Annotated in this window: 45 protein-coding genes and 5 tRNA genes; 36 read left to right on the top strand and 14 right to left on the bottom strand. The window is 69.9% G+C overall.

Features of this window, described 5'->3' with window-relative positions; all coding sequences use genetic code 11:
- On the bottom strand, positions 1-956 hold a 956-nt coding region (locus LAO51_07305; protein MBZ5638550.1), incomplete at its 3' end, for a GGDEF domain-containing protein.
- Between the two features lie 187 nt (positions 957-1,143).
- On the opposite strand from LAO51_07305, the gene LAO51_07300 reads away from it, so the two are divergent.
- The 13 genes from LAO51_07300 to LAO51_07240 all read left to right on the top strand — a co-directional run bounded on the left by LAO51_07300 (position 1,144) and on the right by LAO51_07240 (position 13,793).
- The gene (locus LAO51_07300) at positions 1,144-2,115 is read left to right on the top strand and encodes a hypothetical protein (protein ID MBZ5638549.1); all 972 of its coding nucleotides are present in this window, start codon (positions 1,144-1,146) and stop codon (positions 2,113-2,115) included.
- 79 nt (positions 2,116-2,194) lie between these two features.
- Positions 2,195-2,269, top strand: a tRNA-Val gene (locus tag LAO51_07295).
- A gap of 16 nt (positions 2,270-2,285) precedes the next feature.
- A tRNA-Ala gene (locus tag LAO51_07290) sits at positions 2,286-2,361 on the top strand.
- 114 nt (positions 2,362-2,475) lie between these two features.
- Positions 2,476-3,027: a response regulator gene (locus LAO51_07285; protein ID MBZ5638548.1), complete on the top strand. Its 552-nt coding sequence runs from the start codon at positions 2,476-2,478 to the stop codon at positions 3,025-3,027.
- Between the two features lie 22 nt (positions 3,028-3,049).
- The gene (locus LAO51_07280; protein ID MBZ5638547.1) at positions 3,050-4,366 is read left to right on the top strand and encodes an adenylosuccinate synthase; all 1,317 of its coding nucleotides are present in this window, start codon (positions 3,050-3,052) and stop codon (positions 4,364-4,366) included.
- Between the two features lie 31 nt (positions 4,367-4,397).
- The gene (locus LAO51_07275; protein MBZ5638546.1) at positions 4,398-5,627 is read left to right on the top strand and encodes an efflux RND transporter periplasmic adaptor subunit; all 1,230 of its coding nucleotides are present in this window, start codon (positions 4,398-4,400) and stop codon (positions 5,625-5,627) included.
- Positions 5,628-5,643: 16 nt separating this feature from the next.
- Positions 5,644-6,339 (top strand): ABC transporter ATP-binding protein, encoded by a 696-nt coding sequence (locus LAO51_07270; protein ID MBZ5638545.1) that lies wholly within the window; start codon positions 5,644-5,646, stop codon positions 6,337-6,339.
- Entirely contained in the window at positions 6,336-7,490 is a 1,155-nt protein-coding gene (locus tag LAO51_07265; GenBank protein MBZ5638544.1) for an ABC transporter permease, read from the top strand. The genes LAO51_07270 and LAO51_07265 overlap by 4 nt, the downstream gene beginning before the upstream one ends.
- A gap of 102 nt (positions 7,491-7,592) precedes the next feature.
- Positions 7,593-8,696, top strand: a complete 1,104-nt coding sequence (locus LAO51_07260; GenBank protein MBZ5638543.1) for an ABC transporter permease — start codon at positions 7,593-7,595, stop codon at positions 8,694-8,696.
- 3 nt (positions 8,697-8,699) lie between these two features.
- Positions 8,700-10,682 carry a sulfatase-like hydrolase/transferase gene (locus LAO51_07255; protein MBZ5638542.1) on the top strand — a complete coding sequence of 661 codons (1,983 nt, stop codon included), beginning with the start codon at positions 8,700-8,702 and terminating at the stop codon, positions 10,680-10,682.
- Entirely contained in the window at positions 10,679-11,683 is a 1,005-nt protein-coding gene (locus tag LAO51_07250) for a hypothetical protein (protein ID MBZ5638541.1), read from the top strand. The genes LAO51_07255 and LAO51_07250 overlap by 4 nt, the downstream gene beginning before the upstream one ends.
- A gap of 150 nt (positions 11,684-11,833) precedes the next feature.
- Complete coding sequence (locus tag LAO51_07245) at positions 11,834-13,675, top strand: mechanosensitive ion channel family protein (GenBank protein MBZ5638540.1); 1,842 nt, start codon at positions 11,834-11,836, stop codon at positions 13,673-13,675.
- A 45-nt stretch (positions 13,676-13,720) separates the two neighbouring features.
- Positions 13,721-13,793 (top strand) — tRNA-Lys (locus LAO51_07240).
- A gap of 174 nt (positions 13,794-13,967) precedes the next feature.
- On the opposite strand, the gene LAO51_07235 is transcribed toward LAO51_07240, so the two are convergent.
- The 3 genes from LAO51_07235 to LAO51_07225 form a co-directional block, all read right to left on the bottom strand.
- On the bottom strand, positions 13,968-14,324 hold the full coding sequence (locus LAO51_07235; protein ID MBZ5638539.1) for a hypothetical protein: 357 nt from the start codon (positions 14,322-14,324) through the stop codon (positions 13,968-13,970).
- 275 nt (positions 14,325-14,599) lie between these two features.
- Positions 14,600-15,400, bottom strand: a complete 801-nt coding sequence (locus tag LAO51_07230) for a PAS domain-containing protein (GenBank protein MBZ5638538.1) — start codon at positions 15,398-15,400, stop codon at positions 14,600-14,602.
- Complete coding sequence (locus LAO51_07225; GenBank protein ID MBZ5638537.1) at positions 15,397-15,675, bottom strand: helix-turn-helix domain-containing protein; 279 nt, start codon at positions 15,673-15,675, stop codon at positions 15,397-15,399. Before LAO51_07225 ends, LAO51_07230 begins: the two co-directional genes overlap by 4 nt.
- A 204-nt stretch (positions 15,676-15,879) precedes the next feature.
- Between LAO51_07225 and LAO51_07220 the strand changes: the two genes are divergently transcribed.
- Positions 15,880-16,899 (top strand): energy transducer TonB, encoded by a 1,020-nt coding sequence (locus LAO51_07220; protein ID MBZ5638536.1) that lies wholly within the window; start codon positions 15,880-15,882, stop codon positions 16,897-16,899.
- A 71-nt stretch (positions 16,900-16,970) separates the two neighbouring features.
- Positions 16,971-17,048 (top strand) — tRNA-Glu (locus LAO51_07215).
- 4 nt (positions 17,049-17,052) lie between these two features.
- Here the strand turns inward: LAO51_07215 and LAO51_07210 are convergent.
- Positions 17,053-17,463, bottom strand: a complete 411-nt coding sequence (locus LAO51_07210) for an OsmC family protein (GenBank protein MBZ5638535.1) — start codon at positions 17,461-17,463, stop codon at positions 17,053-17,055.
- 440 nt (positions 17,464-17,903) lie between these two features.
- On the opposite strand from LAO51_07210, the gene rfaE2 reads away from it, so the two are divergent.
- Positions 17,904-19,400 carry a D-glycero-beta-D-manno-heptose 1-phosphate adenylyltransferase gene (rfaE2, locus tag LAO51_07205; protein ID MBZ5638534.1) on the top strand — a complete coding sequence of 499 codons (1,497 nt, stop codon included), beginning with the start codon at positions 17,904-17,906 and terminating at the stop codon, positions 19,398-19,400.
- A gap of 49 nt (positions 19,401-19,449) precedes the next feature.
- On the opposite strand, the gene LAO51_07200 is transcribed toward rfaE2, so the two are convergent.
- The 8 genes from LAO51_07200 to ileS are packed head-to-tail and all read right to left on the bottom strand — an operon-like array spanning position 19,450 to position 29,174.
- Positions 19,450-20,781 carry an MFS transporter gene (locus LAO51_07200; GenBank protein ID MBZ5638533.1) on the bottom strand — a complete coding sequence of 444 codons (1,332 nt, stop codon included), beginning with the start codon at positions 20,779-20,781 and terminating at the stop codon, positions 19,450-19,452.
- A 56-nt stretch (positions 20,782-20,837) separates the two neighbouring features.
- On the bottom strand, positions 20,838-22,265 hold the full coding sequence (locus tag LAO51_07195; protein MBZ5638532.1) for a beta-N-acetylglucosaminidase domain-containing protein: 1,428 nt from the start codon (positions 22,263-22,265) through the stop codon (positions 20,838-20,840).
- Between the two features lie 36 nt (positions 22,266-22,301).
- Positions 22,302-22,904 (bottom strand): hypothetical protein, encoded by a 603-nt coding sequence (locus LAO51_07190; GenBank protein ID MBZ5638531.1) that lies wholly within the window; start codon positions 22,902-22,904, stop codon positions 22,302-22,304.
- A 24-nt stretch (positions 22,905-22,928) separates the two neighbouring features.
- Positions 22,929-23,861 (bottom strand): DUF2520 domain-containing protein, encoded by a 933-nt coding sequence (locus LAO51_07185; GenBank protein MBZ5638530.1) that lies wholly within the window; start codon positions 23,859-23,861, stop codon positions 22,929-22,931.
- Positions 23,858-24,802: an RluA family pseudouridine synthase gene (locus LAO51_07180; GenBank protein MBZ5638529.1), complete on the bottom strand. Its 945-nt coding sequence runs from the start codon at positions 24,800-24,802 to the stop codon at positions 23,858-23,860. The genes LAO51_07185 and LAO51_07180 overlap by 4 nt, the downstream gene beginning before the upstream one ends.
- Before the next feature lie 11 nt (positions 24,803-24,813).
- Positions 24,814-25,641 carry a prolipoprotein diacylglyceryl transferase gene (locus tag LAO51_07175; protein ID MBZ5638528.1) on the bottom strand — a complete coding sequence of 276 codons (828 nt, stop codon included), beginning with the start codon at positions 25,639-25,641 and terminating at the stop codon, positions 24,814-24,816.
- 9 nt (positions 25,642-25,650) lie between these two features.
- Positions 25,651-26,250 carry a signal peptidase II gene (gene lspA, locus LAO51_07170; GenBank protein MBZ5638527.1) on the bottom strand — a complete coding sequence of 200 codons (600 nt, stop codon included), beginning with the start codon at positions 26,248-26,250 and terminating at the stop codon, positions 25,651-25,653.
- Positions 26,247-29,174 carry an isoleucine--tRNA ligase gene (ileS, locus tag LAO51_07165; protein ID MBZ5638526.1) on the bottom strand — a complete coding sequence of 976 codons (2,928 nt, stop codon included), beginning with the start codon at positions 29,172-29,174 and terminating at the stop codon, positions 26,247-26,249. The genes lspA and ileS overlap by 4 nt, the downstream gene beginning before the upstream one ends.
- A 157-nt stretch (positions 29,175-29,331) precedes the next feature.
- Between ileS and mnmA the strand changes: the two genes are divergently transcribed.
- From mnmA to LAO51_07100, 13 genes are all read left to right on the top strand, one after another.
- The gene (mnmA, locus tag LAO51_07160; GenBank protein MBZ5638525.1) at positions 29,332-30,420 is read left to right on the top strand and encodes a tRNA 2-thiouridine(34) synthase MnmA; all 1,089 of its coding nucleotides are present in this window, start codon (positions 29,332-29,334) and stop codon (positions 30,418-30,420) included.
- 156 nt (positions 30,421-30,576) lie between these two features.
- Entirely contained in the window at positions 30,577-30,888 is a 312-nt protein-coding gene (locus LAO51_07155) for a hypothetical protein (protein ID MBZ5638524.1), read from the top strand.
- A gap of 111 nt (positions 30,889-30,999) precedes the next feature.
- A tRNA-Gly gene (locus LAO51_07150) sits at positions 31,000-31,075 on the top strand.
- Between the two features lie 224 nt (positions 31,076-31,299).
- Positions 31,300-32,250, top strand: a complete 951-nt coding sequence (locus tag LAO51_07145; protein ID MBZ5638523.1) for a hypothetical protein — start codon at positions 31,300-31,302, stop codon at positions 32,248-32,250.
- Positions 32,251-32,308: 58 nt separating this feature from the next.
- Positions 32,309-32,554 carry a hypothetical protein gene (locus tag LAO51_07140; protein ID MBZ5638522.1) on the top strand — a complete coding sequence of 82 codons (246 nt, stop codon included), beginning with the start codon at positions 32,309-32,311 and terminating at the stop codon, positions 32,552-32,554.
- Positions 32,551-32,751: a hypothetical protein gene (locus tag LAO51_07135; GenBank protein MBZ5638521.1), complete on the top strand. Its 201-nt coding sequence runs from the start codon at positions 32,551-32,553 to the stop codon at positions 32,749-32,751. The genes LAO51_07140 and LAO51_07135 overlap by 4 nt, the downstream gene beginning before the upstream one ends.
- Positions 32,748-32,960, top strand: coding sequence for a hypothetical protein (locus LAO51_07130; GenBank protein ID MBZ5638520.1), 213 nt, complete (start codon positions 32,748-32,750; stop codon positions 32,958-32,960). Before LAO51_07135 ends, LAO51_07130 begins: the two co-directional genes overlap by 4 nt.
- Complete coding sequence (locus LAO51_07125) at positions 32,960-33,202, top strand: hypothetical protein (GenBank protein ID MBZ5638519.1); 243 nt, start codon at positions 32,960-32,962, stop codon at positions 33,200-33,202. Before LAO51_07130 ends, LAO51_07125 begins: the two co-directional genes overlap by 1 nt.
- A complete protein-coding gene (locus tag LAO51_07120) occupies positions 33,199-34,701 on the top strand; it encodes an AAA family ATPase (protein MBZ5638518.1) in 1,503 nt (500 codons plus the stop codon). The genes LAO51_07125 and LAO51_07120 overlap by 4 nt, the downstream gene beginning before the upstream one ends.
- Before the next feature lie 336 nt (positions 34,702-35,037).
- A complete protein-coding gene (locus LAO51_07115; protein MBZ5638517.1) occupies positions 35,038-35,514 on the top strand; it encodes a phage terminase small subunit P27 family in 477 nt (158 codons plus the stop codon).
- A 226-nt stretch (positions 35,515-35,740) separates the two neighbouring features.
- Positions 35,741-37,072: a phage major capsid protein gene (locus LAO51_07110; GenBank protein MBZ5638516.1), complete on the top strand. Its 1,332-nt coding sequence runs from the start codon at positions 35,741-35,743 to the stop codon at positions 37,070-37,072.
- A 14-nt stretch (positions 37,073-37,086) separates the two neighbouring features.
- Positions 37,087-37,533, top strand: coding sequence for a hypothetical protein (locus LAO51_07105; protein MBZ5638515.1), 447 nt, complete (start codon positions 37,087-37,089; stop codon positions 37,531-37,533).
- 153 nt (positions 37,534-37,686) lie between these two features.
- Positions 37,687-37,899: a hypothetical protein gene (locus tag LAO51_07100; protein ID MBZ5638514.1), complete on the top strand. Its 213-nt coding sequence runs from the start codon at positions 37,687-37,689 to the stop codon at positions 37,897-37,899.
- A gap of 23 nt (positions 37,900-37,922) precedes the next feature.
- On the opposite strand, the gene LAO51_07095 is transcribed toward LAO51_07100, so the two are convergent.
- Positions 37,923-38,636 carry a hypothetical protein gene (locus LAO51_07095; GenBank protein ID MBZ5638513.1) on the bottom strand — a complete coding sequence of 238 codons (714 nt, stop codon included), beginning with the start codon at positions 38,634-38,636 and terminating at the stop codon, positions 37,923-37,925.
- 225 nt (positions 38,637-38,861) lie between these two features.
- On the opposite strand from LAO51_07095, the gene LAO51_07090 reads away from it, so the two are divergent.
- The 7 genes from LAO51_07090 to LAO51_07060 form a co-directional block, all read left to right on the top strand.
- On the top strand, positions 38,862-39,140 hold the full coding sequence (locus LAO51_07090; GenBank protein MBZ5638512.1) for a hypothetical protein: 279 nt from the start codon (positions 38,862-38,864) through the stop codon (positions 39,138-39,140).
- Positions 39,141-39,142: 2 nt separating this feature from the next.
- Complete coding sequence (locus tag LAO51_07085; protein MBZ5638511.1) at positions 39,143-40,330, top strand: site-specific integrase; 1,188 nt, start codon at positions 39,143-39,145, stop codon at positions 40,328-40,330.
- Positions 40,331-40,721: 391 nt separating this feature from the next.
- A complete protein-coding gene (locus LAO51_07080) occupies positions 40,722-40,880 on the top strand; it encodes a hypothetical protein (protein ID MBZ5638510.1) in 159 nt (52 codons plus the stop codon).
- Between the two features lie 6 nt (positions 40,881-40,886).
- Positions 40,887-42,380 (top strand): fibronectin type III domain-containing protein, encoded by a 1,494-nt coding sequence (locus LAO51_07075; protein ID MBZ5638509.1) that lies wholly within the window; start codon positions 40,887-40,889, stop codon positions 42,378-42,380.
- 281 nt (positions 42,381-42,661) lie between these two features.
- Positions 42,662-43,066, top strand: coding sequence for a response regulator (locus LAO51_07070; protein MBZ5638508.1), 405 nt, complete (start codon positions 42,662-42,664; stop codon positions 43,064-43,066).
- A 2-nt stretch (positions 43,067-43,068) separates the two neighbouring features.
- The gene (locus LAO51_07065) at positions 43,069-44,415 is read left to right on the top strand and encodes a bifunctional diguanylate cyclase/phosphodiesterase (protein ID MBZ5638507.1); all 1,347 of its coding nucleotides are present in this window, start codon (positions 43,069-43,071) and stop codon (positions 44,413-44,415) included.
- Between the two features lie 28 nt (positions 44,416-44,443).
- Positions 44,444-45,757: PAS domain-containing protein (locus LAO51_07060; GenBank protein ID MBZ5638506.1), on the top strand; the 1,314-nt coding region annotated here is incomplete at its 3' end.

Below are 45,757 nucleotides of genomic sequence, written 5' to 3'. Positions count from 1 at the left end.
GCGTCCGCCACGAGGATCACGCGGCGCTCGTGCCTCAGGACCGCCTCGTCGATGAACACCCGGTTGCCGCCGCGGGTCTTGGCCTCCGAGAGGGCGTTCTCCGTGGCCCGCACCAGGTCCTCGGCGGCGTGAATCGAGCGATTGTCGGGATAGCTCGAGATGCCCGCGGAGACCCTGACCTGGAAGCTGGTCCCCTCGTGCCGGAGCAGGATCTCCTCGGTATGGGTGCGCACCTTGCTCGCGAATACCGCGGCCCCGCGGTACCGGTTGCCGGGCAGGATCGTGCCGAACGACTCCTCCCCGGTCCGCCCGAGGATGTCCTCCTTGCGCACCTGGTGGCGGAGGACCTCCGCGACCTGGTGGATCACCGAGTCGCCCGAGGTCTGGCCCAGGGCGTCGTTGATGCTCTTGAGGTGGTCGATGTCGAACAGGACGAACGACAGCGGGCTCCGGTACCGGCGAGACCGGGAGAACTCCTCCTCGAGACGGTGATGGAGGTGCTGGCGGTTGTAGAGCCCGGTCAGGGGATCCCGGACCGCGCTCCGCTGGTGCTCGCGCCGGAGCCGCCCGATTTCCGCGGACAGGCGGACCCGGGTCTGGAACTCGCCGGCCTCCGGCGGGTTGAGGATCCACACCGAGGAAAGAGCCGGGTTCCTCCGCTCCATGTCCTGCCGCAGCGCGAGGTCGCGGATCACGTGGATCTGCGGGACACGGGCGAAGAGATCGCCGGACAGGAGGCGGTCGAAGAGCGCGCGGGAGGAAGGATCGTCGGTGTCGAGGTCGGTGACCAGGAGGTCTACCGACTCGTCGTCGCCCCGGTCGACGAGGAATCTCTCCGGACCGGAGAGGAGAACGGGCTCCTCGCCCGCGCCGGCGATCCAGCGGCATAGCCGGTCGCCCGACTCGCGATCCGAGGTGAACACCAGCACGTTGCCACGAGGCGGAACCGGCTGCATGCGCGCGCCACACTCCCGCTTCCCGCGCTTCCCCGATGCTCGAGCCGGGCGCCGCGGGCCAGAAGGGCGGAAAATATAGGTGATCGGTGCCTCGGGTCAAGGGGAGCCCGTATTCCGGCTGTTTGGCGGCCCCCGGGATGCTACGCTTCCGGCATGTCGACGTCACGGCGGCGCGATCGGAAATGAAGTGAAGGCCCTCGCGCTGCTGTCGGGTGGGCTCGACGGGCGCCTCGCCGCGCGCCTGGTCAGGGAGCAGGGTGTCGAGACCGAGGCGGTCCATTTCGAGACGGCGTTCCTCCGCGCGGAGCGGACCCGCGCGGCCCGCTCGACCCCGGAGCTTCCGGTCGAGGTGGTGGACGTGGCTCGCGAGCACTTCGAGAGCGTCGTGGTCCGGCCGAAGCACGGGTACGGCACGGCGATGAACCCGTGCATCGACTGCCGGATCTTCATGCTCCGGAAAGCGGCGAGCCTCGCGCGGGAGAGGGGAGCGGACCTCGTCGTGACCGGAGAGGTGCTGGGGCAGACTCGCATGAGCCAGCGCCGCGAGTCGCTCCTCAGGATCGAGCGGGAGTCGGGCCTCGTGGGGCGACTCTTGCGGCCGCTGTCGGCCGCGCACCTTCCTCCGACCGCGGCGGAGACCGACGGGCGCATCGACCGGAGCCGTCTCGGCGACCTCGAGGGGCGATCGCGAACGGCACAGCAGGCGCTCGCCCGCGGGCTCGGCGTCGGAGATGGGCCCGCGCCCGGGAGCGGCTGCTGCCTCCTGGCGGACCTCGGCTTCTCCCGGCGCCTGCGCGATCTCCTCGCGCACGGGGGCTCCTCCTATCCGGGGAGGGACGGGCTGCTCCGGCTCAGGCTCGGCCGGCACTTCCGTGTGTCCCACGGGGTGAAGGCCGTGGTGGCCAGGAACGACGAGGAGGGCCGGATCCTCGCCGGTCTCGCGGCGGGCCTCTGGACCTGCCGCTCCGAGGGGGGAGGGGCGCTGACGATCGTGGAGGGGGAGCCGGACGACGCCGGCCTCGCTCGCGCGGCCGCGCTGGCGGCGCGCTACGGGGCGGGGCGAGACGATTCCCTTTGCGGGGTCGTCTGCCGCCGGGGCGCCGAGGAACGTCGTGTCGAGGTTCGCCCCGACGCCGAGCCCGAGCGGTTCCTCGTCTGATCCTCGTCCGACCCGGTTGCCGCTCACGAAATGCGTGTGCTATAAGTTCGCGCTTGCCCGTCGGTTCAGGGGGCGCGCAGGGGCGTTAACTCAGCGGTAGAGTGCCATCTTCACACGGTGGAAGTCGCAGGTTCAAATCCTGCACGCCCCACCAGGCCCGTTCGGGACATGGGCGGCTAGCTCAGCTGGGAGAGCACGGCGTTCGCAACGCCGGGGTCGAGGGTTCGAATCCCTTGCCGTCCACCAATCCCGAGCGGTCGAGCCCGGCCGATCCGCCGACTCGAGGCGCGGATTCGTCCCTTCCGGGTGCTATACTTCCGCCTTTGTCGACGGGTGCTTCTCGCCCGTCAGAGGCGGTGCGTGCTCGTCCGGTGCCCCCAGTGCAGGACCGAGTTCCGCCTGGTCGACTACGGTCCGGGCGAGCGAGTGGTCAAGTACCTCTGTCCTGGGTGCCGGACGGCCGTGCGCATCGATCTCGAAATGGACGAGGTCCACTCGTCCTCGTCGTCCGGCTCCTACCGGAGCCTGAGCCGCCGGCGCACGGTGCTCGTCGCCGACGACAACCCGAAGGTGGTCGGGATGGCGGAGCGGCTGCTCGAGGAGGCCGGTTACAACGTGCTCGTCGCCGCGGACGGCGTCGAGACGCTCCGCGTCCTCCGCGAGGAGCACCCCGACCTCCTGCTGCTGGATCTCCTGATGCCCCGCATGACGGGGTTCGACGTTCTCCGGGAGGCACGGCAAGACGAGCGGATCAAGGACACTCCGGTGCTCGCGATGAGCGGGGTGTACAAGGACAACGTGCTGGGGTTCCTCCAGCAGCTCGGCGCTCGGGGGTTCCTCGACAAGGAGCGGCTCAGAGAGACGCTCGTGCAGCGCGTCCAGGCGATCCTGCCCCCGGGGAGCGCCTCTTGACGACCTCTCCCGCGGATCGAGCATGCCGAACGTCGCGGTAGTCGGCGCCCAGTGGGGCGACGAGGGGAAGGGGAAGGTCGTCGACCTCCTCTCGGAGCGGTTCGACGTCGTGGCCCGCTACCAGGGCGGGCCGAACGCCGGCCACACCGTGACCGTCGACGGCCGGCGGCACGCCCTGCACCACATCCCGTCGGGAGCCTTCAGGCCGGACGTGCGGGTCGTCGTCGGCAACGGAACGGTCCTCGACCTCCCGAAGCTGATCGAGGAGATCGACACGCTCGCCGCGGCCGGCATCGACCTCACCGGGCGCCTCCAACTCAGCGACCGCGCCCACGTGATCCTCCCGGAAATGGCGAGGCTGGACGATCTCGGCGAGACCGCGGGCCACCTCGCGCCCCGGCTCGGCACGACGAGGAAGGGGATCGGCCCGGCGTACGAGGCGAAGGCCGCGCGACTCGGGATCCGGCTCGCCGACCTCGCGGACAGGGACGCGCTCCTGGCCCGGGTCCGGGCGCTCGCGGAGGCCAGGCTCGAGAAGCTGCTCGGCCCGGCCGGAGGGGCGCCGGATCCCGAAGCGCTTGTGCGGGACGCCCGCGAGTGGTGGGCGCGGCTGTCGCCGTACGTCGCCGACACGTCGCTCCTCCTGAACGACTGGATGGACGAGGGGTTGAGCGTCCTGTTCGAGGGGGCGCAGGGCACGCTCCTCGACCTCGATCACGGCTCCTACCCGTTCGTCACGTCGTCGAGCACGGTGGCGGGAGGGCTGTGCGCCGGCCTCGGGGTCTCCCCGAGGAGGGTGGACGGCGTCCTGGGCGTGTTCAAGGCGTACACGACGCGGGTCGGCGACGGCCCGATGCCGACGGAGCTTCGGGACGGTCCGGAGGGTGTCGGCGAAAGGCTCAGGAAACGGGGGCACGAGTACGGCACGACGACAGGCCGCCCGCGGCGCTGCGGGTGGTTCGACGGGGTCGCGGCGGCGTACGCCCACCGGCTCAACCGCTTCGACGCGGCCTGCGTCACGCTCCTGGACGTGCTGGACGAGTCCGAGGAGATCCGCGTCTGCACGGGATACCGGCTCGACGGCCGGTCGGTACTCTCACTGCCCGCGTCGCCTGCGGCCGCCGCGCGGGTCGAAGCCGAGTTCGAGACCCTCCCCGGCTGGAGGAGCGACACCACCGGCACGCGGCGCTTCGAGGATCTTCCGGTCGAGGCGCAAGCCTACCTCGAGCGGCTGGGCCAGATGATCGGAGCGGAGGTCGGACTGGTGAGCGTCGGCCCCGACCGCAGCCAGAGCATCGTGAAGCCGGGCTCGTGGCTCGCCCGCATGATGGGGACGTAGGCGGCGCCCGTCCCCGGAGCAGGAGTTCCCGATGGGAGACGGAAGGCAGGCGCTCGACGACCTCGGGTCGCTCAAGATCGAGCGTCGGGACGACGGCCGGACGAGGCGAGGCCGCGCCGTGACCTGGGTCGTCATCGGGGCCTTCGCGGTGGTCCTCGTCGTGGCGGGTTGGTGGTGGGCGGCGAGCCGGGCCGCCGTTTCCGTCACGGTCGCCCCGGTCCGGGAACTCGCTCCGGGGGGCTCGCCCGCCGTCCTGAACGCCTCGGGGTACGTGACCGCTCGCCGTCGCGCCACCGTCTCCTCGAAGATCACGGGCAAGGTCAGGGAGGTCGCCGTCGAGGAAGGGATGGCGGTCAAGCGGGGACAGGTCCTCGCGAGGCTCGACGACGCCATGGCGCGCCGGACCCTCGCCCTCGACGAGTCCCAGGCGGTCTCCGCCGGGCGCGCGCTGGCCGAGACGGAGGCTGAGCTCCACCTCGCGGCCCTGAGCCTCGCGCGCCAGACCGATCTCGTCGCCAAGGGGGTCTCGAGCCAGGCGGATCTCGACTCGGCGCAAGCGGAGCACGACGCGCTCCAGGCTCGGCTCGCCCTCCTGCGGCAGCAGGAAACCGTGGCCGAGCGCCAGGTGGAGCTGCGGCGTCAGGAGCTGGACGACACCGTGATTCGCGCCCCGTTCGACGGCATCGCGGTGTCCAAGGACGCGCAGCCCGGCGAGATGGTCTCCCCGATCTCCGCCGGGGGCGGATTCACCCGGACGGGAATCTGCACCGTCGTCGACATGGCGTCGCTCGAGGTCGAAGTGGACGTCAACGAGAGCTACATCCACCGCGTCGAGCCGGCGCAGCGGGTCGAGGCGGTCCTCGACGCTTACCCGGACTGGCGGATCCCGGCCTCGGTGATCGCGGTGATCCCCACCGCCGATCGACAAAAGGCCACGGTGAAGGTCCGGATCGCCTTCGACCGGCTCGATCCGAGGATCCTCCCCGACATGGGGGTCAAGGTGGCGTTCCTGTCGAGCGGGGGCTCGGGGTCGGTCGGCGCGCGCCCGCGCCGTTTGATCCCCCGCGCCGCCCTGAGGCGCGACGGCGACAGGGACGTGGTGTTCGTCCTCGCGAACGGCCGTCTCGAGAGGCGGGCCGTCGAGCCCGGACCGGTCTCGGGGAGCGACGTGGAGATCGCCGCCGGCCTCGCCGCCGGAGAGCGCGTCGTGGTCGATGGACCGCCGAGTCTCGCCGACGGGATCCGAGCCGATGCGCGCTGACCCGGGGGAGAGGGACATGGCCGACGACGGTGCCCTGGTCCGCGTGAAGGACGTCCACAAGGAGTACCGCCGCGGAGGGGAGCGGATCGACGTCCTCCTGGGGGTCAACCTCGAGATCCCGAAGGGGGACTTCCTGGCGTTGATGGGCCCCTCCGGCTCCGGGAAGACGACGCTCCTCAACCTTCTCGGCGGGCTCGACGTCCCGTCGAGCGGCGCGATCGAGGTCAGGGGCGAGCGCATCGACCGGATGTCCCACGGCGACCTCGCGCGGTGGCGCGCGAGGCACGTCGGCTTCGTGTTCCAGCTCTACAACCTCCTCCCCGTCCTGACCGCCGAGCGGAACGTCGAGCTGCCGCTGCTGCTCACCGGCCTCTCGCGGTCGGAGCGCCGGCGCCACGTCGCGTCCGCGCTGGCCGTGGTCGGGCTCGTCGACCGCGCGAAGCACTACCCCCGCCAGCTCTCCGGGGGACAGGAGCAGCGAGTGGGGATCGCCCGGGCGATCGTGACCGACCCGACGTTCCTGCTCTGCGACGAGCCGACCGGCGACCTCGACCGGAAGGCGGGAGACGAGATCCTCGATCTCCTCGAGGCCCTGAACGCGCGTTTCGGCAAGACGATCGTGATGGTGACCCACGACCCTCACGCCGCCGCTCGCGCGCGCCGGAGGCTGATCCTCGACAAGGGCATGCTGAGCGGGGAGGGGATCGGATGAGGTTCCTTCCCCTCGTCTGGCGGAGCCTTCTGCGGAAGAAGACCCGAACGGTCTTCACCGTGCTGTCCATCCTCGTCGCGTTCGTCCTCTTCGGCTACCTCGGGGCGATCCGGCAGGCGTTCACCGGGGGCATCGAGCTGACCGGCGCCGACCGGCTCCTGACGCTCCACCGTGTGTCGCTGATCCAGCTCCTCCCGGTGAGCTACCGGACGAGGATCGAGTCGATCCCCGGCGTCAAGGCGGTCTCCTATTCGACCTGGTTCGGAGGGACCTACCAGGACCCGAAGAACTTCTTCCCGCAGTACGTCACGGATCCCGAGGCGCTCCTCGAGCTCTACCCCGAATACCGGCTGCCGGAGGACCAGAAGCGCGCGTGGCTCGCCGACCGGATGGGGGCGATCGCGGGACGGCAGATCGCCACGAAGTACGGCTGGAAGATCGGCGACAAGATCCCCATCCAGGCGACGATCTGGCGGAAGAAGGACGGGTCGATCGACTGGGTCTTCGACCTCGTCGGCATCTACGACGGCGCCGAGAAGGGGACCAACACGACCCAGTTCTTCTTCCGCTACGACTACTTCGACGAGTCCCGGATGTTCGGCCAGGGAATGGTCGGCTGGTTCATCGAGAGGATCGCCGAGCCCGCCCGTGCGGCGGAGATCGCGCGGCGCATCGACGACACGTTCCAGAACTCCGCGCACGAGACCAAGACCTCCACGGAGAAGGCGTTCGCCCAGGCGTTCGCGAACCAGGTCGGGGACATCGGCGCCATCCTGAGGTCGGTCCTCCTCGCCGTGTTCTTCACGATCCTCCTGGTCGCGGGGAACACGATGGCTCAGTCGGTGCGGGAGCGCGTGGGGGAGATCGCGGTGCTCAAGACCCTCGGGTACTCCGACGGCAAGGTCCTGGGCCTGGTGATGGCCGAGTCCCTCCTCCTGTCCGGCGTCGGCGGGCTCCTCGGCCTCGGGCTCGGCTGGGTCCTGATCCAGCGGGGCGACCCGACCGGCGGCCAGCTCCCGATCTTCTTCCTCCCCGTCCGGGACCTCGTCCGCGGCGTGGGGCTCGTCCTCGCGCTGGGCGTGGCCACCGGCGTGCCGCCCGCCGTCATGGCGCTCAGGCTCCGCATCGTGGACGCGCTCCGGAGGGTCTGAGCGTTGCTTCCGGCCCTTCTCGCGGCGATCCATCAGGCGGGTGCCGTGACCCTCTTGAACCTCCGCACGCTCCGCGAGAGGCGGGGAGCGTCGCTCGCGGCGATGGTCGGGGTCGCGGGCGTCGTGGCGACCTTCGTCGCGGTGCTCTCGATCGCCGAAGGGTTCCGCGCCGTGATGACCTCGACCGGCTCGCCGGACCGCGCCATCGTGCTGAGGGGCGGCTCGAACACCGAGATGTACAGCGTGCTCTCCCGCGACGAGGTGCGGATCATCGCCGGCGAGCCGGGGATCGCGCGCGGGCCCGGCGGCCCCCTGGCGTCCGCGGAGCTGTTCGTGGTGGTGGACCTCCCGAAGCGGTCCACCGGGACGGTGGCCAACGTCCCCCTCCGCGGCGTGCAGCCGGCGGCGTTCGCCGTCCGGAACGAGGTGCGCCTCGTCGAGGGGCGCGGCTTCGAGCCGGGGAAGAACGAGATCGTCGTCGGGAGAGCCGCCGCGAAGCAGTTCTCGGGGCTCTCCCTGGGCTCGCGGCTCCGCTGGGGGGAAAATGCCTGGACCGTGGTCGGGATCTTCGACGCGGGGGGGCGGGTGGCGGACTCCGAGCTGTGGTGCGACATCGCGGTCCTGCAGCCGGCGTACCGCCGCGGCGACAGCTTCGAGTCGGTCTACGTGAGGCTCGAATCGCCCGCGGCCTTCACCGCGTTCAAGGACGCCCTGAGCACGGACCCACGCCTCGACGTCCAGGTCCAGCGAGAGTCGGAGTTCTTCGAGGAGCAATCCACCCGTCTGACCGCGATCGTGCAGGGGCTCGGCTCGCTGGTCGCCGGCCTCATGGGGATCGGCGCCGTGTTCGGGGGGCTCAACACCATGTACTCCGCGGTGGCCGCCCGGACCCGCGAGATCGCGACGCTCCGGGCGCTCGGCTTCGGCGGGGGCGCGGTGGTGGCGTCGGTGCTGGTGGAGTCGATGATCCTCGCGCTGGCCGGCGGGATCCTGGGCGGCGCCGCGTCGTACGCCGCGTTCAACGGGTACGAGACCTCGACGATCAACTGGCAGAGCTTCAGCCAGGTGGCGTTCGCGTTCGCGATCACGCCGCGGCTGATGGCGCGGGGGATCGTCTACGCGCTCGTGATGGGGCTCGTCGGCGGGCTCCCGCCGGCGATCCGCGCCGCGAGGATCCCGGTCGCGCGCGCCCTCAGGGAGCTTTGACCCGTGCGGCCCGGGAGCGGCGTAAGACCGGCGGCCGCGCACCTCGTCTACCTCGCCGGGGCCTACCTCGCCGGGCTCGCGATCTTCACCGTCCACCGCCTGGTCCTCTTCCACGCGGTCCGCGACCGGGCGCGGGACATCCCCACCGGCGTCCTCCTCAGGGCCTTCTGGATGGGGGCGAGGTTCGACACGGTGGTGTCCTGCTATCTCCTGTTCCTCCCCCTCGTCGTGCTGACGCTCGCCGCCGCCCTCGGGCTCCGCTCCCGGTCGTGGGGACGGCATGCCGGGACGCTCCTGGGGCTGGGCTACGGGATGGCGTTCTTCGCGGGGGCCGCCGACATCCCGTTCTTCGAGTACTTCTTCTCGCGCCTCACCGTGGCGTCCCTCACCTGGACCGAGACGCCGGGGTTCATGCTCAAGACGGTCCTCGAGACGCGGGGGTATTACCCTTACATCGCCCTGTTCGCGGTCTCCTGGATCGCCTTCGGCTGGGCCGTCGTCGGGCTCAGGCGGCGGGTGCTGGAGCGGGAGGCGCCGGCCTTCTCGATGCGGCGGGCCGCCGGGGTGCTGGCGCTCTCGCTCGTCGCGGCGGCTCTCCTCTTCGTCGGAGCGAGGGGAAGGACGACGCGGAAGTCCCCGATAAGGACCGGCACCGCCTTCTTCTCCACGTACGCTCTCGCGAACCAGCTCGGACTCAACGCGACGTTCACCTTCTGGAACAGCGCGATCGAGGCGAGGGAGCAGACCCTGAGCCGCCTCAAGCTGATGGACCCCCGGCGGGCCGTGGACGGCGCGCGGCGCTATCTCGGGCTCGCGGGGCCCGAGGCGTTCGACTCGCCCATCGCCCGGCGCGTCGCGCCGCGGGAGGAGCGGCGGCCCCTGAACGTCGTGATCGTGATCATGGAGAGCATGTCGGCCGAGCGCCTCTCCCGGAACGGGGGAGGGGGCTTGACCCCGCGCCTCGACGACCTCGCCTCCCGCGGGTGGAGCTTCGACCACGTCTACACCGCCGGGATCCACACGTTCAACGGGGTGTACGGGACCCTGTTCTCGCTTCCGTCGCTCCTCTCGGAGCACCCGATGAAGGGGGCGCACTGCCTGAAGCCGTTCACCGGCATCGGCCGCGTGCTGCGGGAGCAGGGGTACGAGACCGGCTTCTTCTGCACCCACGACGAGCAGTTCGACAACATGGGCGGGTTCCTGAGCAACAACGGGTACGGCACCATCGTCAGCCTCAAGGACTACCCGCGGGAGCGGGTGAAGAGCACCCTCGGCGTGCCCGACCACTACATGTTCGAGTTCGCGATGCCGACCCTCGATCGCTGGGGCCGGAGCGGCCGCCCGTTCCTCGCCGCGTTCCTGACCGCGAGCGACCACACCCCGTACGTCCTCCCCCAGGACATCCCGTTCCGGCCGAGGAGCGGCGACCTCTCCCACCAGATGGTCGAGTACGCGGACTGGGCGATCGGCCACCTCGTCGACCTGGCGTCGAAGGAGCCGTGGTTCGCGAACACGGTGTTCGCGTTCGTCGCCGACCACGGCGCGATCATCGATCCGGTCTACGACATGCCGCTCTCGTTCCACCACACGCCGATGATCCTGTACGCCCCCGGCATCCTCGGCGCGCCGCGGGTCCTCGACGGGCTCGGCGAGCAGATCGACCTCGGGCCGACGCTCCTCGGGCTGCTCGGCGTCCGCTACGTGAACAACACGATGGGGGTCGATCTGCTGCACGAGCGGCGCCCCGCGACCTACTTCACCGCGGACGACCGGATCGGCTGCCTCGACGCCGACTGGTTCTGGGTGTGGCGCCGGAAGGGGAGGGAGACGCTGTACCGCTACCGCGAGCGGGACACCACCGACCACCTGAGGGAGCGCCCCGACGTCGCGGCCCGCCTCAAGGACTACGCGGTCTCCATGCTCCAGGCGACCCAGTGGCTCGTGGACGAGACGAAGGCCGGTCCGCAGGAGCCGGTCGCCCGGTGACCGTTCGGGCCACCGAGCATCGAGGCGGGGCGAGCGTGCGGATCGACGAGATCAGGGCCCATCGGTCGCTCCGGCGTGGGATCGCGCTCGGCACGGCCCTTTGCTGCACGCTGGTCGCCGTGCTCGCTCCCGCCACGGGCCCCCACCTCCGTTCGGCGCTCCGCCTGCACGACTTCCTGCACGTTCCGGGCTTCGGCCTCGTCGCCGGGGCGCTGCTGTTCGGATTCCCGGGGCCGGCACGAGCGCGCCGCCTCGACCGGCTCGGGCGCCTCTTCGTGGTGTTCGTGGCCGTCGTGGTGGACGGCGCCGCGGTGGAGCTCCTGCAGGCGGCTCTCGGCGGCGCCGCCGATCCCTGGGACGTCGTCCGGGACGGCGTCGGTGCCGCGGCCGTCGTGCTGGCCGCGGCGTCCTCCGGGCGCGGGAGTGGAGCCCCCCTCCGTTGGGGCCTGAGGGCGGCTGCTCTGGGCGGGGTTCTGGCGGCGTTCGCGCCGTCCGCCCGTGCGATCGCCGACGAGGTGAGGGCCGGACGCCAATTCCCCGTGCTCGCGGACTTCCGCAGCTCGGCTCAGCTCGACCGCTTCGGCTGGTCGGCGTGGTCGACGGGCGTCTTCGAGCGAAAGGGAGGTGCGGGAACGGACGGCGCGCTGCGTCTCCACCTGCGGCCCGGAGCGTATCCGGGCCTCTGGCTCGAGTTCTTCCCGCGCGACTGGCGGGGGCGATCGGAGTTCTCGTTCGACTGCACGAACCCCTCCTCGACCCCGCTCCGCGTGACGGTTCGTATCGACGACCTCAGCCACGACGAGGACTACGCCGACCGATTCAACGGGAAGTTCCTGCTCGCTCCCGGGCGCAACCACGTGCGGATCCCGCTGGCCGATGTCGAAACCGCACCGCGGGGGCGCAAGCTCCTCCTCGCGGAAATCCGGCATGTGGGCGTCTTCGCGGTGGATCTCGCGGAGCCGCGGGATCTGGTCTTTCACGAATTCCGGCTGTCGCCCTGACCGGAATCCTCCCGGCCGCCGGAGCGCGCCCGTCGACCCACCCGCCCTCTGCGTCCTCCGGTGGGACGAACGGGACGGAAGGACCGGGGGAGCTTCGGGCTCGCTCGAGGCGAGGCATGATCATACAATCGGGACCGGAATCGAGGGGTTATGAGTCCCTACTACCGCGTCATCTCCGCCGTGCTGCTTGTCCTCCTGATCGCGACCCTCGTCGGCCTGGTGATCACGAGCCGGCCGATCGGCGAGCCCCGGTCCGGGCCTTCGTACCGAAATGCACCGTTCTATCGCCTGGCCAAGGTGACCCAGGATCAGTTCGACACGGCTCGAGCGGTGGCCGCGCACGCCGTGACCCGCGAGGAGCAGTGGATGGCGCGCGAGGTGTTGCGCATCGCCGACATCGAGGTCGACCTCGCGTTCGCCACCGCGCTTCAAGAGGCGACGGACCATCCCACGCCGCTCTCGCCCGAAGCCCAGGAGATCTCCGACCGGTTGAAGAAAGCGCAAGCGCAGCTGGACTTCGATCAGGCGGAGATCGAGCGCCTCAAGAAAGGGCTGGCCGGTGCCAAGGAGAGCGCGAAGGACGCCTTGCAGCAACAGCTGCAGTCGATCCAGGCGCAGGCCGATCTGGATCAGGACGAGCTGGACGACGCCCACCAGGACCTGATTCGCGCCGGGGGCGATCCCCAGGGCATCATCCAGCGCATGAAGCAGCGGTACGAGGCCCGGGAGCAGGCGAATGGCGGGCTTCAGAACCTCGTACCTTCCGGCACGCAGAATTCCGTGGAGGAGACGCCGTCACGGAACATCGTCGCGCTCGCGAGGACGTGGTATTCGTTGCGCGAGAAGATCGTGCAATTGCAGCAGGCCGAGCAGGGCGTCCGCGCCCAGGCCGCCGATTTGGCGAATCGCCGCGAGAAGTTGAATCAGAAAGAAGGCAAGCAGACAGCGCGGGAACCCACACCCCCCGCCGGGGGACCCCATGCCGCGCAAGCCGCCGGCGCGACGGCGCCGGCTCCTTCGAAACCAGGGGCGGCGAGAATGTCCTCGCTCAAGAGGCGCGCGGCCGATCGGAAGAACTTGGAGGTCCTCGACAAGAGGATCGAGGACGAGACACAGCTAGCGGATACGTACAAGAGATGGTCCACGTTCGTCCAGGAGCGAGAGCGGCAATGCGTGCACCGGCTCCTCTACTGTTTGCTGTGGATTCTGATCATCGCCTTGTCGACGACGGTCATCGACATCTGGGTGAGCCGTTCGTTCGCGAAGCTGGTGGCGGATCGCAAGCAGGTGCACACGTTGCACTCCGTGGCGGGCTTCGCGATCCGGGGCGGCGGCGTGATTCTGATCCTGCTGGTGATCTTCGGCCCGCCCACTCAATTCGCCGCGGTGCTGGCGCTGGCCGGAGCGGGGCTGACGGTGGCGATGAAGGATTTCATCGTGGCGTTCATCGGATGGTTCGTATTGATGGGCCGCAATGGGATCCGGGCGGGAGACTGGGTGGAGATCAACGGAGTCTCCGGAGAGGTCCTGGAGATCGGACCCATGCGCACCATCTTGCTGGAGACGGGGGACTGGTCCGATGCCGGCCATCCGACGGGGAGAAAAGTCGCGTTCATGAACGGATTCGCGGTGGAAGGAAACTACTTCAACTTCTCGACCTCCGGCCAGTGGATGTGGGACGAGATCCAGGTGGCCGTGCCGGCGGACTCCGATCCGTTCGCGATGGCCGAGGCGGTGAAGCGGATGGTGGCGGCGGAAACGCAGAAGAACGCGCAGCTCGCCACCGACGAATGGCGAAAGGTGGCGCCGGGGGCCGCGCCCCAGGCCTTCCGTGGCGAACCCGTGATGAGCGTGCGGCCGACCGGTTCCGGAGCCACCCTGGTGGTCCGCTATATCACGCGGGCGAACGAGCGGCACGAAGTGCGCTCGCGAGTCTACCGGGCGATGATCGACTTGCAGCGGCGGAAGGACGCGCCTCAACCGGAACCGTGAAGCGCTGCGCGGGAAGTGTTATCCTTGCCGCGATTTCCCACGAACGGGCCGTTAGCTCAGTCGGTAGAGCATCAGCCTTTTAAGCTGAGGGTCGCTGGTTCGAGTCCAGCACGGCTCATTACCCGGTCCTTCAGAGCCTCAGGACTTGCCGGTCTTGCGGACTCGAGGGCCGACCGGTCTTCCGCTGAGGACCTCAACCGCGACGAAGACGTGGACCTCGCCGCCGTTAGCCGTGCCCTGCACGACCCTCTTCACGCCACGCATCCACTTCGTGGACGCACCCTCTCGGCTTTCACGCCGTCGGCAGACGCGGCTTCTTGGGTCTGGGACTGGAGACCGCCATATCGAGAAACGTCTTTTGCATGACATACCTCAGTTCGATGTCGTGCAAAATAGTCGTCGCGACTTGAATCACGTCGCCGAGGTCTTCCATACCCCGCCGCAGGGTGTTGTAGAGGACGATCCGCTCCTTTGCCGAGACGTCGCCGATACGAATCGCCGCCGCCTCGCGCAGGGCCCTCTGCATCCGGGTGCTGAAATCCCGTATCAGGTCCCGAATATGTTCCAAGAAGTCGTCATGCGACCCGCCGGGAAGTTCCCGCAGTGCAAGCTCGAGCGCGATCCGATCGGTCTTCGTCCGTCTGCTCATCGCTCCCCCTGTCGCCCGCCACGGCTCTCGCAGCGGAATGTAACCCTCTCATTCGTGAGCGTCGGGCCGAGATCGAGACTCGACCACGCTCGCGCTGGGTAGGTTGCCTCGATCCCGGCGTGCCGGCCGAGGATCCGCCGAAGGTCTTCTGAATGGCTGTCGCTCATCGCGACTAGATTAGTACCGCTATGAAGGGTCAGCGCACATGCAGGCTTGGGGCCGCGACGGGAACCCCAGCGGGGCCGATTGGGGTGGGGAATCTTGGGCGGCTGGCGTTACCGCGACTGGGCTCTCCCGAATGGCGAGGGCAGCAAGTCGCTCAGGACCTTCTCCAGCGCGGCGCGAAAGGCCCGTTGCTTGGCGGGGGGCTGGCCCTTCTTCGCACGGATGACGGGGTCGATGTGCTCGGCGACCTCCAGGACGCCGCCGAGCTCGCGCGCCATGCGACCGATCAGGTCCCGCAGGCGACCCTCGTACAGGGCCCGCTTTCCGCCGGCGATTCGGCTCGCGGCGTCGAAGAGCTGTTCGTCGGCGTCCGCCCATATCTTCAATAGCAGGACGTGGAAGTTGCCGGCGACAGGCCGGCCGGCCAGGGGATGCGTCGTCCGGGTCTCGATTCCCGTGACGCGGGGATGCTCATTCGTCAGCCGGGCCCGTTCTGCGCGCCACGCGGCCAGGGTCCTCGGGTTCCGGCGGTACGGGATCTCGACCGTCCCTATCGCGACGTAGCTTCCGTCAGGCGCCGTCTCGTTGTGCGCTTCGATCAGGGACGCGGGCATTCCGATCAGGGACGGTCGGTCGCGGCGAAGCAGATCCAGCGCCGACGGGTTGACGTAGGCGACCCGGCCATCGATGGTCAACGCCATGGCCCGACCGCTCTCGAACATTCGCCTCGCCGCCGCGATGATCTGGCGCCGCCACTCTTTCAGGTCCGGCTGCAACCGGGCCAGGGTTTCCCCTTCGGCTCGCTCCTGCGCGTCCTGCTCGGCGAAGCCGTCCTCGACGTGGCGCGCGGCGCGCACGTTGTAGTCGGCAATGGCGGCGAGCTTTGCCGCGTGGGCCCGGCGCTTCATCATGATTCCCACCGCCACCGCCGCAGCCCGCGTGACGCGGACGCCTGGTGCCGCGCCGCGTGGATCAGCGCGAGGGCGACCGCTCGCTGCCACGCCGCGAGCAGCTCCCCGTTCGGCGCCACGTCCCCGGCCTCGAGCCTCCGGAAGACGTCCAGGTCGAGGCCGAGCTTCGCGGCCATGCGCTCCTCCGTCCATTTGGCCGCGATGCGCATCGCCTTCAGGTCTCGCCTCAGCTGCTTGCCCGAGCCTTCCCCTTCCGCGGGGACGTCGCGCGCCATGACTCGACCGCCGCGCTTTCCTTGGGGTCGATTCCCTGGGGCCAGCTTCGGTCGCGTCATGGCGAATCCTCGCGTCGGGTCCGGTCGGTGGTGAGAGCGACCAGCCGGCCGTTTGTTCCTGCATCCTTCCCTTCCTCGCCCCGCGTGCCTCGGCGAGCGCGACCGCGCGAGGCCGCGTGTTAGGATCCTGCGGGCGGTATGCTCATGCGCTCACGAATTCTCGCAGCAAGGGACGGCGCGGCCGCCGTGCTGGCGCTGATCGCGATCCCGCTCCTCGCCTCCGGCGGTCCCGTCCGTGCGGCCGAGGTGTCGCCGTGCGCGAAGTACGTGCTGAACGGCGTTGCGCCCGGGATGCGCCCGAGCGAGGTCCGGAGGAAGCTGGGCCGGCGCGGGGAGCTGGTCGAGGTGGCCCCAGGGCCCTTCGGGCCGGCGACCCGGGTGACGTACCCCAGGAGCGCCGACGGCACGTTCGTCGTGCAGTACGAGAAGGACGTCGGGGCGACGCCCGACGCGAAGGTCGCGGGCGTCCTCGTTCACGGCGGCGATTGGACCGTGGATCCGGCGAACTTCGCGCGCACCTTGCTCTACTCCTTCGGCGAGCCCAACTCCGGCCGGGACTTCTTCGACGGCGGACTCCGCTCGGGAGCCGCGGTCTGGACGGACGCGGCCTGCGACGTAGAGGTCACCGCGTTTCGCCAGAGGACCGAGTGGTGGGAGGGGGGCGTGGGCGAGCTGACCGTGGAGATACGGTCGCGGACGTACGCTCTGGCCCTCGAGTCGCGGAAACGGCCACCCGGGGCGCCGTCTTCGCCCGCAGCGGCCGACGGGGGGAAGGCAGCGGCGTCCGCGCCATCCTCCACCGCAGCTCCCGACACCCTCGTGCTGCAATTCACGGGCGAGAGCGAGAGAGCCCCCGCGCCGCCGGCGGATAGCGCCGCGACGGACGTGCCCACAACGCCTCCGGCCCGGATCCCCGGCGCATGCCCGCCGCCGAAATACCCCGAGGCGCAGCGGAGCCTGAGGCTGGGCGGGCGGGTTTTCGTCCGCGCCGTCGTGCGCACCGACGGCTCCGTCGCCGACGTCACGGTGCTGGACACGAGCCGGCCGCACGTCGGATTCGAGGACGCGGCGATCGAGGCGGTGCGGCAGTGGCACTTCGTTCCCGGCACTCGGGCCGGCGCGCCGGTCGAGGCGGCCACCGAGTTCTGGATCGATTTCCGCTGACCGATTCCTCCGCCCCGACGGTTGCCCGGGGCGGAGGATTCCGCTAGACTTCCGCGGCGCTTCGCGCTCGAGTCCCCATCGTCTAGTCTGGCCTAGGACACCACCCTTTCAAGGTGGCGACACGGGTTCGAATCCCGTTGGGGACACCATCGCTCACACGTAGTGGAAGGTGAGATCGATCTCGGTTCCGGGACCGAGCGAGGCGGTCACGGGGCACCCACGCGCGGCGGTCTCCATGATCGCGCGGGCGCCGGGATCGAGACGGGCGGGAAGCTCGATCCTCGCGGTCAGCTTTCCGACGTGGCGGCGGGGGACCGAGGACATCTCCTTCCATACCTCGGCGCGCGCGCCGCGGATGTCGATGCCCCGCTTCTGCGCGGCGATCCCCATGGTGGTGAGGAGGCACGTCGAGAGGGAGGCGGCGACCAGGTCCGTCGGGGAGAACCGCTCGCCCTTCCCCTGATTGTCCACGGGGGCGTCGGTCGAGATCCGGTCGTGGGAGGGGCCGTGCTCCACGGTGCAGTGGAGGTCGCCCTCGTAGACGGCTTCGATCTTCACGGCCATCGAGGTCTCCTGCCTCAGCGCGCGGGCGCCGCGGTTCGAAAGGACTCGCACCGGCCGAGCTGCGCGGACCACCCCGGATGCTCCTTGAGGTTTCTCCCGATGAACGCCTTCTGGGCGGACGCGCATCCCATACGATACAGGTAGAACTCGGTGCCGCGCGACCGGCGGCGCCCAGGGCCAGGCCCTCCATGAACGCGGCGAGCACCAGGGCGGTCGCCGTCGCGGCGCTTCCGAAAATCCACGTCGCCTGCCTCAGGAACACCGCCTCCAGGACGAACGCCGCGGCTCCGGAGAGGAAGTAGAGGACGTAGAGGGCCATGGATCGGCGATCATAGGCCGCGCGCCGGGGGTGACCGCCGGGACGGCTTTGTGAGAGACTGAGGGCCGATGACGACGACCCCTCGCGCCTCGGAACGCCACGGCGAGCGGCAGCGGCGGCCGTGCTGACCCGCCTCATCCGGCGCGTCGAGGCGCTCGGCCGGAGCCGGGTCCTCCTGGTCGGCGACCTGATGCTCGACCGCTACGTGTACGGCAACGCGGAGCGGCTGTCTCCCGAGGCCCCGGTCCCGATCCTCCACTTTGAGAGAGAGGAGCTCAGGCCGGGGGGCGCGGGCGGGGTCGCGGCCGACCTCGCGGCTCTCGGCGCCGAGGTCAAGGTCGTGAGCCTCGTGGGAGCGGACGACGACGGGCGAAGGCTCCGCGGCCTTCTCGAGGATCTCGGGGCGGACACGGGGAGCGTGCTCGAGGCGCCGGGACGACCGACGGTCTGCAAGACCCGCCTCGTGGGGCTCGCGCGGCACCGGCACGCACAGCAGATGATCCGGCTCGACTTCGAGGACGCCACTTCCGTCGATCCCGCGCTCGCTCGCGCGCTCCTGGACCACGTCGAGCGGGCGCTCCCCGGGGTCGCCGCGGTCTGCATCGAGGACTACGACAAGGGGCTGCTCACGCCGGACGTCTGCCGGCGCGTGATCGAGGCGGCCCGCTCGCGAGGCGTGCCGGTGTTGGTGGACCCGGCCGCCGCCGGCGACTACGGGAAGTACGGGGGGGCGACCGCCCTCAAGCTCAACCGGGCCGAGGCGGAGAAGGCGAGCGGGATCCCGATCGCGTCGCCGGACGGGGCCCGCCCGGCGGCGGATCGGCTCCTCGAACGGCTCGGCCTCGAGGCCGTGATCGTGACCCTGGACCGGGACGGCGCGTACCTCGCGACGCGCTCGGGAGAGCGGCGGTGGCTCGAGACCCGACCGCGGCGGGTCTACGACGTGACCGGAGCGGGGGACATGGTCCTGGCCATGATCACCGTCGCGCGCACCGCAGGGGCGAGCTGGGAGGAGGCGGTGGCCCTCGGGAACGTCGCCGGCGGGCTCGAGGTGGAGCGATTCGGATCGGTCCCCGTCACGCCGGACGAGATCCTGCGCGAGCTCCTGAGCGAGGCCGGCGGCCGGTCGGGAAAGCAGCGGACGAGGGAGCAGCTCGTCGCCGAGCTGCTCCGCCACCGGGCCACCGGGAAGCGGATCGTCTTCACGAACGGCTGCTTCGACCTGATCCACCTCGGCCACGTGAAGTACTTCCAGTTCGCGAAGCAGCAGGGGGACGTGCTGGCGGTCGCCGTGAACTCCGACGTCGGGACTCGACGGCTCAAGGGACCGTCGAGACCGATCATCGAGGAGCGGGACCGGCTCGCCCTCCTGGAGGAGTTGGAGAGCATCGACTACCTTACGCTCTTCGACGAGGACACCCCGATCGAATTGATCGCCGCGATCCGCCCCGACGTGCTCGTCAAGGGGGCCGACTACCGCAAGGACCAGGTCGTGGGATCGGATCTCGTCGAGTCGTACGGCGGGCGGGTGGCCCTCTGTCCGCTGGTCGAGGGACGGAGCACGTCCGCGGTGATCCGGCGGATCCTCGATCTCAACGAGGAGCGCGGGCGCGGATGAGCTCCGCCGGCGCCGCCGTTCCCGGGCCGGCGTTCGAGGCTCCCCGCCGCTAGGCCGCGGAGCGGTTCTCGGGCTTCTCGAGGACGTGGCCTCCCCTGCGGTCGGAGCCGAGGAGCAGGAGGGCGAACACGAACCCCGCGGCGCCGAGCGCGGCGAACATCATCATGCTCGCGGCGTAGTCGTGGGTCATCACGCGGAGCTTGCCGTTGAGCCACGGGAAGGTCATGAGCCCGATGTTCTGGACCATGGTCATCAGGCCGAAGGCGGTCCCCACCCGCTGCTTCTCGACGATCAGGGGCACGGAGGGCCACATCGCCGCGGGCACCAGCACGAACGACGCCCCGAGCAGAACCATCGGGATCGCCGGCGGCAGCGCGGTGAACGCCAGCAGGAGGTAGCAGGGGATCATCAAGAGCGACCCGAACACCATCAGGCTCGCCCGCCGCCCGATCCGGTCCACGAGCCCTCCCGCGAACGGGGCGAACACCATGGACGCGAAGATGATGATCGACGAGGTCCCCGGGGCGGTGGAGAACATGTGCGCGAAGCTGGAGAAGACGCCGGCCAGGAACCCGCCGGTGGAGCCGGCGGTCATCGGCAGGCCGAATCTCTCGTGGAAGAAGTCGGTGGACAGCGCGGTGAACGGGAAGATCGCCGAGTAGAACGTCACGCACATCAGCGTCACGTACCAGTACGACGAGTGGAATCTCGTCGCGTCCTTGAACACGATCTTGTCCCCGGCGGACCCCTCCTCGAGCCCGAGCGACCGCTCCCCCTTGAGATCCATCGCGACGTAGACGAGGTTCGCCAGGAGGCTCACCGCGCAGAACCCCACCGCGGCCCACAGCGCGCCGTGATAGCCGGTCCTCTCGGCGATGAGCGCCTCGGTGTTGAACGTGAACAGCGTCCCGAGACGGCTGATGGTCAGCGCGACCCCGAACGAGAGGGCCAGCTCCTTCCCCTTGAACCAGCGGGAGAGGATCGCGCTCTGCGCGACGACCAGGGACTCCGAGCCCCAGCCGAACAGGAATCGCCCCAGGTACGCCACCGTGACGGTCGGGGCGAACGCCACGATCGCCGCGCCGGCGGTGACGAGGCCGGAGAACAGCAGGCTCGCCTTCCGGGTCCCGATCCGGTCGACCAGGAGGCCCCCGAAGAACAGCGTGAGGATCGCGGCGAGGCTGTAGATCGAGTAGAGCTTCCCGATGGACGCCTGGTCCACCCCCCAGGCCTTCATGAGCTGGTCGGGGATCGCTCCGACGCTGTCGTACGCGAAGTAGCTCCCGTAGGTGAGGAGGCTCACGAAGAGCAGCACGGAGAATCGGAAGGGGCGCCGGGACGGGTGGAACCAGCCGGCCCCGATCGAAGGCGCGTCGGCCATGGGTGCTCTCCTTGCGCCCGGTCGAGACCGGCGCGCGCGACGGCAGATTCTACACCTCAGGGAACGGGGATCTCCGCCTCCTCGAGGAAACGGTCGAGCACGCGCAGGACCGCGGGCTTCCCCGAGACCGCCGCGCGCTGCCGGCGCAGCTCCTCGAGGAGCGGCTCGAGGTCCTCCCGGCCGGCGCGCTTCCTTGCGCGGTACTCGATGGCGGGGGCCACCGCCCGGGCGATCGCGAGCCGCCGCTCCATCAGGTCGACGACGGACTCGCGGAACGGTTCGTCCTCGAGGCCCGCGAGTGCTTCGATCCGGGCCGGGTAACGGGCCACGGTCCAGCTCCACTCCGCCGCCAGCGCCGGGTCGTCGAGGGTCGCGGCCGCTTCCTCGGGGTCGACGGGGTCCCAGGGGCGGAACCGCGCGCCGGCGTCCCAGCCGCGCCACTCGAGGGTCTGGACCCTGAGCGCCTCCGCGGCGTCGCGATCGGGGCCGGCGAGCCGCGCGATCGCCTTGCGCCAGGCGGCATCCGCCTCGTATCCCGCCGGGTCGGCGAGCCAGTCGGCGACGGTCAGCATCGACAGGCGCGACGCTCCCGGGCCGTACAACGGGCACGCCATGTAAATGGCGATGTCGCTCGCGAGACCGGGATCCCGATCGCGAAGCGGGCCGAGGTAGGCGGCGATCGCGTCCTCGCCCCCCTCGATCGGGGCGAAGTTGTCGTAGAGGAGGATCTCGCGACCTCCGAGACGCGCTCGCGTGGACCGGATGCCGTCGGCGGGGATCGCGGGAGAGATGGGCGCGCTGCCCGTCCAGACGATTCCCACGTCGGGAGGGAGCGACGGGAGCCCCGCGAGGAACGTCGCCGCGTAGGGGCCCCGGCCGTCGGCGAGGTGGGCGTCGCAGTAGGCGCTCGCGCACAGCCACAGCCGGTCGCCGCGGCGCAGGTGGCGCGCGATCCGGCGAGCGAGGTCCAGGTGCGCGGGCGCCGCGCTCCGGCCGTAGCGGAGGATGTCTCGGAGGTCGCGGAGCTCGACCGGCAGGTCGTCGAAGGAGAGGACGAAATCGCGGACCCCCGCGCGGCGCAGGAGCGCGAAGAACCTGCGGATTCTCCGTTCTCCGTCGCGGGTGCCGAACACGAACCGGCCGCCGGCATCCGACGACGGGTTGACGGACACCAGCATCCGCACCCCGCGCTCCCGGCACCACGTCGCCAAGTCGAGGAACGCCGGATCGAGGAAGGGCCCGCGGCGCGCGGAGACCGGGTCCCACCGGCCGGCTTCGTGCGAGTAGATCCAGATCGAGTTGAATCCGAGCCCGACGAAGAACTCCGTCTGCTCCCGGATCGCGCGGTCCGAGGGCGGGCCCCAGAGCTTGAACGCGCGCCACGGGAAGGGCGAGGTGGAGAGCGGGAGAACCGGGGGAAGCGGCGGGCCGGCCGACGCTCCGAGCGCGACGAGAAAGACGGCGGCGGCGAGCGCGCGGCGCATCGTGGGACCGGACCTACGGACGAGGCCGACGCGAGGTCAGAAGGGGAGCTCCTCCCAGAGGACGTCGATCCGCTTCGAGACCTTGTGGAACGTCCATACGGGCGGGGGGACGCTGGGGTACCGCCTCACCTCCGTGCCTCGTCGAACCTGGCGCTCCGCCCGGTCGAACCTGAAGACCATGCTGCGCCCCCAGCCGGAGCGATAGATCGAGAACGCCGCGTCGTCCGTTCGTCCCGAGTCGGAGAACTGCACGTCCCAGTGCCAGCTCCCCTCGATCCGCCGGGCGTCTCGACTCTTGTAGGTCACCTCGAACGTCGCGGGCTGGCCGGAGATGTAGTACTTGGCGTTGGTGTCCCAGTCGGTCTCGAACGTCTCCGGCGCCTGGAGCGACTGGTACCGCAGCTTCATCTCCGGCTTCCCGTCCCGGGTCCTGAGCCAGGCCCCGATCTTGAAATCCCGGCAGGAGTAGACGTAGGTTCCGTCCCAGATCCCCGCCCCCGTGTCCTCCGGGATGTAGACGTCGGGCTTCGTGTCCGGGACGGTCATCTGCGCGACCGCGGTCGTGGCCGACCACGGCGCGGCGAAGGCCATCAGGAAAGGCAGCACGGCAGCCGCCCTCAGCGAGGCTCGGGAACGCATCGGGGTTGACCTCCAAGCCGGGTACTATACGCCCGCCCTCCTTCGCCGGCCACGCCGGGGAGCTTCGAGCGCGCCGCGCAGACGGGATCGTGGTGAGCCGGCGAGGCCGCCTCGTGCTTCCGCGATCCCGAGCAGCCGCAGGGCGAGCACGCGGTGCGCCTCGGCGGCTTCGGGGCACGCGCCACGGAGAGCCACGAGCTGCGAGATGAGCGTCGCGACGTCGCCCCTCGCGACGGGCCCGGTCAGGGCGCCCTCGATCCCTCCTGCCGCGAGTTGATCCAAGGTGCCTCGCGCGATGGGCAGCAGCGCCTTGAGCGCCTCGGGCTCCCTGAGGCCGACCGCGCCGAGCGTCTCCACGGCGAGCGAGACGAGAGCGACGAGATCGTTCGACGCCAACGACGCCGCCGCGTGCCATGCGGCCCGGCCCTTCGGACCGAGGGGCCGCGCGAACCGGACGGGCACGAGGCCGAGGTCGAGCGCGAGCCGGCGCGCGATCCTGGCGGCCCGGGGGTCCCCCTCGATCCGCGCCCGGCTGCCGGGGAGCGCCGCTCCCGCCGCTCGAGAGCGGCCGAGCACCTGCATCGGGTGCATCACCCCGACCGCGGCGCCCAGCCGGGAGAGGGGAGTCAAGGGTGAGGGGCCCAGCGCCCCCGCGTGGTGCAGGACGGTCCGGAGCCGCCATCCCGATGGCATCCGACGAGCCAGTCGTCTCGCGAGGGGCGCGATCTCCCGGTCGGGGACCGCGAGCAGGACGAGCGCGGCCCGCTCGACGGCGGCCTCGGGAGAGGCGGCGACGCGCGCGCCCCTGATTCCCCGCACGAGCTTCCGGGCGGACCCCGGGGTGCGGGACGCGATCCCCGCCAAGGGGTACCCCGCGGCCATGAGCGCGGGGAGGAACGCCCGGGCGAGCCGGCCCGCGCCGAGGATCGCCACCGCCGGTCGGCGCCCGCGGCTCACGAGTTCCTCCTCAGGGTCGCGAGAAGGGATTCCAGCTCGGCGGGCATCGGCGCCTCGAGGGCGAGCGGCTCCCCGGTCGTCGGGTGCCTGAGCGCGATCCGTGCCGCGTGGAGCGCGAGCCTCCGGAACCGCTGGATCGCCGCGTGCTTCACGGGATCGCGGAGGTTCCGCCACGGCTGCCCCCCGTAGCGGGTGTCCCCGACCACCGGGTGCTTGAGCGAGTCGAAGTGCACGCGAATCTGATGGGTCCGCCCCGTGATCAGATCCACCTCGAGGAGCGCGAACCCCGGCAGCGCCTCGATCGTGCGGTAGGACGTGACGGCGCGTCGGCTCCTGCTCGCGCTCACCGACATCCGCGTGCGGTCGGAACGGCTCCGTCCGATCCCGCGATCGATGGTCCCGCTCCGGGGGTCCGGGTGGCCCCAGACCAGCGCGACGTAGGTCTTCCTGATCTCCCGCCGGGCGAACGCGGCGGACAGCGCGCGGTGCGCGGCATCGGTCTTCGCCACCAGGACGAGCCCCGACGTCTCGCGGTCGAGTCGATGGACGATCCCGGGCCGTAACGCGCCGCCCGCCGGGGCGAGGGGCGTGCCGCGGCCGAGGAGTGCGTTGACGAGCGTCCCGGACGCGCGGCCGTGCCCCGGATGCACGACGAGGCCGGCGGGCTTCAGCACCGCGAGAAGGTGCTCGTCCTCGTAGATCACGTCGACGGGAATCGGCTCCGGCAGCGGCGCCGGCGGGAGCGGGGGCGGCAGGACGATCTCGACCTCGGCGCCGGAGGCGAGCGAGTGGCTCGGCTTCGCCGCCGCCCGGCCGTTCACGCGAACCCGCCCGTCGAGGATCAGGCGGCGCACCGCCGACCGGCTGCGGTCCGGAACGCGAGCGGCGAGGAAGACGTCGAGCCGCGAGCCTTCGGCTTCGGCGGGCACCGCGAGGCGCAGCGTCTCGCCGGTCACGAACCGGCGGGCTCCTCGCGCCGGAAGCGGTAGTAGACCAGCATGCCCAGCGCCCACAGGCCGGCGAGGACCGCGAGGATCTGCGACGTGGAGAGAACCCCTCCGAAATACACGCCGCGCTGCTCGTCGCCTCGCCAGATCTCGATCACGCCGCGGATCAGGCTGTACAGCAGGACGTACCACAGGAACGTCGAGCCTTCCGGCCGGACCTTCCGCCGGTAGAGGACCGTCAGGACCGAGGCCAGCAGGAGATCGGCCGCCATCTCCACGAGCTGCGTCGGGAACAGCGGGATCCCGAGGGGGACGCCGGTCCGCTCGTGGGCCAGAGGGTCGGTGAAGGTCAGAGCGCCGAAGACCCCGCGGGCCGGCACGCCCCAGCAGCACCCCGCGCTGAAGCAGCCGATGCGGCCGACCGCCTGCGAGACGGCGAGGGGCGCCGCGATCGCGTCGCCCAGCCGGTGGAGCGGCAAGCGCTGGCGCAGCGCGTAGAGCACGAACACCGCCGCGCCGACGAGGATCCCGCCCATCAGCACGCCCGCGGAGCGGAACGTGGAGAGGATCTCCCGCGGGCGCTCGAGGTAGTACCGCCAGTCCACGATCAGAAGCGATACCTTCGCGCCGAGGAGTCCGCCGAGCAGCGTGTAGAACGTCAGGTTGAACGCGCGGTCCGGGTCCACGCCGAGCCGCGTGGCCCGCCGCAGGAACCACCACCAGCCGGCGACGACCCCCAGCGCGAACAGGAAGCCGTAGGTCGGGAGGAACAGGTGCGTCGTCCCGAGGAGCGGGAGAACGTGGGTTCCGAAATCCACGAGGATGGGGTGCATGGCGGAAGTCTACTCCTCTCCCGGCGGGCGACTCGCGCGCGGCGCGGGCTCCGGCGCCCCGCCGTCCGGCGCCTGCGCGGCGCGCTCGGGCCGGACCAGGTCGAGGAGCAGCAGGCCGGCGCCGGCCACGATCGCGGAATCGGCCAGGTTGAACGTCGGCCAGTGTGCGGTGCCGAATCGGTCGGCCAGCCACTGCGCGGCGCGGGGGTGCGACACGTACGCGTCGAGGAAGTCCACGACCTCGCCCCGGAGCGCGCGGTCGATCAGGTTGCCGGTGGCGCCGCCGAGGATCGCGGCGAGGCCGGCCAGGGTCCGCCGGTCGGGCTCGTCGGTCCTCACGAGGAACACCGCGATGGCCGCGATGGCCATCAGCGGGAACACGGTGAGCAGCACGGTGCGCCACGGGTCTTCCCATCCCGCGAAGTAGCCGAACAGGCCGCCCCGGTTCCGGGAATACCAGAGGCTGAAGCAGCCCGGGATCACCGGCACCGGGCCCCGGCCGCGGAGCAGGGCGTCCGCGACGACCTTGGACGCCTGGTCGGCGATCAGGACGGCGAGGGACAGCGCGAAGTACCCGCGCCGGCCGGCGATCGCCGCCCCGAGGGTCATGCGGCCCCCGGGGACGCGACGATCTCCCGGACCGCGGCCGCGCAGCGGCCGCAAACTCCCGGCCACTCACCGTCCGTCCCGACGTCGGTCGTGTAGTTCCAGCACCGCGCGCACTTGTCTCCGTCGGCCCGCGCCACGTCGATGCCGAGCCCCCCCTCCGCGTCGGACCGGAACGCGGAGTCGGGCACCGGGCCGAACTCGACCCCCGAGGTGATGAACAGGAACCGGAGCCCGGCCCCGAACGACCGCAGGAACTGGACCGTCGATTCCGGCGCCTCGAGACGCACCTTGGCCTCGAGGGAGCCGCCGATCCGCTTCGCGGCGCGCGCCGCCTCCAGCGCCCTCTGGACCTCGAGGCGCACCTTGAGGAGCCGCTCCCACCGATCGAGGAGGCCCGGATCGTCCGGCAGCGACAGCGGCTCCGGGAACATCTCCGCGTGAACCGTTGAGCCTCGCCAGCGCTCGCGGCCGCCGAGCGCCTCCAGCTCCTGCCACACCTCGTCGGCGGTGAAGCAGAGGAGCGGCGCCATGAGCCGGACGAGGTCCGTCGCGAGCCGGTGCAGCACGGTCTGGGCCGACCGCCGCGCCCTCGACCGGCGCGGGGCGGTGTACAGCCGGTCTTTGAGCACGTCCAGGTAGAACGACGACAGGGTCACCGCGCAGAAGTTGTGGAGCCCGTGGTAGACCGCGTGGTACTGCCGGGCCTCGTACGCCGCGAGGATCCTTCGGCGGAGAGCCTCGAGCTGGTGGAGCGCCCAGCGGTCGATCTCCTCCATCTCGGGGAACGGCACCGCATCCCTCGCGGGGTCGAAGCCGTCGAGGTTCCCGAGCAGGTATCGGAAGGTGTTCCGGATCTTCCGGTAAGCCTCGGCGTTTCGGTCGAGGATCTCCTCGGAGAGCCGCATGTCCTCGAGGAAGTCCACCATGCTCACCCAGAGCCTTAGGATGTCGGCGCCCCGCTCGTTCGCGACGTCGATGGGCGAGATCGCGTTCCCGAGGGACTTGGACATCTTCTTGCCGTCGCCGTCGAGGGTGAACCCGTGGGTGAGGACCGCTCGGTAGGGAGCGCGCGCCCGGTCGTTGACCGCGACGAGCAGGGAGGAGTGGAACCACCCGCGGTACTGGTCGTGCCCCTCGAGGTAGAGGTCCGAGGGCCAGGGGAGCGATCCGTCGCGGCCGAGGACCGCCGAGTGGGAGACCCCCGACTCGAACCAGACGTCCACGATGTGCTCCTCGAATCGCAGCCGGCCGCGCTCGCCGCACTTCGGGCAGGCGACGCCCGAGGGCACCAGCCGGGCGAGGCGCTCGGCGGCGCTCGTGTAGGGGCGGTGCCGCGCCCCGTCGGGGACGCCGAACCATGCGTCGGACCCCTCCCCCAGGAACACGCGCTCCAGGTGCTCGAAGAGCGCCGGGTCGCGCACGAACGCGTCCGGCGCCTCCGGGAAGCAGGCGCCGCAGACCACGAGCGGGATCGGCACCCCCCAGGTCCGCTGCCGGGAGATGCACCAGTCCGGCCGGGTCGCGACCATCTGGGCGATCCGCTCCTCGCCGAACGCGGGCATCCAGCCGGAGCGATGGATCTCCTCCACGGCCTTCCCGCGCAGGCCGTCGGCGTCGAGAGAGATGAACCACTGCGGGGTCGAGCGGAACAGCACCGGGTTCTTGCAGCGCCAGCAGTGAGGGTACGAGTGGGTGCACGGGTCGCGGCGCAGCAGGAGCCCGCGCTCGGCGAGGTCGCCGACGATCCTCTCGTTGGCGTCCAGGACGAACGTACCCTTGAGCCAGTCCGGGCCCACCCGCTCCGGGAGGAACCGGCCGTCGTCCCCGACGGGGTTGAACGGAAGGAGGCCGTACTCGCGTCCCACCGCGAAGTCCTCCGCGCCGTGCCCGGGAGCGGTGTGGACGCAGCCCGTGCCCGCGTCGAGGGTGACGTGGTGGCCCAGGATCAGGACGCCGGGGCCCGCGGCCGGTCCGGACGGCGCCGCGTACGGCCGCTTCACCGGCGCGCGGCTCCCGATCCAGTCCGCTCCCTCGCCGACCAGCTCGCGCCCCGTGAACTTCGCGACGATCCGGGCGCCCTTCCAGCCGAGGTCCTTCGCGACCGACGCGAAGAGTCCCTCGGCGACGATGAGCGTCTCCTCGCCGACCTCGGCCGCGACGTAGGCGAAGTCCGGGTGGAGGCAGACCGCGAGGTTGGCCGGGAGCGTCCAGGGTGTCGTCGTCCACGCCACGAGCGCGACATGCCGCCCGGCCAGCGCGGCCACCCTCGCCTCGAGCCCCTCCGCCGGGAACTTCACGTAGATCGAGAGGTCGGTCCGGTCCTCGTACTCGACCTCGGCCTCGGCCAGCGCGGTCTTGCAGGAGAAGCACCAGTGGACCGGCTTCTCGCCGAAGTACACCGCTCCCTTCGCGAAGAACCGCCCGAGCTGGCGGACGATCTCGGCCTCGTACGTGCGGTCGATGGTCCGGTAGATCGCGCGGCGGCTCACCGCGTGCTCCGCTTCCTCCTTGTTGTCGAGGGTCCGGTCCCAGAGGACGCCCAGGCGACGGAACTCCTCGCGCTGAACGCCGATGAACCTCTCCGCGTACTCGCGGCAGAGCGCGCGGACCTCGAGCGGCGTCAGTCCGGCCTTCGCGCTCCCGAGCTCCTTGTCCACGCGGTGCTCGATCGGGAGGCCGTGACAGTCCCAGCCGGGGACGTACGGTGCGTCGTGTCCCATCATCGAGCGGGACTTGACCACGAAGTCCTTCAAGATCTTGTTGAGCGCCTGTCCCAGGTGGATGTTCCCGTTGGCGTAAGGGGGACCGTCGTGGAGCACGAAGGGGGGCATTCCCCGTCGCGCCTCGCGCACTTTCCGGTACGCGTCGACTCGATCCCACCACTCCAGGATCGTGGGCTCCCGCCGCGGAAGGTCCGCCTTCATGGGAAAGTCGGTCCTCGGCAGGTTGATCGTGTTCTTAAGTTCAACGTTCTTGGACACTTGGCGTCCCTCATGGGAAGCCGGTACTCTAACACACGCGGCTCGCGGCCGTCAGGACCGACGGCGAGGCGCGGGTGCGCGCGAAAATCGAGGTGACCGGATGGCGGGCGAGCTGACCGCGGTGGCGATGAGCGGCGGGGTCGACAGCTCCGTCGCGGCGGCGCTGCTCGCGCGGGAGGGGCGGCCGCTGGTGGGCTTCTCCATGTACCTCGCGCGTCGCCACGAGGGCGGGGGAGGCGGGGAGAAAGCCCGCTGCTGCTCTCTCGACGACTGCCAGGACGCACGGCAGGTCGCGAGAAGCTTCGGCTTCCCGCACCACGTCCTCGACATGGAGGAGGACTTCCGCAGGCTCGTCCTCGACCCGTTCAAGGCGGACTACGCGCGCGGGCGGACGCCGTCGCCTTGCGTCGGCTGCAACACGTTCCTGAAGTTCGGCGCGCTGGTCGGGAAGGCCCGCGAGGTCGGCGCGTCAACGGTGGCGACCGGTCACTACGCGAGGCTCGAGCGCGACGCGCGGAGCGGGCGCACGCTGCTCAGGAGGGCCGCGGACGAGGGGAAGGACCAGTCGTACTTCCTGTTCGATCTCTCCGAGGAGCAGCGGCGTGCGGCGGAGTTCCCGCTCGGCCGGATGACCAAGGACGAGGTCCGGGAGGCGGCGCGCTCCCTCGGCCTGAGGGTGGCCGACAAGCCCGAGTCGATGGACCTCTGCTTCCTGAGCCGCGGGGAGAGCTACCGCGACTTCCTGGAGCGCGGCGGTATCGCCGAAGCCTCCGAGCCGGGAGAGATCGTGGACGTCGAGGGAAGGGCGCTGGCGAGGCACGAGGGGATCGCCGGCTTCACGGTCGGCCAGCGCCGCGGGCTCGGCGTCGCGGCGGGGCGCCCGCTCTACGTCGTGCGGATCGACGAGGAGAGCCGGAGGGTCGTGGTCGGGGGGAGCGAGGATCTCCTGAGTGATCGCTGCACGATCGAGCGCGTCAGGTGGATCCCCTTCGATCGCCCGGTCGGCCCGGTGCGCGCCACCGTGAAGATCCGCTCGACCCATTCCGGCGCGAAGGCGACCCTCGACGACCTGGGGGACGGCACCGCGGTCGTCCGCTTCGACGAGCCGCAGCGGGCCGTCGCTCCCGGCCAGGCCGCTGTCGCCTACGACGGCGACCTGGTGCTGGGCGGCGGCTGGATTCGGACTTGAGGCACGGGAGTGCGGCTGGCCCCCTGGAGTCTCCCACCGTCCTTCCCGAATCCAATGAAGGTGCTGGAGACGGATTGGAGACGCGTGCTGTCAGCCGGCCCCGCTGAGCGTATGATCACCGCCAGAGCGAGTCGCCTGCGCAACAGGAGGGGCAAAATGAAAAACTTCTGGATTCGTCTTGGCATCGTGGTGGGTGTTCTCGTGGTTCTCGTCGACGGAGCGTCGACGCTCGCGGGTCAAGTCGGATCGACGACCTTGAGCGATTCGGATCGTGTAGGCGTCATCAGGGACACCACCAAGTGCAGGAAGCTGCAGTATTACTGCGTGCGCACCTGTGAAGAATCGCCGTATACCGGGATCGGATTGTGCCAGGAAGGTAACGGCAACAGCGGCCATGGATCCCCGATCTCGGTCGAATGCTGCTGCTGCACCCCGGGCTGGGAGCATCGCTCTTACATCGGGGGATAGCGCGCAGGCCGAGCGTACTTCGAGAATTGTTCAGGACGGCGCCGGCGGACGCCCCGACGGCCCTTGACGGAACCGGCTAACTCCCGCTATGCTCGCACCTTCGCGACGCATGCGGGAATAGCTCAGTTGGTAGAGCATCAGCTTCCCAAGCTGAGGGTCGCGGGTTCGAATCCCGTTTCCCGCTCCAAACCAGTCAACAACTTACGGGCCGTTCGGGGCGCCCCGGGGGAGACCTCGAATACCCAGGTCGCTGTAAAGGTCGCAGGTCGCTGCCGCAGCTTCAAGGCTGCCGCCCGGGGCCCGGGCTGACGTATCCTCGTCGCGGCCCCGCGCCGGATAGCTACCGGGGCGGGATTCCTGGACCGCCAGCGGGGCCGCTTCACTCTTCCAGGACCGCTTCCAGGAGGCGGAATGGCTGCCAGACCCCCCCCTGACCCCGACCACGACGGGCTGACGGAGCACCTCCGAGAGGAACTCCGGCTGGGCCGCTGGCTGCGTCCCGACCTCGACGACGAGAAGCTACTCGAGATGATCCGATCGTTTTCCCGCCGCGTCTCGGAGGGCCTCAATGAACCCCTGCTGACGGACGACGAGATCGAACGCGAGAGGGAACAGGCCGTCCACAACATGGACGCCTCTGACCCCTGGCGCGCCCTGATACGCAAAGAGGGTATCCCGTGGGAGATCGCCGGACCGATGGAGAAGGCGAGCAGAAGCATCCTCGGCGTCCTCTTCGGCGACCCCCTCGCCATGGCCGAGTTCGATGACTTGCGGGAAGAGGCCGTCAATCGCCTTGTCTCCCACTGTTCGTATTTCCCGCGGTACCTGCGTAACCCTCGTCTTCGACGCCGCCTCGCGCAGGAGAAAACCAAGCGCGGACCCGAGGGGCTTCGCCGATGGCTTCGCGAAGAGGTCTTTCCGGCCGCGATGATGGAGGCATTCGCGTCCCGCGAGGAAGCGAGGCGGTTCCGGCTCGGGACGAAGTGGATCCGCGCTGACGGACTCGGGATCATCGACGACGGGAGCTCGGGCGCCGTTTCGCCGGTGCGCCCTTCCGATCTGTCGTCGGGCCGCTATCGCCGATGGCTCCGCCAGGAAACTCTCTCGAACGCCGCTAGGCGAATTCTCGAGGACAACCCAAAGCGAGAGGTTCCGGCCTACATCCACCCGCCGGACCTGAGGATCTACCACCGCCTTGCCGGCCGTCTCACGGATCGTCAGAAGGCGCTGTTGGGGCTCCGAGACCAAGGGATGACGTACGCGCAGATCGCCGCCCGCCTCTGCACCACCCACGCGAACGCCCGGCAGATCGGATCCCGCCTCGACCGCCTCGCCCGAAAGCCCCACCACACCACCCGCTGAGTGTCACACGTTCGCATAAGGGGTGACGGCGCCGGTATTGCGCCCCCCGGAGGCGAACGTGGCCAAGATCCTATGGATCGCAGAGGCGGCCGCCGACGGTTCGACGAGCGAACCGCTGCTCGGTTCGACGAACCCGGCGATCATCCGCGCGGTGCTCGATCTCATGCGACGGATGATCGCGAGCGGCCTCGAGGACGAGGACGACGGCTTCCCGGACATCCCGCCGCCCGACGACGACGGCGACGATCCGGACCGGATGGGCGACCCGGACGGACACGGCGCACCCGTCGAGGAGCCCGCGTGAATCCGGACCGCGAGTGGTTCCGCGTCCGTGAACTGCGGGCCGAGTTCGGTTTCTCGAAACCGTGGGTCTTCGCTCGGCTCCACGAGGGGACTCTCCGCGGCCGGAAGGTCGGCGGCATCCTCTTGATCGAAGCGGCATCGGTCAAAGAGCTGATCGCGAACGCGCCGGCGTGGGAGCCCAAGGAGCCGCAACCGTGAGCGCCGCGGATCGCGAAGGCATGATGCGGCGCATCGTTTTCTGGCTGAACTGTCTTCCACCTGACCAGTTCACCCTCGCCGCACTAGCGGTTGCCGCCCTCGTGCAGGACACGCTCGCCCAGCAGGATCCGGCCCATGACTCCGCCGAGCTCGCCGCACTCCGCGCCGAACTCGCCACGCTCGTCCCAAGCCGCGGGGAGCCGAACTGATGCCCCTTCGACGTGGGCTGCGCGCAGTCTCTTCCGGAGCCGCGGCGCCCGACCCGGCCCTGCTCCTGGTGCTGCTCCGCGCGGCCGCGCGCCTCGACGTCGACTCCGTGCTCCGGCTCGTCGAGCACGCGGCCCGTCTCCGGCTCGGCCTCGAGCGTCCACGCCCGAGGCGAACGAGGCGACGAGACGCGAACGACGCGCCGATCGTGACCGCCGACCGTCGGCTCGCGAGTGCAGCGTGAGCACCGATACCGCGGTTGTTCTACCGAACGATCCCAGCATCGAGCGCGCGATCCTCGGGAAGGTGCTGGTCAACCCGGCCGCGTTCGGTGACGCGCGCGACATCCTCCGCCCGACCGACTTCCATCACCCACGTCACAAGCTGATCTGGTCCGCCTGCCTCGCGGTGGCCGCCACGGGAGGTCCGCCGGACCTCCTCAGCGTCCGGGCCGACCTGGAACGCCGTGGGAAGCTCGAGGCTGCGGGCGGTCTCGCGTACCTATCAGATCTGGACGCCGCGGCCCCCCCGGGCGGCGGGCTCGAGTGGTGGACGAACCGACTCCGCGGCCTGAGCTGGCGCCGCATCCTGATGGGCCTCGGCGAAGAGCTGACGAAGAAGGCCGGAAGCGGAGTCCCGGACGAGGAAATTCTCCGCTACGTCGAGGATCTGCAAGGACGTCTTCGCGACCTCGACGCCGGCGCCTCGAAGCTCGCAGCCGAAGACCTGGCCGACGTGCTCGGCCGTGACATCCCGCCGACCCCGTGGGCCGTGCCCGGCCTCCTCGCGGAGGGAGACAAGGTCATCGAGTCCGGTGCCGGCGGGATCGGCAAGTCGTGGCTTCTCGAATCCATGGCCCTCTCTCTCGCATCAGGCTGGCCCGTGTTTGCTCACTACGACGTGACCCGGCAATACAAGGTCGCCCTCCTCGACCTCGAAAGTCGGCCGTGGGAGACCGATGGGCGGTTGTCCCGACTCGCCGCGGGCATGGGGCTCAAGGCCGACGCTGCCCGGGGCTTCGTCCAGGTCATCCGGTCGCGGATTCGCTTCGATGATCCCCGCAACCTCCGGCTCTTGATGTCGAGCCTGAAGAGCTGGGGAACCGAGTTCCTGTTCGTGGACTCGTTCCGCAGGATGACCGGTGGCAATACCAACGATGGGGAGGTGGTCGCCAACCTGTTCAACCGGGCTCTGGACCCCATCTCCATGGAGCTGGGTTGCGGCGTCGTGATTGTCGACCACACCCGCAAGCGAACGGGAGAGGCCGAGCTGGACGCGCCAGAGCAGGCGCTCCATGGCTCTGTGGACAAGCGGAACGCATCCGATGCCCACTTCGGCGTCGAGGCCCGCCAAGAGCGCCTTGCATTCATCCCCACGAAAACGCGGCACGGTCGCCTGCCAGACGCCATACTCCTCGAAATCCACGGCCTCAGCGCCGACGTTGACTCGAGCGAGCCGGTCATCGTTCGGTGCGTCGGGAGCATCGACCGAGCCTCAGACAAGGTGCAGGACGCGATCGTGGCCCTCCTGACCGACGTCGGTGAGGCCGGGATGCTGCGGGGCGAGATCATCGGTCGTGCCCAGTACTCGACGCGGGCCGTGACCGACGGCCTCTCCGCCCTCACCAAGAGGGGCAAAACCCACAAGGCGAAGGAGGACAAGCAGACCCGTTACTTCCTCGCCGATGCGAGTCGAGGGCAACGAGGGCAGACGAGCGCACGTCGTATTTGGGAGCCCGAATGACGAGCGCGGCAGCCCTTAAGGAAAACTGCGCTCGTCAGACGACCTCACGAGGGCAACGAGGGCAGACGAGCGCAGACGAGAGACACCGCCACGGGGCGGCCCCCTCCGCTGGGGCTACGGGGGGCCGCCCGGACCCGTGGCACCCGGCCGACCTGCCCCTCGAGCGTAGCCCACGGGCCAACGGCTGGCGCGACGCGGCCGACTGCGCGCCTGGGGGTAGGGGGGTCGAAAGTCTACAGGTCTCGCCGGTGTCCGCGCGATGGCCCACGCGCGAACCCCCGCGAAATTCGCAAGGGGGGGGGGGCTGATGGCCGCCCATAACTCCCGGAGGCTCTCGTGAGAGGTCGGAAGCCCAAGCCGACGCACCTCAGGGTGCTCGAGGGGAACCTCGGGAAGCGGGCCCTGAACCGTGGGGAGCCCAAGACCTGCGGGGTCGGGCCGGCGTGTCCGCGGTGGCTCACCGGCGACGCCCGGAAGGCATTTCACCGGATGACCGGACTCCTCCGTGGCCTGGGCATCCTCACGCTCGCCGACCGGGACGCTATCGAGGCCTACGCCCAGACTTACAAGCGATGGCGGGAGGCCGAGACGTTCCTCGCGAAGAGCGGGCTTGTCTATCCCCTCCGCGACGAGCAGGGGAACGTGAAGTGCATGCAGCAGTGGCCGCACGTCTCGATCGCGAGGAACTGCATCGCGATCCTGCGGGCCTACCAGGTTGAGTTCGGACTCACCCCGAGCGCGCGCTCGCGGATCGACTTCCCGGGCGCGGACGAGGGTCGGGCCGACTGGTTGCCACCCGAGTTATGCGAATGAAGATCAACAGCCACGGCGCCGCCGCCGCCGAAATCATGACAGGGGAGGTAGACGCGGCACCCCTCCCCGCAACAGCTGATCCACGGCGCAGCCGACGCCGAAGAGACGACAGGAGGGGTGGCGCGGCGTCCCCTCTCCGCAGCCCGGGGCCCGATCCCCGGCCGTCCCTGTCCCTGAGATTGAAAAACAACCGGATGCGCAGCGGCGCAGGAAAGGTCGAATCTAGATGTCTTACGGCATTAAGCAGTTGCGCCAGAAGAAGTGGGATCTGATCGCGGAAGGCAAGGCGGCGCTCGACAAGGCCGCGGCCGAGGGTCGCGATCTGACCGCGGCCGAGAGAAACCGAGACGACGCGATCAACGTCGAGCTCGAGACGGTCGGCGCGTCGATCACCCGCGTCGAGAAGCAGATGGACCGGGACCGCGCGGCGCTCCTGGCCCGCGGGCCCTCGGGGCCGGGAACCGTCAGGTGGGACGGCAACGGGGATCGGATTCACGCCCCGGCCCACGCTCCGGCCGGCGTCATCGGCTACGATCCCGAAGGGCGTCCGGTCCGGGCCCTCGGGCCCAAGGAGAAGCTCGCGGACCTGGTGCCGCGGGAGACGGGGATGGACGTGGACGCGGAGGCCTCGACCGTCGGCCTCGCGGACGTCGTGCGGGGCCAGGTGATGGGCGAGTGGCGATCCCCCGAGATCCAGGCCCTCGCGGGCAGCAGCACGGTCGGCGGCAACATCCTCCTTTCCGCGGCCACCTCGACGATGGTCATCGACCTGGCCCGCTCGAAGGCCTGCGTCGTGCAGGCGGGGGCCCGGACGGTGCCGATGGAGGCACGTGAGGTCACGATCGCGAAACTCGCGACCGACCCGACCGCCTACTGGAGGCCCGAGAACGCCGTTCTCACCGCGAGCGATCCGAGTTTCGCGGGAGTCGTCCTGCGGGCCCGGACGGTCGGCGTGCTGGCCAAGGTCCCGATCGAGCTCGTGGAAGACGCTCAGAACCTCAGCTCGTTCCTCGACACCGTGTTCTCGGACGCCCTCGCGCTCGAGATCGATCGCGTCGCGCTCGTCGGCACCGGGGCGGCCGAAGAGCCGCAAGGCATCGAGAACACGCCCGGGGTCGGGACGTCGACGGGGATCGCATCCCCGGTTTACGACGACTTCACGGACATGGTGAAGACCGTGCGGCTCGCGAACGGCGAGCCCACGGCCGCCATCGTCCATCCGCGAGACGTCGCCACCCTCGAAAAACTCAAGGCCGTCACGGACGGCCAGTACCTCATTCCGCCGGCGTCCTTCACGGCGCTCAACCGGCTCATGACCACGCAGGTCCCGTCGACCCGCGGCGGCGGCTCCAACGAGTCGCTGGCGTTCGTCGGGGACTTCACGCAAGTCCTCCTCGGCGTCAGGACGAACCTGACGATCGAGGCCTCGCGCCACGCCGCGGACAGCAGCAGCTCCGCGTTCGCCAACCTGCAGGTGTGGATCCGCGGCTATCTCCGCATGGACGTCGCGGTCGTGCGGCCTGGCTGGTTCGTGGTCGGCAGCGGGATCACGGCGTAGGGAAGGAGCTGAACATGAACCTCTCCAAAGAGTGCAAGCTGATCCGGCACAACAACGCCGTCGCCGCGGGGCAGACGACGATCACCCCGGCCGCGGGGATCGACATGAAGGGCTTCGACACGTGCCTCTTCATCGTCGCCTTCGGCGCGATCACCACGGGCGCGGCAACGTCGGTGAAGGTGCAGCAGAGCTCGGATGATGGAGTGGCCGACGGCTACTCCGACCTCACCGGAACCTCCGTGACGGTCGCTGACGACCAGGATAACAAACTGTGTTACGTGGAGGTGGCCAGGCCGCTCAAGCGGTACCTGAAGCTCCTCGTTTTGCGCGCCACGCAGGACTCCGTCGTGGACGGCATCTTCGCCATCCTCGGCGGCGCGCACGAGATCCCGACCACGCACAGCACCACCGTCATGGCCGCGAGCGAGACCCACATCTCGCCGGCGGAAGGCACCGCGTAGTAACTCCATCCCGGCGGCTGCGCGTCTACCTTTCTGCGCGTGGCCGCCGGTGCAGTGCGGGGCCGGGGCGTGTCCCGCGGGTCCCGGCCGGACGCCCAAGGGAACTTTGACCCTCGTACGCCGGCCGGGACGTTTCTTTCATGGGGGATGTCGATGGACTTCCGCCGTGACCTCCTCGAGGCGCCACCGATGCGGCGAGCCCCTCCCGTGGACTGCCACCCGGTGCGTATCGAGATCGGCTACGGGGATCGGCGGCGGTGGTGGATCGTGCCGGTCCGCATCCACCGATGCCGGCCACCCTACTGCGTCGAGTGTGGCGTGTTCCTGGTGCGGGAGATGACCGAGGCGGAGAGGCGGGAGCGGTGACTACCGTCACGTCGCAGCGTCACCTAAAGCGAAGCGGAGGAACCAATCGTTGCGCGCCGAGTGATTCGCGCTGGGTAGGGCGCGCAATCTGGAAAGGCGTCGATCGCGATTTCGGGCCAGGATTTGCCGAACCGCATATCCTCAACGATCTCGACGTGATACTCGCGGCGAAACAGGTATTGGAATTCTCCATTGGAATTGTAGACGACCACCTGAACATCGAGGGAAATAGGCCACTGCATCCCAGCGCGGGGGTTGTAACCGTCTGGCGCGCGAAGACCAGGAACCATTTGCGCGAGCGGGAAATGGCCACTCCACTCGTCGAATGCCCAGATTTCCCAGTCCTCGCTCCCTGCGTAGACCCCGTTTTCGAAGGTGTGAAATCCTTGCCAAGAGCGCAGACGAATCGTGGGCCGGATCACGGCCAGTCTGCCGGTGTTGTTCTTGACGATAAAGCGAACATCGAGGTCTGGATCCTCACTACGCACGCAGGCGATGGCGAACCCCAAAACGGGCGTGCTGCGGTGGCGCCTTTCTTCGTCTGCGCTGCGGCGAATGAAATTCGTCAAGACGCTGTACCAAATGACCGCGATCGCGGTGAGGGCGTAGACCACCGTGGCGGCTTTGCCCGGCTCGTACCATGCCCAGATCGATGCCGCAAGCACAAGCGCACCGAGTACGGCACCGAAGATCACCGACTTATCGCCTTTCCACGGTGCTTCATTCGAGTGAGCCATGGCAGGCAACTCCTGAGTCGTCGCTTGACTCGATCGAGAACCGGGCGTAGCGTTCGCCTCGAAAGCGGCCCCGGCGCCGGCGTGAACCGGCGACGGGACCTAACGAACCACGCGGAGGTTACCCGCATGGCCCGCTTCGCGCATTCTCCCCGAACAGACCGCGAGGCTCAAGCCCTGCGTCGTTCCTCCGCTCACGTGCGCCCCGAGCGGCGCGAGGAGGATCCGATGGCGAAGACATCCGAGAAGCCCAGAGTGCAGACGTCTGCACACTGCAAGCTGACCCCATTCGAGGATGACATCAAGGAGATCGCGCTCCAGATCGAGAGCACCTTTGAACAATACGGGGTACCTCCGCTCGATGTCCTCCTGATCCTGCAGCGGGTCATCGAACACCGGGTGCTTCGGGCCCACGTCACCGTGAATCCCGACGGGAGCCTCCCGCTGGCGGAGGTAGTGGCTCGGATCGTCACCGAGTCTCAGGCGGAAGTCGCAGCGGAGGAGTGACGATGGCGAAGAAGTTCACGTTCCACGGTGACGGCGTGCTCTCGTACGTCCGCGTGAGTGACGGGAAACGGGTCTACTTCGCGCGGTACTCGTACCAGGGGCGGCCGATCACCGAGAAGGTCGGCCTCGACGAAGACCAGGCGCGGGGACTCGCGAAGTCCCGACGTCGACTGATCGACGAGGACCCCGCGTACGTCCCGCCCAACGTGAAGCGGAAGCGCGCGGCACGCGGCCGGATCCGGTTCAACAAGTTCGTTGAGGAGTTCCACAAGAACCACGGCGCGCTCCGGCGATCTGCGACGACCTACTTCGAGCCGATGGAGCGGCAGGCCGTCGCCGAGTTCGGGACCGTCTGGCTCGACGAGCTGAAGCCCGGGCGGATCCAGTCGTTCGTCGCCAAGCGGTCGAAGACGGTCGAGCCCGTCACCGTGAACCACTCGATTCGGTTCCTCAAGAACCTCCTGGGTCGGGCGGTCGAGTGGGGTTACCTGACCACGAACCCGGCCGCGAAGATCCGGTACATGCACGAGCCCCCGACCCGCGAGGTGTTCCTCTCGCAGTACGAGTCCGACAAGCTGCTCGAGCTCGCCCAGAAGCACGTCGTTCCCGCCGCCCGGTTCGCGCTCCTCACGGGCTGCAGGCGCGGCGAGATCCTCGGGCTGACCTGGGACGCCGTGGACCTCAAGCGCCGGACGATCCACCTCCGGCATACGAAGAGCGGTGATGCCCGGGCGCTCCCCGTCGGCGACGACCTCCTGGTGATCCTCAAGGCATTGCCACGGCACGTGAAGCACAACCACGTGTTCAGCTACCAGGGGGAGCCGCTGAAGTCCCTACAAGGCTCGTGGGAGGACGCGAGGGAGAAGCTGGCCGCTGCGGTGCGCGACGGCGACGCGGAGAAGGAGATCCCGAGAAACCCGGAGCGCGCGGCCGTTCTCGACGCGCTCCACTTCCACGACCTCCGGCATACCTGGGCCTCGCGGCAGGTGGCGGTGGGAACCGACCTGTACACGCTCATGAAGCTCGGTGGCTGGCGCTCGATCGAGATGGTCCAGCGGTACGCCCACTTCTCACCCGACTACCTTCGCGCGGCGGCGAACCGCCTCAACGGAACGGCCGGGACGCTCGCGGCAGCGACGCAGAGCGAAACACAGGTCGCTGCAAAGGTCGCAGGTCTATGCGCGTCCTAGTGGTCAGTGTGTCAGAGAAAGCGCGGAATGACCGTATCTTTCCGTATGGACCCGGACGGAATTGGATTCCCAAGCTGAGGGTCGCGGGTTCGAATCCCGTTTCCCGCTCCAGATAACACGCCGATTGCAACGGCCGCCTCGAGGCGCCGCTGCGCTCGGCCGCGATCACCGAGCCTGGAAGCGCGCGACCCCGTAAGCCAGCGCTGAGAGTCGTCACGCGCGGGCGTGAACCGGCGTAGAGAAACCAACATCGACGTCGCTGCGATGCACTCCGAGAACTCGACGACTTATTTAATCTGATTGCGTTATCGTATTGTTCTAACCTGGCACGCATCTCGCTCGGTTCGCTGCCCGCGGTCCGACGCCTCGACCGTGGTCGGAGAGCCCAACGATGATGCGGACCTCGTCCCGGCTTCCACGGACCCTCGCGCTCCTGATCGCCCTCACGACGCTACCCGCGCTCGCGGGAACGCAGGCGCTGACGTGGGATCCCGTTACGCAGAACGAGGATGCGAGCGTCTGTACGGACCTGGCGGGCTATCGCGTGTAGTACGGCATGGGGTCGCGGAGTTACACCCAGGTCCTCGACGTCGGGAACGTGACGGCCACGACGGTCTCGGGACTCGCCGACTGCACGACCTGGTACTTCGTGGTCAAGTCCTACGATACTCAGGGATACGCGAGCAATAATTACTCGAATGAGGTGGCCAGCTGGCCGGCGCCGCTCGTGGCGAGCACGAGCCCGTCGGCCGCCGCGCAGGGTCGGGCGCTCGACGTCGCCATCGGCGGCTCCAACTTCGTGGCGGGTTCCACGGTGCGGTTCGGATCCCCCGGGATCACCGTGAACTCCGTGACGGTGAGCGCGTGCGGACAGCTCACGGCCGCGATCAGCGTGAGCGACTCAGCGCCTTTGGGACCCTCCAGCATCACGGTCACGAGTCCCAACCAGGCCTCGGGAACCGGGCTCGGGCTCTTCACCGTCCGGGCGGCCACGACGCCGCCGTCCGTGTCCGCGGTGCAGTCGGGGAGCGTCGGTGCCACGCGGGCGACGATCACGTGGACGACGGACGAGCCGGCCGACAGCCAGGTCCTCTACCGCAAGAGCGGCCAGACCGGGTATCAGCAGACGGAGGTCGACTCCACCCTCGGAACCGCGCACGCGGTCGTCCTGGAGGGGCTCGATCCTGCGTCGACCTACCAGGCTCAAGTGAGGAGCGCGGACGCGGCCGGCAATGCAGCGATCTCGTCGCCGGACCTGAGCTTCGCGACCTCCGCCAGCTCCTACGCGCACCTGAGGTTCGAGACCGAATGCGGGAATCTGGTCTCGCCGGTCCAGATGGCGAGCGGAGTCGGCATGTTCGACTCGGGCGCGATCACGACACCCGCCGGCACGCCGATCGGCGGCGCGGCCAACCCCGCTGGAACCGCGAGCTACGGTATCGATGTCCCGACCGCCGGCACCTGGTACTTGTGGGTGCGCGTCTTCGCCCAGGACGCGCAGTCGAGCTCGTGGTTCGAGTCGGTCGACGGCGCCGGGCTCCAGCCGGTCTTCGCGTCGCGTTACGGCGCGTGGACGTGGATCGCTGGAGGCGCCTACGCGCTCACGCAGGGACTTCACGCGATCGAGCTGGGCGGTTACGATGCGCAGGCGATGGCCGACCGGATCCTGCTGACCGACGACCGGGACTTCGTTCCGACCGAGCAGCCCGTCGACGACCAGATCGCGCCCGAGGCACCGGTGCCTTTCACGGCGACTCCCGGCAGCGCTCTCGTCAGCCTGAGCTGGCGCAATCCGAGGGACACCGACTTCCAGCAGACCGTCATCCGCTGTCGCACCGACGGGAGCTTTCCGACGAGCCCCGTCGATGGTCATGCCGTGACCGCGAAGGCGGGCAATCCGGGAAGCCAGGGCAGTCTCACGATGAGCGGGCTCGTCAACGGAATCACGTACTCGTTCAGCGCGTTCGCCGTGGATCGCTCGGGCAACGTTTCCGTCGCCGCGCACGCGCAGGCCGTTCCGGACGCGAAGGGACACAAGAAGAAGAACTGAGGGCGGGCCGAGTCGCTCGTACAGCGAACCGCGCCCGCCGATCGAGCGCCGCACCGCCGAAGCTCCCGAAAACCCCGAAAGCTCGGACTTTTCGGCACCGAAAGGTGCACAATTCGCGTTGCCCCTTATCTCCGCAGCGTGGTACCTTTCCCGAGAGTTGGCGGAACGGCGGTACCGCGATTCGCTCGCGCAGAGGATGACGCCCTGGACCGGAGGGGGGGCCGGATGACCACGATCCTGCCGGGCGACGACGTGCGACCCAAGCGCGAAGGGAGTCCGACGTGAGCGCGCGCATCCTCGTGGTCGACGACGAGCCCACGATCCAGGAGTTCGCCGCGACGGCCCTCGGTGCCGCCGCGTACGAGGTCGCTTGCGCCAGGACGGGGCTCGACGCGCTCCGTCTCGCGCGGCGGGAGCACTTCGACCTCGTCCTCCTGGACATCAACATGCCGGAGATGGACGGCTGGGAGACGCTGCGGCTCCTGAAGGCGGACGAGGCGATCCGCGATCTCCCGGTGATGATGTTCTCGGTGAAGGGAGAGGCCCGCGACAAGGTTCACGGCCTGCAGGAAGGCGCGGCGGACTACCTGACCAAGCCGTTCGGGGTGGACGAGCTGCTCTCTCGCGTGCGACGCGTGCTCAGCGGCGGCGGAGCGCGAGCGGGCTCGCTGCCGCGGGGGGCCTGACCGTGGACCCCCGCGAGCCGGGTCCGCTCGACGATCGCCAGCGCAACGAGTTCCTCAAGCTCCGTAGCGCCCTGCACGACCGGATCACGGGGCTCCCGGCCTATGCGCTCCTCTTCGACCCGCTCCGCTCGGCCCTCGACGGCCGTCGCCACCTCGGCGTGCTGCACGTGGACGTCGCGAACCTCGATCTGGTGGAGTCGCTGTACGGCTGGCAGGTCTTCGACCGCGTGCTCGCGAGGATCGCCGAGGTGCTGAAGGGCCTCCCGGGAACCGATCTGCCGGAAGGGTCGCTCCTCGCGGTCAACGGCGTGGCGGGCGACCGCCTGGTCGCGTTCGTCCCCGAGACGGCGTCGGGGACGGAGGTGGAGCCCGCGGACCTCGCGAAGATGGCGTCGGCGGTGTGCGCCCGTCTCGACCAGGCCTTCGACGACGAGGAGTGGGCGGGGCTCTCCCCCCGCCTGGCGTTCCGAGTCGGGCACGCGTTGCTCTCGGAGGACCCGTTCTACCGGTTCGAGCGGCGCGTGCACGCGGCGGTCGAGGAGGCCCGGACGCTGACCCAGCGGCGCTATCGTCGCGCGGAGACGATTCGCGGCGCGGAGCTCAGGCGGATCATCCGGGAGGCCGAGGTCTCCGCCGTCTTCCAGCCGGTGGTCGACCTCGCCACGCTCGAGGTCGTCGGGTACGAGGCGCTGGCGCGCGGCCCGAAGGGAAGCGGGTTCGAGAATCCCGCCGCGATGTTCGCGCTCTCGGTCCGCCTCGGGATGGCGGCGGACCTCGACCGGCTGTGCCGGCGGCGGGCAGTGCAGGGCTCGGGCGCGATGGCCGAGAAGGGCCGAGGCAAGATCTTCCTCAACGTCCTTCCCGGCTCGCTCTCCGACCCCGAGTGGTTCGAGGAGTCGTTCACCCGCCTCCTGATGGCATCGTCGCTGCGGCCCCGGGACCTCGTGCTCGAGGTCTCCGAGCGCGGGCCCGACAACGACCCCACGCGTCTCGCGGCGGGGTTCGAGGCGCTCAGGAAGCGCGGGTTCGGCGTCGCGCTGGACGACGTGGGGACCGGCTACGCGAGCCTCGCGACCATCGAGAAGGTGCGACCGGACTACCTCAAGGTCGACGTGAGCCTCGTGCGGGGCGTCGACGAGAACCTGATCCAGCAGGAGCTGATCTCGTCCCTCGTGCACATCGGTCGGCGGATCGGAGCCGCCGTGGTCGCCGAGGGGATCGAGTCCGAGAGCGAGGCGGCGGCGATCCGCAAGGCGGGCGCGCCGCTCGGGCAGGGATACCTCTTCGCGGGACCGTCGGCGCCCGGCGCGCCGCCGGAGCCGACGGATCCGCGGGGCGAAGGACACTAGGCCGGGGAAAGGCGGGCGAGGCGGGCTCATGACGCCGGACGTCGCCGCGGGAGCGCAAGGAACCGCCGTGGAAGGGCTGCTGGCCGGGAACGCCGGGCTCCTGTTCGTCATCGGGGTCGGCCTGACTTCGCTCGCGGTGCTGCTGTTCCTCCTGCTCCTCCTCTCCCGAAGGCAGCAGCGGCGCGACCTTCGCGAGGTCGTGCTGGCGGTGGAGTCGCTCCGCACCGGCCGCGCGGCGCGCCCGGCAGAGCTCGACCCCCGGTCGCCCTTCGTCGTCCTGGCGGACGCGGTGAACAGGCTGGGCCAGGAGCTGACGGCGCGCGGCGCCGAGGCCGAGGGGAGGCGAGAAGGTCTCCGCGCGCTGGAGGACGTCGCCCACGACCTCGCGCTCATGACCACCGACGGGGACTTCGATATCCGCAGCCTGAGCGCCGGGGCCGCCGTGCTGCTCGGCTGGGACGAGGACGAGGTGCTCGGGCGGCCAGCCTCGATGGTGTTCGACGAGGCCGCCTGGAAGGACCTGCTGCCCAAGCTCGGGAGGAAGAGTCTCAGGGAGCACGGGGTCGAGGCACGCTCGGTGCTGCTCCGGCGCGACGGAACGAAGTTCCACGGGAGCGTGAAGGTCCGGCTCCGCGGCGGACCGGTGGGGGAGGCGCGCGGCTACCTCATCGTGGTCAAGAACGTGGACGCGGAGGTGCGGCTCGAGGAGGAGCTCAGGGGGTCGGAGGCGCGATACCGCGCGCTCGTGGAGGGAATCCCGGAGGCCGTGGTCGTGCTGCGCGGCGGGAAGATCGCGTTCCTCAACCCCGTCATGGCGGCGATGCTCGGCGGGCGCCCCGAGAGCCTCGTCGGCGCGCGGCTCCGGGACCTCGTCGCGACCCGAGACGTGATGGTGCTCGAGGAGCACCTCTCGCGGCTCGAGAGATGCCGCCCCGGCGAGCGGCAGGACCTCCACGTGACGCTCGTTCCGGCCGACGGCCGCGGCGGCCCCGACGTCAAGCTGTCGCTCGCGACGGCGATCGTGGACGGGGAGCCGGCGGTGGTCGGCGCGGCCTCGGACGAGACCGTGGCCCGCCGCCTCGGGGCCGAACTCCGGGAGAACGAGTCGCGTCTCGACGCGGTCCTCGAGGCGACCACGGACGGCGTGGTGTCGCTCGCGGACCTGCCGGGAGGGTCGGTGGTGCGGATGACCAACCGCGCCTTCCTCGACCTGTTCGGACTCCGCGAAGCGCAGGTGCTCGGCGCGACCGAGCCGGAGCTGCTCCGGCTCCTGCGCGAGCGCGGCCAGGGGGCGGAGGACGTCGCGGCGTTCCTCGCCCGGGCCGCTCGCGGCACGAGGCGT

This window comes from Terriglobia bacterium (assembly GCA_020073205.1).
In the GTDB taxonomy this organism is placed as follows: Bacteria; Acidobacteriota; Polarisedimenticolia; order Polarisedimenticolales; family JAIQFR01; genus JAIQFR01.
Note: the sequence above shows the minus strand (reverse complement) of the source record. Positions and strands in the feature narration are given on the sequence as shown.

Coding starts and splice junctions, on each gene's coding strand:
- LAO51_07275 (MBZ5638546.1), top strand. CDS start 4,398: ATGGGAGACGGAAGGCAGGCGCTCGACGACCTCGGGTCGCTCAAGATC.
- LAO51_07085 (MBZ5638511.1), top strand. CDS start 39,143: ATGGCGAAGAAGTTCACGTTCCACGGTGACGGCGTGCTCTCGTACGTC.
- LAO51_07105 (MBZ5638515.1), top strand. CDS start 37,087: ATGAACCTCTCCAAAGAGTGCAAGCTGATCCGGCACAACAACGCCGTC.
- LAO51_07225 (MBZ5638537.1), bottom strand. CDS start 15,675: ATGGCGCGCGACGTCCCCGCGGAAGGGGAAGGCTCGGGCAAGCAGCTG.
- LAO51_07235 (MBZ5638539.1), bottom strand. CDS start 14,324: ATGAGCAGACGGACGAAGACCGATCGGATCGCGCTCGAGCTTGCACTG.
- LAO51_07090 (MBZ5638512.1), top strand. CDS start 38,862: ATGGCGAAGACATCCGAGAAGCCCAGAGTGCAGACGTCTGCACACTGC.
- LAO51_07190 (MBZ5638531.1), bottom strand. CDS start 22,904: ATGCGTTCCCGAGCCTCGCTGAGGGCGGCTGCCGTGCTGCCTTTCCTG.
- LAO51_07220 (MBZ5638536.1), top strand. CDS start 15,880: ATGCGCTCACGAATTCTCGCAGCAAGGGACGGCGCGGCCGCCGTGCTG.
- LAO51_07125 (MBZ5638519.1), top strand. CDS start 32,960: ATGCCCCTTCGACGTGGGCTGCGCGCAGTCTCTTCCGGAGCCGCGGCG.
- LAO51_07210 (MBZ5638535.1), bottom strand. CDS start 17,463: ATGGCCGTGAAGATCGAAGCCGTCTACGAGGGCGACCTCCACTGCACC.
- mnmA (MBZ5638525.1), top strand. CDS start 29,332: ATGGCGGGCGAGCTGACCGCGGTGGCGATGAGCGGCGGGGTCGACAGC.
- LAO51_07195 (MBZ5638532.1), bottom strand. CDS start 22,265: ATGCGCCGCGCGCTCGCCGCCGCCGTCTTTCTCGTCGCGCTCGGAGCG.
- LAO51_07080 (MBZ5638510.1), top strand. CDS start 40,722: ATGATGCGGACCTCGTCCCGGCTTCCACGGACCCTCGCGCTCCTGATC.
- LAO51_07075 (MBZ5638509.1), top strand. CDS start 40,887: ATGGGGTCGCGGAGTTACACCCAGGTCCTCGACGTCGGGAACGTGACG.
- LAO51_07265 (MBZ5638544.1), top strand. CDS start 6,336: ATGAGGTTCCTTCCCCTCGTCTGGCGGAGCCTTCTGCGGAAGAAGACC.
- LAO51_07245 (MBZ5638540.1), top strand. CDS start 11,834: ATGAGTCCCTACTACCGCGTCATCTCCGCCGTGCTGCTTGTCCTCCTG.
- lspA (MBZ5638527.1), bottom strand. CDS start 26,250: ATGACCCTCGGGGCGGCGATCGCCGGCCGGCGCGGGTACTTCGCGCTG.
- LAO51_07230 (MBZ5638538.1), bottom strand. CDS start 15,400: ATGATGAAGCGCCGGGCCCACGCGGCAAAGCTCGCCGCCATTGCCGAC.
- LAO51_07270 (MBZ5638545.1), top strand. CDS start 5,644: ATGGCCGACGACGGTGCCCTGGTCCGCGTGAAGGACGTCCACAAGGAG.
- LAO51_07155 (MBZ5638524.1), top strand. CDS start 30,577: ATGAAAAACTTCTGGATTCGTCTTGGCATCGTGGTGGGTGTTCTCGTG.
- LAO51_07100 (MBZ5638514.1), top strand. CDS start 37,687: ATGGACTTCCGCCGTGACCTCCTCGAGGCGCCACCGATGCGGCGAGCC.
- LAO51_07200 (MBZ5638533.1), bottom strand. CDS start 20,781: ATGGCCGACGCGCCTTCGATCGGGGCCGGCTGGTTCCACCCGTCCCGG.
- LAO51_07095 (MBZ5638513.1), bottom strand. CDS start 38,636: ATGGCTCACTCGAATGAAGCACCGTGGAAAGGCGATAAGTCGGTGATC.
- LAO51_07260 (MBZ5638543.1), top strand. CDS start 7,593: ATGGTCGGGGTCGCGGGCGTCGTGGCGACCTTCGTCGCGGTGCTCTCG.
- ileS (MBZ5638526.1), bottom strand. CDS start 29,174: ATGAAGGCGGACCTTCCGCGGCGGGAGCCCACGATCCTGGAGTGGTGG.
- LAO51_07175 (MBZ5638528.1), bottom strand. CDS start 25,641: ATGCACCCCATCCTCGTGGATTTCGGAACCCACGTTCTCCCGCTCCTC.
- LAO51_07280 (MBZ5638547.1), top strand. CDS start 3,050: ATGCCGAACGTCGCGGTAGTCGGCGCCCAGTGGGGCGACGAGGGGAAG.
- LAO51_07145 (MBZ5638523.1), top strand. CDS start 31,300: ATGGCTGCCAGACCCCCCCCTGACCCCGACCACGACGGGCTGACGGAG.
- LAO51_07110 (MBZ5638516.1), top strand. CDS start 35,741: ATGTCTTACGGCATTAAGCAGTTGCGCCAGAAGAAGTGGGATCTGATC.